The organism is Geothrix sp. (assembly GCF_049292215.1).
Classification (GTDB): domain Bacteria; phylum Acidobacteriota; class Holophagae; order Holophagales; family Holophagaceae; genus Geothrix.
This window is the reverse complement of record NZ_JBATQW010000078.1, coordinates 1-41,376: the sequence shown is the minus strand read 5'-3', so window position 1 is coordinate 41,376 and position 41,376 is coordinate 1. Positions and strand designations below refer to the sequence as shown.

The 41,376-nt window shown below is 67.6% G+C and carries 27 protein-coding genes and 1 pseudogene; 15 read left to right on the top strand and 13 right to left on the bottom strand.

All coding sequences use genetic code 11. The features are described 5' to 3' along the window. The 4 genes from WAS25_RS14065 to WAS25_RS14050 all read left to right on the top strand — a co-directional run. Positions 1–2,599 (top strand): OmcA/MtrC family decaheme c-type cytochrome (locus WAS25_RS14065; protein ID WP_422313182.1); only part of this gene is annotated, 2,599 nt, incomplete at its 5' end. Between the two features lie 137 nt (positions 2,600–2,736). After that, positions 2,737–3,183 (top strand): helix-hairpin-helix domain-containing protein, encoded by a 447-nt coding sequence (locus tag WAS25_RS14060; RefSeq protein WP_422313180.1) that lies wholly within the window; start codon positions 2,737–2,739, stop codon positions 3,181–3,183. 39 nt (positions 3,184–3,222) lie between these two features. Then, complete coding sequence (gene ccsA, locus WAS25_RS14055; RefSeq protein ID WP_422313178.1) at positions 3,223–5,493, top strand: cytochrome c biogenesis protein CcsA; 2,271 nt, start codon at positions 3,223–3,225, stop codon at positions 5,491–5,493. A 179-nt stretch (positions 5,494–5,672) separates the two neighbouring features. Then, positions 5,673–6,167 (top strand): RrF2 family transcriptional regulator, encoded by a 495-nt coding sequence (locus WAS25_RS14050; protein WP_422313176.1) that lies wholly within the window; start codon positions 5,673–5,675, stop codon positions 6,165–6,167. 69 nt (positions 6,168–6,236) lie between these two features. Here the strand turns inward: WAS25_RS14050 and WAS25_RS14045 are convergent, their stop codons facing one another. From WAS25_RS14045 to WAS25_RS14025, 5 genes are all read right to left on the bottom strand, one after another. Beyond that, complete coding sequence (locus WAS25_RS14045) at positions 6,237–6,770, bottom strand: RrF2 family transcriptional regulator (RefSeq protein WP_422313174.1); 534 nt, start codon at positions 6,768–6,770, stop codon at positions 6,237–6,239. Positions 6,771–6,910: 140 nt separating this feature from the next. Next, positions 6,911–7,903: a dihydroorotate dehydrogenase-like protein gene (locus WAS25_RS14040; RefSeq protein ID WP_422313172.1), complete on the bottom strand. Its 993-nt coding sequence runs from the start codon at positions 7,901–7,903 to the stop codon at positions 6,911–6,913. Between the two features lie 10 nt (positions 7,904–7,913). Further along, positions 7,914–11,474 (bottom strand): pyruvate:ferredoxin (flavodoxin) oxidoreductase, encoded by a 3,561-nt coding sequence (gene nifJ, locus WAS25_RS14035; protein WP_422313170.1) that lies wholly within the window; start codon positions 11,472–11,474, stop codon positions 7,914–7,916. A 117-nt stretch (positions 11,475–11,591) separates the two neighbouring features. Then, complete coding sequence (gene gltA / locus WAS25_RS14030; RefSeq protein WP_422313168.1) at positions 11,592–14,366, bottom strand: NADPH-dependent glutamate synthase; 2,775 nt, start codon at positions 14,364–14,366, stop codon at positions 11,592–11,594. A gap of 142 nt (positions 14,367–14,508) precedes the next feature. Further along, the gene (locus tag WAS25_RS14025; RefSeq protein ID WP_422313166.1) at positions 14,509–17,118 is read right to left on the bottom strand and encodes a CHASE domain-containing protein; all 2,610 of its coding nucleotides are present in this window, start codon (positions 17,116–17,118) and stop codon (positions 14,509–14,511) included. A 111-nt stretch (positions 17,119–17,229) separates the two neighbouring features. Between WAS25_RS14025 and WAS25_RS14020 the strand changes: the two genes are divergently transcribed. The 3 genes from WAS25_RS14020 (at position 17,230) to WAS25_RS14010 (ending at position 20,260) form a co-directional block, all read left to right on the top strand. Further along, positions 17,230–17,676: a hypothetical protein gene (locus WAS25_RS14020; protein ID WP_422313164.1), complete on the top strand. Its 447-nt coding sequence runs from the start codon at positions 17,230–17,232 to the stop codon at positions 17,674–17,676. A 158-nt stretch (positions 17,677–17,834) separates the two neighbouring features. Then, complete coding sequence (gene pheA / locus WAS25_RS14015) at positions 17,835–18,941, top strand: prephenate dehydratase (RefSeq protein ID WP_422313162.1); 1,107 nt, start codon at positions 17,835–17,837, stop codon at positions 18,939–18,941. Continuing rightward, a complete protein-coding gene (locus tag WAS25_RS14010; protein ID WP_422313160.1) occupies positions 18,938–20,260 on the top strand; it encodes a 3-deoxy-7-phosphoheptulonate synthase class II in 1,323 nt (440 codons plus the stop codon). The genes pheA and WAS25_RS14010 overlap by 4 nt, the downstream gene beginning before the upstream one ends. A 23-nt stretch (positions 20,261–20,283) precedes the next feature. On the opposite strand, the gene moaA is transcribed toward WAS25_RS14010, so the two are convergent. From moaA to WAS25_RS13995, 3 genes are all read right to left on the bottom strand, one after another. Then, positions 20,284–21,288 (bottom strand): GTP 3',8-cyclase MoaA, encoded by a 1,005-nt coding sequence (moaA, locus tag WAS25_RS14005; protein WP_422313158.1) that lies wholly within the window; start codon positions 21,286–21,288, stop codon positions 20,284–20,286. Between the two features lie 58 nt (positions 21,289–21,346). After that, complete coding sequence (locus WAS25_RS14000) at positions 21,347–22,384, bottom strand: cyanophycinase (RefSeq protein ID WP_422313156.1); 1,038 nt, start codon at positions 22,382–22,384, stop codon at positions 21,347–21,349. A gap of 90 nt (positions 22,385–22,474) precedes the next feature. Further along, positions 22,475–23,326 (bottom strand): MurR/RpiR family transcriptional regulator, encoded by an 852-nt coding sequence (locus WAS25_RS13995; RefSeq protein WP_422313154.1) that lies wholly within the window; start codon positions 23,324–23,326, stop codon positions 22,475–22,477. Between the two features lie 174 nt (positions 23,327–23,500). Here WAS25_RS13995 and WAS25_RS13990 point away from each other — a divergent pair, with 174 nt between their 5' ends. The 5 genes from WAS25_RS13990 to WAS25_RS13970 all read left to right on the top strand — a co-directional run bounded on the left by WAS25_RS13990 (position 23,501) and on the right by WAS25_RS13970 (position 32,214). Then, the gene (locus tag WAS25_RS13990; protein WP_422313152.1) at positions 23,501–26,275 is read left to right on the top strand and encodes a carboxypeptidase regulatory-like domain-containing protein; all 2,775 of its coding nucleotides are present in this window, start codon (positions 23,501–23,503) and stop codon (positions 26,273–26,275) included. A gap of 111 nt (positions 26,276–26,386) precedes the next feature. Beyond that, the gene (gene iadA, locus WAS25_RS13985; protein WP_422313150.1) at positions 26,387–27,556 is read left to right on the top strand and encodes a beta-aspartyl-peptidase; all 1,170 of its coding nucleotides are present in this window, start codon (positions 26,387–26,389) and stop codon (positions 27,554–27,556) included. Positions 27,557–27,559: 3 nt separating this feature from the next. Beyond that, the gene (locus tag WAS25_RS13980) at positions 27,560–29,518 is read left to right on the top strand and encodes an OPT family oligopeptide transporter (protein WP_422313148.1); all 1,959 of its coding nucleotides are present in this window, start codon (positions 27,560–27,562) and stop codon (positions 29,516–29,518) included. A 117-nt stretch (positions 29,519–29,635) separates the two neighbouring features. Then, entirely contained in the window at positions 29,636–30,862 is a 1,227-nt protein-coding gene (locus tag WAS25_RS13975) for a hypothetical protein (RefSeq protein WP_422313146.1), read from the top strand. A gap of 53 nt (positions 30,863–30,915) precedes the next feature. Next, entirely contained in the window at positions 30,916–32,214 is a 1,299-nt protein-coding gene (locus WAS25_RS13970) for a tetratricopeptide repeat-containing S1 family peptidase (RefSeq protein WP_422313144.1), read from the top strand. 82 nt (positions 32,215–32,296) lie between these two features. On the opposite strand, the gene recA is transcribed toward WAS25_RS13970, so the two are convergent. Then, positions 32,297–33,355 (bottom strand): recombinase RecA, encoded by a 1,059-nt coding sequence (gene recA / locus WAS25_RS13965; RefSeq protein ID WP_422313142.1) that lies wholly within the window; start codon positions 33,353–33,355, stop codon positions 32,297–32,299. 102 nt (positions 33,356–33,457) lie between these two features. Here recA and WAS25_RS13960 point away from each other — a divergent pair, with 102 nt between their 5' ends. Together WAS25_RS13960 and WAS25_RS13955 are read left to right on the top strand one after the other, a co-directional pair. Further along, complete coding sequence (locus WAS25_RS13960; protein ID WP_422313140.1) at positions 33,458–35,863, top strand: ATP-binding protein; 2,406 nt, start codon at positions 33,458–33,460, stop codon at positions 35,861–35,863. After that, positions 35,860–37,044, top strand: coding sequence for a hypothetical protein (locus WAS25_RS13955; protein ID WP_422313138.1), 1,185 nt, complete (start codon positions 35,860–35,862; stop codon positions 37,042–37,044). The genes WAS25_RS13960 and WAS25_RS13955 overlap by 4 nt, the downstream gene beginning before the upstream one ends. Here WAS25_RS13955 and WAS25_RS13950 read toward each other — a convergent pair whose 3' ends face one another. Continuing rightward, positions 37,045–38,172, bottom strand: a complete 1,128-nt coding sequence (locus tag WAS25_RS13950) for a glycosyltransferase (RefSeq protein WP_422313136.1) — start codon at positions 38,170–38,172, stop codon at positions 37,045–37,047. 37 nt (positions 38,173–38,209) lie between these two features. On the opposite strand from WAS25_RS13950, the gene WAS25_RS13945 reads away from it, so the two are divergent. Further along, on the top strand, positions 38,210–39,451 hold the full coding sequence (locus tag WAS25_RS13945) for a cation:proton antiporter (RefSeq protein WP_422313134.1): 1,242 nt from the start codon (positions 38,210–38,212) through the stop codon (positions 39,449–39,451). 18 nt (positions 39,452–39,469) lie between these two features. On the opposite strand, the gene WAS25_RS13940 is transcribed toward WAS25_RS13945, so the two are convergent. The 3 genes and pseudogenes from WAS25_RS13940 to WAS25_RS13930 form a co-directional block, all read right to left on the bottom strand. Further along, entirely contained in the window at positions 39,470–39,649 is a 180-nt protein-coding gene (locus WAS25_RS13940) for a hypothetical protein (RefSeq protein ID WP_422313132.1), read from the bottom strand. 63 nt (positions 39,650–39,712) lie between these two features. After that, entirely contained in the window at positions 39,713–40,780 is a 1,068-nt protein-coding gene (locus WAS25_RS13935; protein ID WP_422313130.1) for an OmpA family protein, read from the bottom strand. Positions 40,781–41,061: 281 nt separating this feature from the next. Beyond that, positions 41,062–41,376, bottom strand: a pseudogene (locus WAS25_RS13930) (ABC transporter ATP-binding protein); the annotation flags it as partial.

Genomic DNA, 41,376 nt, shown 5'->3' with positions numbered 1-41,376 from the left:
CCCTGCCGGCCCTGCCGGCCCTGCCGGCCCGACCGGCCCCACCGGCCCCGCCGGCACCACCACGGTGGATGCCGCCCTGCTCTCGACCGACCAGTGGGCCGCGCTGAAGCCGACCGTGGCGGTCACCAACGTCGTGGTGACCGCGGGCAAGCCCGTGGTCTCCTTCACGATCAAGGATCCCGCCGGCAGTGGCATCAAGGGCCTGGGCAACTTCAAGGCCAAGAGCTCCACCGCCACCCTGTTCAGCTATCCCAACCTGGCCTTCGCCCTCGCGAAGCTGGTGCCTGAGGATGCCGTCACCAAGGCCCCCAGCAAGTGGGTCAGCTACATCGTGAGCAGCGTCCCCACCACCACCGCCGCCGCAGGCGCCACCCGCCCCAGCACCGACAACACCGGCACCCTGGTGGACAACGGTGACGGCAGCTACGTCTACACGTTCTACCGCGACATCGCCGGCATGCAGGCCTTCCTGGATGGCCTCACGTACACGGGCGCCAACAACAAGGCTGACCTGGGCGACGTGACCTACCAGCCGAACCTCGTCCACCGCCTGGACATCCAGTTCTCCGGCGCCGCCCGTGGCACCGGCAGCAACACCGCCAATGGCGTCACCGTGGCCGCCTCCGTCAACATGGAGAACCCCGTCAACCTGATCTACGACTTCATCCCCGCCACCGGCCTGCCCGTGGCCGCCGGGACCGATACCCGCGAAGTCGTCAAGATCGTCAACTGCAACGAGTGCCACTCCAAGCTCGCCTTCCATGGCGGCGGCCGCGTGGAATCCCGCTACTGCGTGGTCTGCCACACCGACCAGCGCAAGTACGGCTACGCCGTTGCTTCTGCCGGCGTCACCACCACCTACACCGGGGACACCCGCAAGCTGAACATCGACTCCGTGGGCACCCAGACCATCGCCTCCGGCGACATGCCCTCCATGGTCCACCGCATCCACATGGGCACCAACCTGACCAAGACCGGCTACAGCTATGCTGGCGTGGCCTTCGAGAAGCTCGGCTACTCGATGATCGAAGGCGGCGTGCGCATGTGCATCAAGTGCCACGACGGCGTTCCCCAGGCCGACAACTTCAACACCAAGCCCTCCCGCCTCGCCTGCGGCGCCTGCCATGACGGCGTCGACTTCGCCACCGGCCACGGCCCCGGAGTGCCCGCCCAGCTGAACGACGCGGCCTGCGCGATCTGCCACCTGCCCGCCGATGTCAAGACCTACCACCAGACCCTGAACAAGACCACCCACAACCCGGCGGTTCCCAAGGGCCTCACGAACTTCACCTACCAGATCAGCAGCGCCACCCAGACCACCTCGGGCGGCAACGTGACCATCGTGTTCCGCATCATGAAGGAAACCGATGGCTCCACCCCGGCGCCCGTGGTCTTCGAAGCGGCCACCACCCCCATGGCAAATCCCCTGCTGGGCTTCACTGGTTCCCCCAGCTTCCAGCTCGCCTGGGCCATGCAGCAGGACGGCATTGCCGCCCCCGCGGACTTCAACAACCTGCTGGCCGCCGACGGCGCGCCTTCGTCTTCCAACTACCAGCCCCGCAGCGTCTCCATCGCCGCGCTGCTCGACACCGCCAAGACCCTCACGGACGGCACCCTGTCCGCCCCTGACGCCAATGGCTACTACACCGCCACCATCGTGGGCGGCGGCCGCATCTTCCCCACCGGCGCGAAGCTGCGCACCGTGGGCCTCCAGGGCTACTTCACCCAGAACGCCGGCACCTGGGATTCCAACCGGGATGGCGTGGTCAACGCCAGTGACATCGATGCCGGACCGCGGCATGCCATTTCCGTCACCAAGACCATCACGGGTGAAACCGCCCGCCGCGCCGTCGTCGACAACACCAAGTGCATGAGCTGCCACGAGTGGTTCGAAGGTCATGGCGGCAACCGCGTCTATGACATCAACATCTGCGTCCAGTGCCACGTGCCTGGCCTCGTGACTAGCGGCAAGGGCATCAGCGACACCGAGCTCTCCAACTACTACAACGCTGGCCTCTTCACGGCCAACGACAAGGAGAGCCTCACCAAGTGGACCGGGATCGACTTCAGCACCAACCCGGTTGCTGCCGGTGGCGTCAACGTGGCTCTGGCCTTCCCCCAGACCAGCAACAACATGAAGGACATGATCCACGGCATCCACGCCGGCAAGGACAGGACCACCCCCATCGCCATCACGCGCAATCGCACCCCGTCGGCCATCAATGTCATCGACGGCGCGCGCATCGGCTACCCGGGCATCCTGAACAACTGCCAGGCCTGCCACACCTACAACGGCTACAACGTGCCGACCTCAGGCGCCATCCTGGCCACCCGGGAAGCGGCTATCAACGTCGCCGGCAATACGACCACCGCTCTGGCCAAGGCCGCCCTGGCGACCTCGAACCCTGGCGATCTCATGATCACCCCGTTCACCGCCACCTGCGTCAGCTGCCATGACAGCGTCCCCGCCAAGGCCCACATGACCTTGAACGGCGGCCAGATCAAGGTGGCCCGCAGCGCGATGGTGGTCGCCAACGAGTCCTGCGCCGTCTGCCACGGCAACGGTTCGGACTTCGACCCCGTCAAGGTGCACCAGTAATAGCCTAGGGAGGAGCGGGGCGACCCGCTCCTCCCACCGCTCTGCCAACCCGGATGCCTCACCGTGTCCGGGTTGTTTTTTTGTATCCTGCTCATTGGGGGAATCCACTGCTCCCTCGGTTTCCCTGGAGGCTCCTCATGACCAACCGATTCCAAGGTCCCCTGCTCGCGGCTCTGCTGATCGCGATCGGCGGCTGGCCCACTCTGTCCGCCCAGGACGCGCCCCCAGCCAAGCAGCCCAAGGCCCCCCAGGCGGCCCCAGCCACCCCTGCCGCCAAGGTCACCTCGGCACCCAAGGCCAAGGGCAAGTCGGCGGCGAACCCGCCCCAGACCAAAGGCAAGCTCAAGCCCGTGGACATCAACAGCGCCACCAAGGAGGAACTCTCCTTCATGCTCGGGATCGACGTGGGGCTGGCGGCAAAGATCGTGGCCGGACGGCCCTACCTGACCAAGGCACGCCTGGTGACCAACAACATCGTGTCGCAAGCCACCTACGAGACCATCAAGGGGCGCATCGTGGCCAACCAGGGGAAACCTACCCCAGCCAAGGCCGCACCGGTGGCTCCGGTCAAACCCGTCAAATAGCTCTTCCCCTGCAGCCTGTAGCCCGTCCTGGTTGGTCCCATGAAAAAGCTCTTCGTGTTCCTCGCCTCACTGAGGTTGGCCGTCATCCTGCTCGTCCTGATGCTGGTGGGACTGGCCCTCGGCACCATCGTCGAGACCCGGTCCAACGCGGACACCGCCGGGCGACTGGTGTACTACGCTTGGTGGTTCCTGGGCCTGCAGGCCCTGTTCGCCCTCAACCTTGCGATGTCGCTGGCGGACCTGTTCCCCTGGGCGAAGAAGCGCACCGGCTTTGTGGTGGTCCATGCCTCCCTGCTGCTCATCCTGGCCGGGTCCACGCTCACCTACCTGTTCAAGGTGGAAGGCAGCCTCGCCATGTGGGAGGGAGACAGCGCCTCGATCATCGAGGCCCACGATCCAGAGGGCAAGGTGATCAGCCGGCATCAGCTTCCCTTCTCGGTGAAGCTCGAGGATTTCGTGCTGGACACCTATCCAGGCACCAACCGGCCCTCGGGCTTTTCCAGCCAGGTGTTGGTCACGGACCAGGACACCGGGCGCGCCTTCCCGGCGCGGATCTGGATGAACCACGAGCTGAAGCACCGGGGCTATGCCCTGTTCCAGTCCAGCTACGAGCAGCGTCTGGGGCGCGAGGCCACGGTTCTGTCCGTGTCGAAGGATCCCGGTCAGCCGATCGTGTTCATCGGCTTCATCACGCTGGTGGCCGGCCTGCTCATCGTGCTCGGCACCCGGCTCGCCCAGAGCCTCGAAGCCAAGGCTGACCTGCCCGGCCAGGCCGGACGGGCGCTCCTGCTGGCCCTGGCCCTCCTGGGGGGAAGTAACGCGATGGCCGCCACGGACCTGGAGTCGTTGCGGCGCCTCCCGGTGCAACACGATGGCCGCACGATGCCCCTCGATACCCTGGCCCGCGATCGGGTCTGGACCGTCACCGGCTCTCATGCCTGGCAGGGCCGGGAGGCCGTGGCGATCCTGGAGGGATGGCTGGCCGATCCGAAGGCGGGCGCCCGCGAGGGCAACATCCTCATCGGGTCGAAGGAACTGGCGGACAAACTGGGCCTGCCTTCCGGAACGACCCACGCGTCCTTCGTCTTTCTCCTCCAGAACCAGGCGCTGGGTGAGCTGATCCTCGCCTCCGACCGGGCCCAGGCTGGGGGCAAGCGGCCCCCAGGGCTGCTCCAGGATGTCGGCAAGCTGAAAGAACGCATCCTGGTCCTGAAGGACGTACTCATCTGGCAGGCCGTGCGGCCGCTCCCCCAGCCCCTCGATCCGAAGGCCCGCTGGGAAGCCCTGGCGGAGCCCTCGCTGCCTGCGCTCGGCCAGCTCATGGCGGGACCCCGCCTGCAGGGATGGCCCGCTGCGGAGAAGATCGAGCGGGAGGTCTTCTACAACCGCCTCAACCCCTTCCGGCTCTCCTGGCTCATCCTGCTGGCCTCGCTGCTCGCCGCGATCGCGGCCTGGATCCGGCAGAGCAGGGCGCTTGACCGGATTGCCTTCGCCTGCCTGGCGGGCGGCTTCGGCATGACGACCTGGGGCCTCCTGCTGCGCTGGCAGGTCGGTGACCGTATTCCCGCCGCCAACATGTACGAATCCATGCTCTTCCTGGCGTGGGGGGTGGGTCTGTTCGCGGTGATCGCCAACGGGGTGGCCCGGAACCGCCTCGTGGTCCTGAACGCGGCGGTGATGGCTGCGCTGACGCTGGCCCTGGCAGACCTGCTGCCGATCGACCGCCTGATCCATCCCATCGCGCCGGTGCTGGCGGGCACTCCCTGGCTCGCCATCCACGTGCCGATCATCATGGTGGGCTATGCCGTCCTCGCGCTGGGCCTCGTCGTGGCCCATATGCAGGTCGGCGTCTCGGCTTTCGCCCCGGATCGGGTCGACCTGGCCGACCGGATGTATGAGCTCCTTTACTGGTACATGTTCGTGGGCTCGATTTTCCTCGTGGCCGGCATCATCACGGGGGCCATGTGGGCTGCGTCCTCCTGGGGGCGCTACTGGGGCTGGGATCCGAAGGAAGTCTGGTCACTGGTGGCCTTCCTGGCCTACATGGCCATTCTGCACGCCAAGCTTGACCGGATGATCGGCCGGTTCGGGGTGGCGGTCGTCAGCATCCTGGCCTTCCAGACCATTTTGATGACCTACCTGGGAGTGAACTTCGTCCTGGTCACCGGCATGCATTCCTACGGCATGGGGGATTCGCCCGTGGTGATGTGGATGGTGGCCGTCGCGATGGCCGAGGTCGCCTTCCTGGGCTATGCGGCCTGGGTCGTCCGGAGGCGGGCCGCGGTCAAGGTGCCGGTGACGTCCACGTAGGGCACCCTTCAGGCGGGCAGTCCGTAGATTCAGAGCCCCGGCGCGGGGCTCTGAATTTTCATGGATGATGCGCGAATCAGGTGAAGGTGACGCAGATCACAATGGGGTTGACTCGTTAGATTACCGGAGCATCTTCATTAACAAGGCCTGTTCTGGCAAGCTCTTTCATGGAGGTTCCGATGCTCCCACTGTCCCAGACCACGGGCTATGCGGTGCGGGCACTGCGCTGCCTCCAGGAACCCGGCGGGCATCCGGTGCTGGTCGAGGAAGTGGCGGAGTACACCGGCATCCCACGGTCCTATCTCTCGAAGCTGATCCACAAGCTGGCCAAGAAGGGGCTGGTCATTGCTCGCCGGGGTCACCACGGCGGCGTGGTGCTGGCCCGGCCCTCCACCGAGATCACGCTGGAAGACCTGTCCGATGCAATCGACGGTTCGGCCTGGCGGAACCGCTGCCTCATGGGCCTGCTGGGCTGCTCGGATCACGCCCCCTGCGTCCTCCACGAGTTCTGGCACACCACGCTGGACCAGATCATGGCGAGGTTGCGCTCGGTGACGCTGGCGGACCTTGCGCAGAACCACGACCCCGGCGTGGAGCACTTCAGGGCCACCCACGGCCTCGTGAACGAGCCGCACAAGGCGGCCTGCGAGTGCGAGCACGCCGTCGCCCACTGACCCTACGGGCATGTCAACGCAAGAGGCCGCCTGGTGGCGGCCTCTTGCGTGCACGGGAAGGGGCCTGGATCAGGCCTTCTTAGCGGGGGCCTTCTTGGGGGCGGCCGGCTTCTTCGCGGCGGGCTTGGCGGCCTTCTTGGCCCGGGGCTTCGCCTTCCGCTCAGGCAAGGCATCGGCCAGGCGCCAGCCGCGGCTCTGCTGCTCGAAGGTGCGGATCTCCTCGAGGGTGATGTCCTTGAGGCAGCGGTGGATGTGGTCCCGCTCGGCCTTCCAGAAGGTGTGGGAAGGGCAGGCGCGCTCGTCGGTGCAGTCCTTGAAGCCGAGGAGGCACTGGTTGCGCCACTCGGAGCCGTCCACGGCCTCGGCGATGAGGTCCAGCGTAATCTCCTTGGCGGCCAGAGAGAGCACCACGCCGCCCTTGTTGCCGCGCTTGGCCATGACCAGCCCGACCTTCGCGAGCTTGTGGATCATCTTGGAGAGGTAGGGGCGGGGGAAGCCCGTGCGCGCCGCGACGTCGACGACGAGGGTGGGCTTGCCACCTGGATCTTCAAGGCAGCTCATGGCCAGGACCGCGTAACCGGAGGACTGGGACAGAGGAAGCATGGTCACCTGCGCAGAAAGGAGTGGATGGATGCTACAGATAATAGACGATCTTCAGGTCAATCACATCCAAAGACTGTGATTCCGCGCACAATACGCAAAACCCCCGGAGGCCCGGGGGTTTTGTCAGGAAAAGCGTTCGCTCAGGGCTTCCATCCGTTCAGGATCCGCATGTAGTTCGCGCGGGTGAAGGCCTGGGGATTCGGGGACTTGACCAGGCTCATGCTGCCCCGGGCCTGGGCCAGGGACTCGTACTCGTGCTCCTCGAGCCACTCGGCGAGGGTGGCCCGGCTCTGGGCCAGGCGATCGGGCCCATGGATCAGCAGGGCCGAGACCATCTGCACCGCATCGGCGCCGGCCATGACCGCCTTGAGGGCGCCAATGCCGTCATGCACACCGCCGGTGACTGCGAGGCTGCCCTTCACGTGGCCGTGGAGTACCGCCAGCCAGCGAAGCCGGAGCAGCAGGTCGGCGGGGCCGGACAGCTGGAGGCTGGGCTCGGCCACCAGCTCCTCAACGTTGATGTCGGGCTGGAAGAAGCGGTTGAAGAGCACCAGGCCATCAGCGCCCGCGCCTTCCAGCTCCACAGCGAAGTGCGCCAGGGCGGAGAAGAAGGGCGAGAGCTTGACGGAGACTGGGATCTTCACTTCGGCCTTCACGGCCCGCACGATGTCCAGCGTGCGCTTCTCCACATCAGAGGCGGATTCCTGAGAGTCCGTGGGGATGTAGTAGACGTTGAGCTCCAGCGCGTCGGCCCCGGCGTCCTGCATCAGCTTGCCGTAGTGCAACCAGCCCGCGGGGGTGGTGCCGTTCAGCGAGGCGATGACGGGCACGGACACGGCGTCCTTGATGCGGCGAATCTGTTCCAGGTACTTCTCGGGGCCCAGGCGGAAGTCGTCGGGCTGGGGGAAGTAGGACAGCGCCTCGGCGCTGGCGTTCGCGCTGAGCTGCATGTCCATGATGGTGCCCTGCTCTTCGCGGGTGATCTGCTCCTCGAAGAGGGAGTGCATCACGATGGCCGAGGCGCCGGCGTCTTCCAGGCGCTTGACCATGCCCATGTCGTCAACCATGGGGGAGGCGCCCGCCATGAGGGGATGGGCCAGCTTGAGGCCGAGGTAGGTGGTCGAGAGGTTCATGTCGTCACCCTCAGCTGTGCTTGGCCGTGACGGACAGCTTGGCGAGCTGTTCGTAGACGGAGTAGCGGTTGGTGGTATCGAGCTGGGCCTGATCCATGAGCTTCTTGAAGTGCTCAGGGTTCTGCTGCTCGATCATGCGGTAGCGGGTCTCGTTGCGGACGTACTGGAGCATGGGCACCTTGGGGGCACCGGAGTCCATCTGGAGCGGCGCCTCACCCTTGTCCAGGCGGCGGGGGTCGAAGCGGAACAGCGGCCAGTGGCCGGAGTCCACGGCGAGCTTCTGCTGGTCGCAGCCGTGGGCCAGGTCGTAGCCGTGGGCGATGCAGTGGCTGTAGGCCAGGATGAGGCTGGGGCCGTTGTAGGACTCGGCTTCCTGGAAGGCCTTCACGGTCTGGGCATCGCGGAAGCCGAAGGCGATCTTGGCCACGTAGATGCCGCCGTAGGACATGGCGATCATGCCGAGGTCCTTCTTGGGCATGCTCTTGCCGGCCATGGCGAACTTGGCGCCGGCGCCCATGGGCGTGGCCTTGGAGGCCTGGCCGCCCGTGTTGGAGTAGACCTCGGTGTCGAGCACCAGCACGTTCACGTTGCGGCCGGAGGCGAGGACATGGTCAAGGCCGCCGTAGCCGATGTCGTAGGCCCAGCCATCACCGCCCACGATCCAGACGCTCTTGTCGACCAGGTAGTCGGCCAGATCGTGGAGCATCCTGGCTTCGGGCTCGGCAATCCCGGCCAACTTCTGCTTGAGGATCTCGACGCGCTCGCGCTGCGCCTTGATGCCGGCTTCGGTGGTCTGGTCGGCGGTGGCGATGCCGGCGATGAGTTCATCGCCGAGCTTCGAGCCCAGGCGATGCATCAGCTCGAGGCCGAATTCCTGGTGCTTGTCCACGGAGAGGCGCAGGCCCAGGCCGAATTCCGCGTTGTCCTCGAAGAGGCTGTTGGCCCAGGCGGGACCACGGCCGTCCTTGTTGGTGGTGTAGGGCGTCGTCGGCAGGTTGCCGCCGTAGATGCTGGAGCAGCCCGTGGCGTTGGCGATGAGGGCGCGGTCGCCGAAGAGCTGGGTGAGCAGCTTGACGTAGGGCGTCTCGCCGCAGCCGGAGCAGGCGCCGCTGTATTCGAAGAGGGGTTCCAGGAACTGGGTGCCCTTCACGTCCATCTTCACCGTGGTGCGATCGACTTCAGGCAGGTTGAGGAAGAAGTCGAAGTTGGCCACTTCGGCCTCGCGCAGCGGAGCCTGGGCGACCATGTCGATGGCCTTGTGCTTGGGGTTGCTCTTGTCCTTGGCGGGGCAGACCTCCACGCACAGAGTGCAGCCGGTGCAGTCCTCGGGCGCCACCTGGATGGTGTACTTCTGGCCCTTGTACTCGGGACCCTTGTAGTCGATGGATTTGTAGGTGGCGGGGGCGCCGGCCAGCTCCGCAGGATCATAAACCTTGGCGCGGATGGCGGCGTGGGGGCAGGCCAGGACGCACTTGTTGCACTGGATGCAGATGCCGGCATCCCACTCGGGGATCTCGAGGGCGATGTTGCGCTTCTCCCACTTGGTAGTGCCCACGGGCCAGGTGCCGTCGATGGGGAAGGCGCTGACCGGGAGCAGGTCGCCCTTGCCCTCCATCATCACGGCGGTGACGCGCTGGACGAAGTCCGGGGCGCCGGCGGCCACCATGGGGGGGCGCACGCGGGTGGAGGTGGCGGTCGCGGGGACCTTCACTTCGTAGAGGTTGGCCAGGGTCTCGTCCACGGCCTTGAAGTTCTGCTGGACGACGGCGTCGCCCTTCTTGCCGTAGGTCTTCTTGATGGCTTTCTTGATCTGGGCGATGGCCTCGTCCTTGGGCAGCACGCCGGAGATGGCGAAGAAGCAGGTCTGCATGATCGTGTTGATGCGGACGCCCATGCCAGTGTTCTTGGCGACTTCATAGGCATCGATGACGTAGAACCGGAGGTGCTTCTCGACGATGGCCTCCTGGACTTCCTTGGGCAGCGTCTCCCACACGCTCTCGGCGTTGTGGGGCGTGTTGATGAGGAAGGTGGCGCCCGGCACGGCGGCTTCGAGCATCTCGTACTTGTCGAGGAAGCTGGTCTGGTGGCAGGCGATGAAGTTCGCCTTGGTCACCAGGTAGGGGCTCTTGATGGGGCGGGGGCCGAAACGCAGGTGGCTGATGGTGATGGCGCCGGACTTCTTGGAGTCGTATACGAAGTAGCCCTGGCCGTAGTTGGGCGTCTCCTCGGCGATGATCTTGATGGAGTTCTTGTTGGCACCCACCGTGCCGTCGGCGCCCAGCCCGTAGAAGAGGGCGCGGGTCACGTCGGCGGCCTCGATGTCAAAGTCGGCGTCATAGGTCAGCGAGCTGTGGCTGATGTCGTCCACGATGCCGACGGTGAAGTGGTTCTTGGGCTTGTCCTTGGTCAGGTTCGCGAAGACGCCCTGGACCATGGCCGGGGTGAATTCCTTGGAGGAGAGGCCATAGCGGCCGCCCACCACGAGGGGATCGAGCGTGGTGTGGCCTTCTTCGCGGCCTTCGCGCAGGGCCGCGATCACGTCCATGTGCATGGGATCGGCAGGGCAGCCGGGCTCCTTGCAGCGGTCGAGGACGGCGATCTTCTTCACCGAGGCGGGCAGGGCGCGGACGAACTCGGAGATGGCGAAGGGCCTGAAGAGGCGTACCTTCAGGACGCCGACCTTCTCGCCCTGCTTCATGGCCCACTCCACGTACTCGTGAGTGGTGTCGCAGCCCGAGCCCATGATGATGACCACGCGCTCGGCCTCGGGGTGGCCGAAGTATTCATAGAGCCGGTATTGGCGGCCCGTCAGGGCGGCGAAGCGGTCCATCTCCTGCTGGGCGATGGCGGGGAAGGCCTCGTAGAAGGGGGTGCAGGCTTCCCGGGCCTGGAAGAACGAGTCAGGGTTCTGGGCGGTGCCGCGGATGACGGGAGCATCGGGCGTCAGGGCCATCTTGCGGAACTTGGCCACCAACTCGTCCGGCACCATGTGGCGCAGGTCCTCGTCGTTGAGGATCTCGATCTTGGCGACTTCGTGGCTGGTGCGGAAGCCATCGAAGAAGTGCAGGATGGGCACCCGGCTGCGGAGGGTGGCGGCGTGGCAGATGGCGGCGAAGTCATGGGCCTGCTGGACGCTCTCGGAGGAGAGCATCGCGAAGCCGGTCATGCGGCAGGACATCACGTCGGAGTGGTCGCCGAAGATGCTCAGGGCGTGGGTCGCCAGGGTGCGGGCGGACACGTGCATGCAGAAGGGCGTCAGCTCGCCGGCGATCTTGTACATGTTCGGGATCATCAGGAGCAGGCCCTGGGACGCCGTGAAGGTCGTCGTGAGGCTACCGGCCTGGAGCGCGCCGTGGACCGCGCCGGCGGCGCCGCCCTCGGACTGCATTTCCACCACGGAGGGGATGGTCTTCCAGACGTTGGTCTTGCCCTGGGAGCTCCACTCATCGGCCCACTCGCCCATGTTGGAGGAGGGCGTGATGGGGTAGATGGCGATGACCTCGCTGAGGCGGTGGGCGACCGAGGCGGTGGCCTCGTTCCCATCCAGGGTCTTCACGATGCGGGTGCTCATGGTGCGCTCCTTCCGGGGGCCCTTAGCGGGGTTCCGGCGATGGGGATCAGGACAGGATTCGTGCCTGCCATATCATACCTGATGAAACGGTCGATTTGATCACAATTGGTCCAGTGGTCAGACCGCCGCCTGGGGCTCCCCCATGAGGCGGTGGTGGATGGCCGCCGCGGCCCGGCGGCCCTGTCCCATGGCCAGGATCACGGTGGCGCCGCCGGTGATGACGTCGCCGCCCGCGAAGACGCCGGGAATGGAGGTCTCGCCGGTCTCGTTGTCGACCACCACAACCCCACCCTTGAGGGTCTTCAGGCCCTTGTCGGTCATGGCCAGGAGGGGGTTCACGTCGAAGCCCAGGGCGACCACCAGGGTCTCGCAGGGGATCATGATGCGCTCGTCGGTCATCTTGGGGCTGCGGCGGCCATCGGGGCCGGGCTCGCCCAGCTCCATGACGGCGCACTCGGCGTGGGTCATCCAGCCCTTGTCATTGCCGTGGAGCTGAACGGGGGTGGTGAGGAACTTGAACTCGACGCCCTCCTCGTGGGCGTGCTCCAGCTCCTCCTTCCGGGCGGTGGATTCCTTGATGGTGCGGCGGTAGACGATGGTGACGTGCTCGGCGCCCATGCGGCGGGCGGCGCGGGCGGCGTCCATGGCGGTGTTGCCGGCGCCGACGATGATGACGTTCTTCCCGACGGTCACGGGCGTGCCGTACTGGGGGAAGAGGTCGGCGCGCATGAGGTTGATGCGGGTGAGGAACTCATTGGCGGTGTAGACGCCCTTGTACTCCTCGCCCGGGATGCCCATCATCTTGGGCAGGCCAGCGCCGGTGCCCATGAACAGGGCGTCGTTCTCCTTGCGGAGATCCTCCAGCGTCATGCTGCGGCCCACCAGGGTGTTCATGACGAACTTCACACCGAGGCGACGCAGGTTCTCCACTTCCTGATCGACGATGGCGTTGGGCAGGCGGAACTCGGGGATGCCATAGAGCATCACCCCACCCGGCTTGTGGAAGGCATCGTAGACCGTGACCTGGTGGCCCTTCTTGACGAGCTCGCCCGCCACGGTGAGGCCGGCGGGGCCCGCGCCGATGACGGCCACCTTCTTGCCGGTTGGCGCCTCCACGGGGGGCAGTTCGGTGGAGCCCAGCATCGAATCGGCCGCGAAGCGCTCCAGGCGGCCGATGGAGACGGGATCACCCTTGATCCCGACCACGCACTTGATCTCGCACTGCTTCTCCTGGGGGCAGACCCGTCCGCAGACGGAGCCCAGGCTGGAACTCTCCTTGATGACGCGGGCCGCAGCCTGGGGATCGCCATTGACGATCTGCTGCAGGAAGGCGGGGATGTTGATGCTGACCGGGCATCCGTCGATGCAGGCGGGGTGCTTGCACATGATGCAGCGGGCCGCTTCCAGCTTGGCCTGCTCGGGCGACAGGCCCAGGCTCACTTCGTCAAAGTTGCAGACGCGCAGCTCAGGGGGCTGGCAGGCCATCTCCTGGCGGGGGATCTTCATCTTCTGGCTGGGCTTGATGGTGCCCAGGTCCAGGGTCTGCCAGTCGGCCAGGTCGGTGACCGCCTCGTTCAGGTACTTGGAGTAGTCCACGGGGCCTGAGGCGGCCACGCGGCCGATCTTGCAGTCGCTCGGGTCGCACTGCTCTTCCGACTTGTACCAGTCCTGGCGGTTGCGCAGCATGGCGAAGTCCACCTTGTGGCCGTCGAAGTCGGGGCCGTCGAAGCAGGCGAACTTGGTCTCGCCGCCCACGCTGACGCGGCAGCCGCCGCACATCCCGGTGCCGTCGACCATGATGGCGTTGAGGCTCACCAGGGTGAAGATGCCGTGGGGCTTCGTGAGGTCGGCGACGGCGCGCATCATGGGCAGGGGGCCCACGGCCACGACTTCGGCCACCGGCTCACGGGCGATGACATCCTTGAGCGCATCGGTCACCAGGCCCTTGCGGCCCAGGCTCCCGTCATCGGTGGTGACGATCAGTTCAGCCGAGGCCGCGCCCAGCTCGTCGGCCAAGAGCACCCGCTCCTTGCTGCGTCCGCCCAGGATGGTGATGACGCGGCGGCCCTTGGCGTGGAGCTCCTCGGCGGCCGGAAGGATGGCGGCGGAACCGTAGCCGCCCGCCATCAGCACGATGGTGCCCTCTTCGACCAGCTCCGTCGGGGCGCCCATGGGGCCGGCCACGGCGTAGAGCCGGTCGCCGGCGCTCAGCTTGCCCATGGCCTGGGTGGTGGAGCCCACCTCCTGCATGATGAAGTGGATGTAGCCCTTGCGCGCATCGCCGCCGGCGAGGGTGAGGGGGATGCGCTCGCTCTCGGGGAAGGGGGCCACCATGAAGAACTGGCCGGGCTTGCGGCCCCGGGCCACCTGGGGGGCCTGCACGATGAAGGACCAGGTCTCGGGAGCCACGAGCTTCTTCTCGAGGATGAGGTAGCCGTCCTGGGTCTCGTCGTCGGAGCAGTAGAGGGACTTGCCCTTGAGCAGGGGCAGCATCAGGAACTCTTCCGCCTCGATGTGGTCGCGGATGAGGTCCACCAGGCGCTGACCAAGCAGCGTCAGAGAGCGCGGGGCGCGGACGGCGCCGTCGCTGATCTCGGCCAGCAGCTGGAGGGTCAGGTCCCACATCTGGCGGTGGTCCTCGTGGAGGCGCAGGTGCAGGGCCTCGGCGCCCAGCTCCTCCAGCAGCGGGAAGAGCTCCCGCTCTTCGGCCTCGTTGTGGGGACGCAGCACTTCGTAGATCCACTTGGCGCCCTTGTCCACTTCCTTCCAGTCCCCGGCCCCCAGGGCCTCGGCCATGCGGGTCAACCGGATCTGGGCCTCCTCGTGGGTGGCATGCCAGTTGGGGGCGGGCAGGTTGCCGGCACTGATCAGCAGAGGAGCGGACTCGGACATGGATGCCTCCAGATCCGTTCAGCATGAGATGTCCAGGCCCCGAATTCTGTGTCTAAAAAGCTAATGTGGGACACTTGTGATCCATGGCACAGGAGGCTGTTATCGCAAGGACTTAGCCCTCATTTTTATTATGCCTGTTTGCTCATTTGTTTTTGGATTTGCCCCTCGGTTCGCGAAGGATTTCCCGCACCTTGCCGACCAGCTCACGAACCCTGAATGGTTTCTGCAGGAACCCGTCCGGGGGAAGATCCGCCAGGGACTCCAGGGACTCCTTCTGCGTGTAGCCGCTGGTCAGGAGCACCTTGACGCCGGGCTCCAGGCCCCGGATGCGTCGGAAGGCCTCGGCCCCGCCCATCCGGGGCATGGTCATGTCGAGCAGGACCAGGTCGATGGCCCCACGCTCCTGCTCGAAGCGCTCCACGGCCTCCAGGCCATCCCGAGCCTCCAGCACGCCGAAGCCGGCGGTCTCCAGGGCGCTCCGGGCGAGGTCACGGATGATGCTTTCGTCGTCCACGACCAGAACCGTGCCTGACATCGGCGCAAGCGGCTCGGCCTCGGGGATGAGCTGGGCAACGGTGGATTCGGAGGCCGGGAACAGCAGGATGAAGAGGGTCCCCTTGCCCGGGGTGCTTTCCACCCGGATTCCCGCCCGGTGGCCGCGCACGATGCCCAGCATGGCCGAGAGGCCCAGGCCCCGTCCGGTGAATTTCGTGGTGAAGAAGGGATCGAAGATGCGGCCAATGGTCTCGGCGTCCATGCCGCAGCCATCGTCCTCCACCTCCAGGCGCACATAGGGGCCGGGCTCCAGGACCTGACCAGGGAAGGTGGAGGAAAGCTCGCCGCGGCTGTAGGCCACGCTCCGCGTGCGGACGATGACCCGGCCGGGCTGGTCCCCGATGGCCTCGGAGGCGTTGATCACCAGGTTCATGACCACCTGCTGGAACTGGGCACTGTCGGCGTCCACGGGTGGCAGGCCCGGTTCCAGGTCGGTGGTGACCGAGACCTTCTTGGAGATGGACACGGAGAGCAGGTCGCCCATCTCGAGGATGATGGCGTTCAGGTCCAGGGGCCGGACGGCGAAGTGGGCCTTGCCGGCGTAGGCCAGAAGCTGCCGGGCGAGGTCCGAGCCGCGCTGGGTGGTGGCCTCGATGCGCTGGAGGGCGCTGCGCAGGGCGGGGTCGTCCGGAATGCGGTCCAGCGCCACCTCGGCATTGCCGAGGATGGCCGTGAGCAGGTTGTTGAAGTCGTGGGCGATGCCGCCGGCCAGGACGCCCAGGCTCTCCAGCTTCTGGGCCTGGCGCAGGGCGCTCTCGGCCCGGCGCCGCTCAGTTACATCGTCAGCGAGGAAAATGGCTCCGATGAAGCGCCCCCGCTCGTCCCGGAGGGCGGTGTTGTACCAGTCGCAGAGGATCCGCTGGCCGGTGCGGGTGAGGTTCTCCATGGTGACGCGGGTGCCGGTCTCGCTGGCGAGCAGGGCCTCGCGGCGCGCAGGCACGTCGTCCTGGCCCTCGGGCGTGATGATCAGGACCCGGGGGTCCTGGCCCAGCGCAGTCTCCTTCGGGAACCCGAAGATGCGCTCGGCAGCGGGGTTCCACTCGCTCACCTTGAACATGGCGTCCGTTTCGATGACCGCCAGGGGCGTGTAGATCAGGTGGCTGCGATTCCGGTGCAGCGCCTCGCGGAGGGAGGCGTTCATGGAGTGGGCCAGTTGCAGCGCCCGCCGGCGGGTGCCCGCGAGGGACCACACGACGGCGGCCAGGCAGACGCTCACCAGCAGTCCCCCGAGGAGGAGGATCAGAGGCTGGTTACGACCCTCGACCTTGTAGAAGTCGGACTTGATCGCATACCGGACCTGCCAGCCGCGACCGCCGATATCCAGAGTGCGAAGGACGTCCGCATTCCCGCCCTTGGGCCAGTCGGGGGTGGCCCAGAGCCACTGGGGACCCTGGGCGGCGAAAGCGTCCACCACCTCGAAGGCCACGCCCTGGTCCTCGCCCCGGAGTACGTCCGCGATGAGGGGCTTGAGGAGGATGCCGGCGGAGATCCAACCGCGGAGGAACTGGCGGCGTTCGGCCGGGTCCCCGGGGGTTCCCCCATACACGGGCACGAAGAGCGCCACGGCGTCTTCCCGGCCGGTCGGCCGGGTGAAATGGAGGAGACCCGAGAGGGTGGGTTGCCCGGTATCGCGGGCACGCTCCGCAGCCGCGCGCTGGGTGGGGCTGGTGCCCACGTCCAGGCCGAGCCCCGCCGCGGCGCGCTCGCCGGGTTCGCAGAGCTCGATGATCAGGTGGTTCCCATGCTGGCTGGGCGCGTGCAGCGGCATCGGATCCGAGATGGGCCGGTGGTAGCGCCCCGCGAGCTGGGGCCTGCGCTGCAGGAAGGCGTCCAGCTCAGGGGAGGGGACCGGCGTGATGAAGGCGAGGCTCGTCAGGCCCGGGTGGCGGCCGGGCAGGTCGAGCTTGTCCACGTAGGTCCGCCACTGCTCGACTGCCAGGGGCGAGCTCCCGCCCACGAAGAAGCCCTGGGCACCACGGGCGATGTCCTCGTAGCGGCCCAGGCGGTTCCGCAGGCTCTGCTCGGTGCGGCCCACGAACCGGTTCAGCCGGGCCTGGTCCCGCAGCTGCTGGTTCTGCCGGGCGTTCAGCCAGGCCACCATCGTGACGGCCAGGCTCAGCAGCAGCACGGCCAGTGTCGGCACCCAGGGACGCTGGGCGTTGGCTGCGGGATCGGATGGGTCGGAGAAAACGGGCATCTTGGGGCTCGGGTGTCGGTTCATGTTAGCGGTCTTTGAAAGGTGTGGCGGCAGGTCGGAAGCAGGCGGCCCTTCACGCCTGCGGTAGGGTGGAGGACGCCGGAGACCACCGTGGACCTGCTTGATGAATTCCTGCCCTACGCCCAGAGCTGCCTGAGGCACCCCTCCGAGCGGGCCCGCCTGGCGGTCATCCTCACCCAGTGGGCCGCCAAGTGGCAGGGGAAGCAGCGGCTCTTCGACCACTCCCGCAGCCACCACGGGGCCTTCCTCCACTTCAACCAGCTCATGGGTGGGAAGTGGGTCCAGGCCTTCACCTTCGTGGCCACCAAGCGGGAAGGCGTCTGCCTCCGTGGCCCCGAGCCGGATCGCATCCGCAAGGCCCACAAGTTCCGGCACAACCCCCTGGACGCCGCCCCCCTCGAGGCCCTCTTCGAGGCCTGGTCCCGGCATCCAGAAGCCCGCCCGGCCGGTCACGCCGTGGAGTTCTTCCTGGAGGAGACTCCGGATGAGGTGTGGGCCGCCTGCCTGGCAGAAGCATTGACCCACCTCGGCGCCTGAAGTAAGGTCTCAGGACCGCCATGCTGATCTCCCGCCGCTTTTTCGCCTTTAGCTTTCGCACCTCGGGTGCGAGGCCCAGCGGCGTCTAGACCGAAACCGCTTCCGCCATCGCCCCCGAGACCTCACGGCTCGGGGGTTTTTGCATTCCAGGAGCTCCCATGACCCCGCCCAGCCCCCAGACCCTCGCCGACCTCCGCCAGGCCATCGATGCGGTGGACGACCAGGTGCTTTCCCTCCTCAACCGGCGGGCGGGCCTCGCCGCGGACGTGGGGCGCCTGAAGTCCGAGGCCGCCCCGGAGGCCCTCTTCCACGCGCCCAAGCGCGAGCGGGAGATCCTCGCGCGCCTGGAGGCGGCGAACGTGGGGCCCTTCCCGGATGCGGCCGTCCGCACGATCTTTCAGGAGATCATGAGCGCCTGCCTGAGCCTCGAGAAGCCGCTGCGGGTGGCCTTCCTGGGGCCTGAAGGAACCTTCACGCACCTGGCAGCCCGGCACCAGTTCGGCGGCTCCAGCCAGGCCCTGCCCCAAGGCACCATCCAGGCCGTGTTCCAGGCGGTGGAGCGGGACCGGGCCGACTACGGCGTGGTGCCCGTTGAGAACGCCACCGAGGGAGCCGTGGATTCCACCCTCGATGCCTTCCTCGACAGCCCCCTGCGCATCTGCGCGGAGATCCTGCTGCCCGTGGACCAGGCCCTGCTGGTGCATCCGGGCTTGGACCTCGGCAGCGTCCGTCGGGTCTATTCCCATCCCCAGGCCCTGGGCCAGTGCCGTCGCTGGCTGGAGGCCCACATGCCCCAGGCGGACCGCATCGAGGCGCCCTCCACCTCAGAAGCCGCCCGGCTGGCCCGGGAGGATGGCGAGGGCGCGGCCGTGGCCTCGGAACTGGCCGCGGAGCTCTTCGGCCTGCGCGTGGCGGAGACGCGGATCCAGGACCTCGCCGCCAACGCCACCCGCTTCGTGGTGCTGGGACCCAAGGCCGCCGAGCCCACGGGCCGCGACCGCACCACCCTGCTGGCCATGGCACAGGATGGACCCGGCGCCCTGTTGCGCCTGCTGGAACCGCTGGCCCGCCGCGGCCTGAACCTGAGCCGCATCCAGAGTCGGCCCACCCGGCGGAAGCTCTGGGAATACGCCTTCTTCCTTGATGTGGAGGGCCACGCCGAGGAGCCCCTCATGGCTGAGGCGCTGGTGGAGCTGCAGACCGCCTGTGCCTCGCTGAAGGTGCTGGGCAGCTACCCGCAGTCTCCCGTGGAAGGTGCACGATGAAACCCTGGACCCCCGATTCCTGGCGGGGTCTGCCCGCGGCCCAGCAGCCCGCCTACCGCGATCCCGCCGCCGTGGATACCGTGCTGGCGGAGCTCCGCGAGCTGCCGCCCCTGGTCGTGGCCGAGGAGGTGGACTCCCTCCAGCAGCAGCTGGCCGAGGCGGTGGCGGGCAAGCGCTTCCTTTTACAGGGGGGCGACTGCGCCGAAGCCTTCCGGGACTGCCGCGGCCCCATCATCCAGGACAAGCTGCGCGTGCTGCTGCAGATGTCCGTGCTCATCACCCACGGCGGCCGCACCGGTGTCATCCACCTGGGCCGCATCGCGGGCCAGTACGCCAAACCCCGCAGCGGTCTCACCGAGCAGGTCAACGGCCAGGAGGTCCCGGTCTACCGCGGCGACCTCATCAACGGCCTGGCCCCGGACCAGCGGGAGGCGGATCCCGGCCGGCTGCTGGAGGCCTACCACCGGGCCGCCGCCACCCTGAACCACCTGCGGGCCCTGGTGGATGGGGGCTTCGCGGACCTGCAGCATCCCGAGCACTGGGACCTGACCTGGAGCCGGGAGGACGCGGGCCACTACCTGGAGACCCTGGACCAGGTGCGGAACTCGCTGGATTTCGTCCAGCGCCTGGGGGGGCTGCCGGAGCACCTCCGCACCGGCGAGCTGTTCACCAGCCATGAAGCGCTGCACCTGCCCTTCGAGACGGCCCTCACCCGCTTCGTCCCCGAGAAGGAGCGCCACTACAACCTGGGAGCCCACTTCCTCTGGATCGGGGAGCGCACCCGGCAGCTCGAGGGCGCCCACCTCGAGTACATCCGGGGCCTGGCCAACCCCATCGGCCTGAAGGTGGGCGCCGCCATGACGCCGGACCAGCTGCGACAGGTGCTGGCGAAGCTGGATCCGGAGCGGAAGCCCGGCCGCCTCACCCTCATCACCCGCTTTGGCGCGGGGCGGGCCGAGGCCGTGCTGCCGGCCCTCATCGAGGCGGCCCGCGCCGAGGGCCACCCCGTCCTTTGGAGCTGCGACCCCATGCATGGCAACGGCCGCACGGTGGCGGGAGGCATCAAGACCAGGGCCTTCGGGGACATCCTCCAGGAGCTGCAGGAGGTCGCGGCCCTGCACCGGGTCCACGGCTCCCGCATGGGCGCGGTGCACTTCGAGCTCACCGGCGAACCCGTCACCGAGTGCACCGGCGGCATGGAGCGGCTGGACGAGGCGGACCTCGAGCGGGCCTACCGCAGCGGCTGCGACCCTCGCCTGAACCGCAGCCAGAGCCTGGAGATGGCCTTCCTCATCGCGCAGATGATCCGGGTGCCCTGACGAATTCCAGCGCGGCCCTTGGGTCAGCCGCCGATGCGGGACATCTCGACCCGGGGGAGGCCCGGAGTCGCGCTGCGCCGCAGCTCGGAATAGCGGTCCTCGCGGCGCTTCCAGTGGAAGGCCAGCAGCGAGGCGAGGTCGGCGTCCCCATGGCCGCTCCGGAGGAAGCCCTTCAGGTCCAGGCCCCCCTCGGCAAAGAGGCAGGTGTAGAGGTGCCCATCGGCGGAGAGGCGGGCACGGTCGCAGCTGCGGCAGAAGGGGGCCGTCACCGAGGCGATGAGGCCCACCTCGCCCTTCCCGTCGGCATACTGCCACCCCCGGGCCACGGCGCCCTGGGCGGTGCGGAGGGGTGTCAGGGGCCACCGGGCGTGGAGGGTGCGGTGCACCTCGTCGGCGGGAACCACGGACTCCAGGCGCCAGCCGTTGGTGGTGCCCACGTCCATGAACTCGATGAAGCGCAACGTATGGCCCTGCTCCCGGGCGAAGGCGGCCAGGTCGAGGATCTCGTCGTCATTCACGTCGCGCTGCAGGACGCAGTTGAGCTTGAGGGGGCCGAAGCCGGCGGACCTGGCCGCCTCGAGGCCCGCCAGCACCCGGGAGAGCGGCAGGTCGGTGTCGCTGAGGGCCTGGAACCGGTCTGGCCGCAGGGTGTCCAGGCTCACCGTGAGCCGCTTCAGGCCGGCGGAACGCAGGGCGGGCGCCAGCTCCGGTAGCAGGACGCCGTTGGTCGTGAGGGCGAGGTCGTCGATGCCCGGCACCGCGGCCAGCATTCGCACCAGGGCTGGCAACTCCCGCCGCAGGAGGGGTTCCCCCCCTGTGAGGCGCAGCTTGGTCACGCCCAACTTCGCGAAGATCCGCACCAGCCGGGTGATCTCCTCGAAGCTGAGCAGGGCCTCCCGGGGCAGGAAGGCATAGTCGGGCCCGAACACGTCCTTGGGCATGCAGTAGGTGCAGCGGAAGTTGCACCGGTCGGTGACCGAGAGGCGAAGGGCCCCGAGGGGTCGGGCCAGGGCATCCAGAACCGTCATGGAGATAGGATAGTCCCGGGGGCCCGCGGAGGGTGCGGTTTAGGGCAGGGACCGCGGTTCAAGGTCGTGGGGAGGATGAAGCATTCCCACGGTAGGGATCTGCATCAAGCTCCCCCCTGACGACACTCCGGAGGTAGTAACCAGCTTCCGGTCGGTGGACCAGGTTGAAGGACATCCCAGGCTCCACTCTCCAGATCTTGAAGTCCCGGTAGGTGAGGGGCCTGCCCGGCTGACAAACTTCGGGCGGGTGATCGGCCAACACCACGAAGACGGGGCCCTCTCCCAGGACTCGACCCAGTCCTGTCTTGTCGATAATCAGGGACGTCCGCTCATTGACGGCGACGCCCAGGTGCTGTGTGGCGGGGCTGTCCTGGTTCAACCGGGCCAGGAAGGCCAGGGTCCGCCCCATCCGGTCACGGGGAAGGAAGTGGGTGTCGGTGATGACCTGATGCAAGGGGGGCCAGCTGAAGAATCCAGAGGTGAAGGAAATCTCGGGGTTGTAGGGATCAGCAAGGGCCTGTGCAGAGTTGAAATCGCTCCTGGGCTTGAGCTGACAGGCGTCGAAGACCAGGCCGCCCATGATCGCGCACCCCGCACTGGTGCCACCCACGGCCCCACCTCTGGCGACCACGGACTTGATGGCCTCTTCGACTTTGGTGCCTCTGAAATGCGTCACGTAGTGGCACTGGTTGCCCCCGGCGAAAAACACCACCTCCGCCCGACGGACCGTGGCTTCCACCTCGGCGGCATTGGCGTCCTCTCGACTGGTGATCACCAGGGTCTCCACGGAGTTGACCCCATCCAGGGCGAGGATCCCCTTGTTGTAGCCATCAGCCTGGGACGCGCGGAGCACGACGACATCCACCTTGGCGCCCGGTTTAGGTCCCCGGGCCTGGTCGATCATCCACTGGATGGCCTCCAGGACATCCGGACCGCCTCCGCCGAGGTTGTAGGCGGGCCCATGGAGAACCGGCTTGGCGTCAATGGTGCTGCCGGAGTGATAGCGGGTCACGGTGGCGTGAACAGAGGCGGGCCCCGCCAGCAGAACCAGCATGAGCCTGATGCCCCATTGCCTGGGTTTATGGCCAATGGGCATGAATGCCTCCAAGCTGGTGCCGCATCCTCGGACCCGGCCTGATGTGGCATGAAGGAACTGGGCGGGGAGGTCTTCCGGATCTGAACGGTTTCATTCTTCTGAGTGGTACAGGGGCTGGGAGATGCGTTCCGCCTCCTTGAAGCGGTGGATGTTCTTGGCGGCGGATTTCGATGCCGCAAGCACCGCCAGAGCATTGGCCATCAGCATGAAACTCGCCAGGCTGTGGGAGTACAACAGGTTCTCCCCGGAGAGGGGGAAGACCCAGTTGCCCAGCCTGGACAGAGGTGCATCCAGGCGGTCCGTGAAGCCGAGGATGGGAACATGCCGTTCCCTGGCATAGGCGACGGCATCCAGCGTCTCCCGGGAATAGGGATGGAAGCTGAAGGCGATGAGGAGGTCCTTGGCGGACAGCTGGGAGGTCTGGGTGGCGAAGTCGACACTCTGATCGGCCACGGAGGTGAGACCCACCTGGGTCAGGAGATAGGCGAGAACACCGGCCATGTGGCAGGAGATGCCGCGGCCCAGGATCACCCGATGGCGCGCTTTGGAGAGGGCGCCCACCACATCCTCCAGGGTCTGGCCGTTCACCTGGCGAAAGGTCGATTCCATGTTGGCGACGTCCCGCCGAAGCACCTCCTCCAGGGTCCGCATGGCGCTGGAGGGCGTTTGCAGAAAGCGCGCCTGCTTGCCCCGCTTCTCACGGGCTTCCGACACCAGCGCCTGGCGCATCTCGCCATACCCGGCGTAACCGAGGGTCTGGGCGAACCGCACGGCGGTGGGAACGCTGACCTGCACCTCCTTGGCCAGCCGCTCGGCACTGTTGAAGGCGGCGGCGGGTTCTTCGAGCAGGCGGTTCGCGATGAGTCGCTGTCCGTCGGTCAGGCCGTTCAACTGCTTGGCCAGGCGCTCCATGAAGGGTTCAGATGCGTGGGATTTGGTCATGTGGTCAGCCAAGGAATCGGTTCCGACTATGCCAGCCGGGGGCTTACCCCTTCAGGGTGAACCCAAAAGCACGAATGTGAACAAATTCGTACAAATCTGCTTGACGGCACCCAAATGATGAACATGATTGTTCACATAGTTCATTAGCTGAATCGTTTTGTTCACGGAGGCCACATGGCAACCCCAGCTCGTTTGATCACCTACCTGCTTGTCGCCAGTGCCGGCATGACGCTGGTGGGGCAAAGCTCCACCACTTCGGCCCTGGTGGGCGAGGTGAGGAACGCCGCCGGGAAACCGATCCCGGGCGCCACCCTCCACCTCACCTCGGATGCCCTCATGGGCAGCCGCAGCCTGGTCACCACGGCCAATGGCGGCTTCCGGGCTCCGGTGCTGCCCCCGGGCCGCTACCGGGTGACGGTCGAAGCGACCGGCTACACCACTCAGGTTCGAGAGGTTGTCCTCACCCTGTCGAACACCATCAGCCTGAACATCACCCTGCCCGATGTGGCGGGTGCGACCGTGGTCGTGGGGGATGCCGTCACGTCCTTGTCGGCGGCACCCCTAGGGACGAACCCGACCTTCAACACCGAGATGCTGGAGTCCCTGCCCGTGAAGCGGGACCTTACCAGTGTCATGAGCCTCACTCCCGGCATCAATGCCGGCGTGGCCTGGGGTGGGGATCGGAGCAACTCGAACGCCTACCTCATCGACGGCATCAATGTGGGTGACGCCCTCTACGGGACACAGTATGTCTACGTGAACCCCGACTGGTTCTCCGAGATCCAGGTGGGTGGCCTGGGGGCCTCCGCGGAATACGGCGGCTTCAACGGCGGCTACATCAACTCCCTGGTGAAACGTGGGGGCAACACACTCGACGGCAGCGTGAACGGTTACTACAGCCCCGATGGCTGGCGGTCCCGGCCCAAGCTCAAGGACAGGCGCCTCAAGGACACGTCCATTCCCACGAAGGACTGGGATACGAACATGAACATCGGGGGTGCGATCCTCAAGGACAAGCTCTGGTATTTCGTCTCGGCGGAAAAGCAGTACAACTCGACCGCCCCCGTGGGCGCCGCGGCCCCGGTCGAGACCTTGAATCCCAAGTACCTCGGGAAGCTGACCTGGCAGGTGGCCACGAACACCACCATGGACCTGTTCATGGCCTACGATGGGCTCTCCCGCGAGCACCGCGGCATCAACAACCTCATGGAAGCCGTCGCTGCCATCAAGCAGAGCGGCACGGATCGCACCTACGGGCTCACCCTGACCCAGTTGATGGGGAATTCCGTGCTGACGGTGAAGGCCTCCGGCTACGCGGGGCAGTATTCACTGGGAGAGTACCAGCCCGGCCTGGCCTCGGTGGGACTGGGGTCGGGCACCTTCAACGGCCTGAACCTCTTCCGCAATACGCGCTTCCACGATGCCTACCTGTCGGCTCGGGGCACCCTGTCGGTGGTGTGGGATCTCTACCGATCGGGACTGTTCACGGCCAACGACAGCCACGCCTTCCGGATCGGACTGGAGACGGAACAGGCCCGGGCCGAGCAGGTCAGCTACCGGGTGGGCGGCCTGACCTATGACGGAACCGGCGTTGCCGCCACCCCCACCACCCCAGCCCGGGTCACAACCTACCGGGTCACCCGGGGTGGTGACATCAACATCCGCGAAAACATCGACCGGAATGTGCTCTTCGTGATGGATACCTGGAGCCTGGGCCGCTGGCGGATCCAGCCCGGCCTGCGCTACGAATCCTTCAAGGGGCGGGGCTATGGGACACCCACCATCTGGGACACGGCGGTGTTGGCGCCTCGATTGGGCCTCACCGTGGACTTGCGCGGCGACCAGCGGTACCTGCTCAAGGCGCATCTGGGCCGGTACTTCGACGGTCTCACCGGCGTGTACTTCGACCGCGTGGTGCCCGGTGCCTACAGCCGCACCACCACCCACGCCTGGGGAGCCGCGCCCGGCTATGGCGCCACCACCTTCGACCTCAACAACCCTGAGGCCATTCCCTACAATCCGGTGCCACTCTCCACGGGAACAGACACGAACACCAGTCGCCTCGACCCCAATGTCAAGCACCCCTATACCGACGAGGCCCTGCTCGCCCTGGATACCCGGGTGGGCGACAACTGGTCCCTGGGCGTGTCGGCCGTCTACCGGAAAAGCAACCAGCTCCTGGGGCGCAATGACGAGAACCTGACCACCAACACCCTGCCCGGCAACACCGTCTACGACAACTTCACGGGGCAGACCATCCAGGTCTATGGCATCACCAATGTCACGACTCCTGGCCAGAGCTTCGTCATCCGCAACCAGCCAGGCTTCCACCGGTCCTACACCGCGTTCACCTTCAGCTTCGAGCGCAAGCTCACGGGCCACTGGTCCACCGGGGGCAGCTACACCCGGGCCCTGCGGAAGGGGAACACGAACCGCTCGAACGGGTACGACGATGCCTTCGCCAATCCGAACTACCAGACCAATTTCGACGGGAAGCTGCCCGGTTTCAACGACGACGAATTGAAGCTGAGGACGATGTACGTCTTCCCCTGGAAAACCACACTCTCCGTCAGCTACACCTACCTCAGTGGCGAGCACTTCACGCGCACCCTGTCCGCGCCCGCACCGGCGGCACCGGCGGCCAATGCGAACTACACCATCTGGGCCGAGCCGCTGGGGAGTTCCAAATACCCGGGCCGACACCTCCTGGATCTGCATGCCGCCCACAAGGTTAAGTTGCCCAGGCTCAGCATCGAGGCCTTCGCCGATGTCTACAACCTGCTCAACATGGGCGACGCCATCAGCTATGGATCCAACACGCGCTCCAACGCGACCCGGGCTTTGACGGCCGCTTCCACGGGGGCCGCCCTGGTGAGCACCACCTACCTCCAGGCCACGGCCCAGGAAGAGGCGCGCAATGTCCGCGTCGGGGTTCGGTTCCGGTTCTAGGCCGCACGCCTCGAGCAGGTCTCCACCAGGCAGGCCATTCAAAGGGATGGTCTGCCTGGATTCCCTCTGGACACACCGCCCTCAGGTCGGTGACTGGCGAAAGTCACTTCCATGATCCTCATCCAGAACATCGAGACCTATGCCCCCACACCCATGGGACGGCAGGACTTCCTGCTGATGGGGGAACGCATCGCCCACTTGGGGCCGCTGCCTTCAGTGAACCTGCCGGATCTTGAGGTGATTGATGGGCGTGGCCTCCTGGCCCTGCCCGGGCTCATCGATGGACACGTGCACATCCTCGGCGCCGGGGGCGAGGGAGGCTTCGCCAGCCGGACGCCAGAACTGATGCTGAGCGAAGTGATCCAGGCCGGCGTCACCACGCTGGTGGGTTGCCTGGGCACCGATGGCATCACGCGGTCCTTGGCTGGGCTGCTGGCCAAGGCCCGGGGGCTCGAGGAAGAGGGGATCTCCACGTGGATCTACACGGGCTCCTATGGCCTTCCCATCGTGAGTCTCACCGGGGGGGTGGAATCTGACCTGTTGATCATCGACAAGGTTCTGGGCGTGGGCGAGGTGGCCATCTCAGACCACCGCAGCTCCCAGCCGACCCACGAGGACCTGTGCCGCCTGGCGGGCGAAACCCGCCGGGGCGGCATGCTCTCGGGCAAGGCCGGGCTGGTGCATTTCCATCTGGGCGATGGGCCGCGCGGGCTCGCCCCCCTGCGCCGGATCCTGGACGAGACGGAAATCCCCATGTCCCAGTTCCTGCCCACGCACATCAACCGGAACCCGGAATTGCTGATGGAGGGCGGCTCCTACGCCCGATCGGGGGGACTCGTGGATCTCACCACCTCGGCTCCGCCTCCGGAGTCCGGAACCCGCCAGATTGCTGCGTCCCGCGCCTACAAGCAGCTGCTGGATGGAGGGGTGCCTGCCGAGCGGGTCACCATGACCTCGGATGGGCAGGGGAGTCTGCCGGAGTACGACGCGGGGGGCGTCTACTCCGGCATGGGGGTGGGACGCATGCGTTCCCTGTTCGACGCCTTCCGGGACGCAGTCCAGAACGAAGGTCTCGACCTTGGCACCGCGCTCCTCCCCTGCACCGAGAACCCGGCTCGCATCCTCAAGCTGGGGCGGAAGGGACGCCTGGCCACCGGTCAGGACGCCGATCTAATTCTGGTGGAGCGTGACACGCTGGCGCTGCACACGGTCATCGCCAAGGGGCGCGTCCTCATGTCCAAGGGTGAGCTGAAAGCCCGTGGCACCTTCGAGCGGGGCTGATCCATGCGAGGCAGCGCTGCTTGGCGAGGTTCAACTTCCTGGCGGGGTCGGTTCCTGGGTGAGGATTCCCTGGCGGAGTTCACCACTCGGGCCATCTTCACCGGCATCCTCCTGGGCGTGACCTTTGGTGCGGCCAACGCCTACCTGGGATTGCGGGTGGGCATGACCATCTCTGCCTCCATTCCGGCCACCGTTCTCACCATCGCCCTCTTCCGTCTGCTGCGGATCAAGGGGACGCTTCTGGAAGCCAACATGGCCAAGACCGTGGCTTCCGCCTCGACTTCATTGGCCACCGGCACCATCTTCACCATTCCGGCCCTCTTCCTGTGGGGCATCACGCCGCCTTTCCTCCAGGTGGTGGCCCTCTGCTTCCTGGGCGGGGTCTTCGGGATCATGGCCATGATCCCCCTGCGGCGGCTCCTCATCGTCCAGTCCGCCGGAGAGCTGCCTTATCCCGAAGGGGCTGCCTGCGCGGAAGTGCTCCATGCCGCCTACGCCGGGGCCACCGGTGGCGCCTGGATCTTCTACGGCATCGGCATCGGCTTCGCGTTGAAGCTGGCGATCTCCCTCGTCTACCTGTTGCCCGCGGAGATCGGCTTCCACCTTCCCCTGCTGCCGAAGGCCTACCTGGCCACGGCCGTGGCGCCGGCCCTCATGGGCATCGGCTACATCCTGGGATTCAAGCGCTCGGCGGTCATCGTGTCCGGGGCGGCCCTGGCTTCGCTGGTGCTGATCCCCATGATCGCCCACTTTGGTGCAGGGCTGGACCAGCCCGTGGCCCCGGAAACGACCGCCCTGATTGGGGACATGACCGACGGTCAGATCTGGAAGGCCTATGTGCGCTACATCGGCGCCGGTGCCGTGGCGGCGGCGGGCCTCTACACGGTGGTCCAGACGCTTCCCACCATCGCCCGCACGTTCTTGTCCGTGCTGCAAGGACTCCGGCGCCGGGAGGATGATGTCACCTCAACTCCCATCCGCACGGATCGCGACCTGCCTGGGAGCCTGGTGATGGGGGGCCTGCTGCTGGTCCTGATGGTTGCGGCCTTCGTGCCCGGGGTCTTCGGCCAGGGCATGCCCCTCCTGCCTCGGCTCATCTGCGCCCTGGGCGTGGGTGTGTGCGGCGTGCTGTTCGTGACCGTGGCGGCCCGCATCGTGGGTCTCATCGGCGTCTCATCCCAGCCCACCTCCGGCATCACCCTCATCACCCTCATGCTGGTCTCGTTCCTGTTCGTCCTGGCGGGCTGGAAGGGCACGGCGGCCATGGCGGCGGTGCTCACCGTGGGCACCATCGTGGCCATCGCGGCCTCGAAGGCGGGGGACATCTCTCAGGATCTGAAGACCGGCGCCATGGTGGGGGCCACACCCGCGCTGCAACAGTTGGGGCAGCTCATCGGCGCCGCCTGCGCCTGCTGGGCCGTGGCTGCCACGGTGCTGCTGCTGGGGAAGGTCTATACCTTCGGGTCTCAGGAGCTGCCAGCCCCCCAGGCCATGCTCATGAAGACGGTCATCGAGGGCGTACTCTCCGGCAACCTACCCTGGCCGTTGGTGCTCATGGGCGTGGGGGTCACGCTGCCGGTCATCCTGTGCGGCATCTCGGCACTGTCCTTTGCCATTGGCGTCTACCTGCCCCTCACCTCCATGGCGGCCATCTTCCTGGGCGGGTGTGTCCGCAGGCTGGTGGATCGGCATCGGGCCGCCCGCGCCGAGTCCACCGGGGATGAAGGTGACCCGGGCATTCTCGCGGCTTCGGGATTGGTGGCGGGTGAAGGTCTTGCCGGGGTGGTGGTGGCGGCCCTGGTGGCCGGAAAGGTCGTCCAAAGCGGCGGTCGCCCCGTGTTCGGGGGGTCCCCAGGTCAACTTCTGGGCCTTGCAACCATGCTGCTGGTGGGCCTGTTCCTGTGGCTGGCCTCCGCTAGGCGTCCGTCCCGGTCCCTCAGCCTGCCGGACAGCAGCGGGTAGGAATCCCGCCTTCAGTCCTGGCATCACGGTGGCCGTGCGAGCCCTGGGGAACCCACATCTCTGCGGCATAAATCCCCCCGTGCGGTCACAATGGATTGTTTGGATGGACTTGCAGATATGGGCTTTTTTGACCGATTCCGTTCCCGCGCCGACGAGGCGCCCCTTCCGGGCCTGGAGGCCCTGCTGGAGGCCCGGGGTCTGTCCGCGGAGCTGCCCGGTCTGGCGGCCCTGGCCCCGGCCTTCGAAGCCCACCGCAAGGCGGAGGAACGGGAGGCCTGGGTTGCGGCCGTCGCCGAGCTCCACCATCAGGGCCTGCCCCTGCCGGAGCCCTGGGGCGAGGCCCAGGATCACCTGCTCCCGGAGCTGGTGCCCGCGTGGCAGGCCGAGCGCGAGGGACGCTGGTGCCGCGGCTTCATCGACGGCCTGAGCCAGCGGGTCCGCGTGGGCGACATGGTCATGCCCGCCGCCTGGCTGATCATCTGGGACCAGTCCGCCGACGACGTGCTGGATCTGGCCCTGGATCACCTGCGCCACCGCAGTGCGGGCACCTTCGAGCGCCTGCCCTCCGGGGCCTACCGCAGCCCCTGGCGCGATGGTCTCGACGCCGCGCGGCTGCTGCTGCCCGGGGTGTGGCAGGGTCTCTTCAGGGACCAGCACCCCTTCCTCGCCATTCCCGCGGCCGATACCCTCATCGCCGTGCCGCAGATCCTGCTGCCCAAGCTCATGGATGAGGTGAGCCGCAGCCTCCAGTCCGGCGCGAAGCCCCTGCAGCTGGCGGTCATCGAGCGCATCGGCGACCAGCTGATGACCGCCCGGCTGCAGGATCCCCACCCCATGTCGGCGCCCCAGCGGGAACTGAAGCACATGGACCTGCTGCAGGCACTGCGGCAGCAGGAGCAGGATCTGGATCCGGCGCTGGGCCTTCCCGCCACGGTCTCCATGGTGAAGACCAGCCAGGGCAAGCCGCTCACCATGGCCCTCTGGAACGAGGGCGCACCGATCCTGCTGCCCGAGACGGATCTCATCGCCTTCTCGGCCCGGAACGGTGAGCCGCTGGGCATCTTCGCGCGCCAGACCCTACCCCGCATCCAGGAGCTCAGGGGCGAGGCCGTCACCATCTGGGGTCCGCGCCGCGTGCGCTACGAGGGCTTCCCGACTGCGGAGCAGCTGTCCCGGCTGGAGCAGTTCGCCAACGCCGAGCAGATGAAGTCCCTCCAGACCCCGGCGGGCAACCGGCCGGCAGCGCCCCGGCCCGGGCCTGGTGCGCCTTTCAATGCCCAGGGGGCCGCGCCGCTGCCACGCCACCTCCAGGGTGCGGGACTGGGTGTGCAGGACTCCGAGTGATGCTGCCGGGGTGGCCGCTCCTCCTGATGCTTCAGGAGGCTCCGCCCCTGCCCGTGACTCCCAGGCCGCTCAAGGCTTTGAACTCAGTGGTCCTGGTGCAAGGCAGGCTCGGCGGATCCCGCATCCAGCAGGGCAGTGGGGTGGTGGTCGCGCCCTTTCTCGTGGCGACCAACGCCCACGTGGTGGAAGGCACCCAGGGCCTCACGGTGAAGCAGGGCCAGTCCACCTGGACCGTGAGCCAAGTCCGGACGGATCGGAGCCGCGACCTCTGCCTGCTCACGGTGCCCGGCCTCACGCTGCCCCCCGTGGAGCCAGCTCCAGAGCCCGTGGAGTCGGGCCAGGAGGTTCTGGCCGTGGGCTATCCGGGCGGGCAGGGGCCGGTGGTGTCCCCGGGCCGCCTCCGGGGCATCTGGCACCACGGCCAGGGACGGCTGCTGCAGAGCGACGCCACCACCCTGCCCGGCAGCAGCGGGGGAGGCCTGTTCGATGAGGCTGGTCGCCTGCTGGGTCTCACGACCCTGACCTTTACGCCCAGCCCCCGGCTGAACTTCTCGGTGCCTGTGGATCGCCTCCAGGAGCTGGCCCGCCAGCCGGAGACGCTGCTCGACCAGCCTCCAGAGGTGGATCGACGGAAGCGGAGCGACGACTGGCTGGAGGGGCTCTGCGATGATCCGCGCAACTGGCCGGCCTGGGAGGTCGCGGCCCGGCAGTGGGTCCAGGACCTGCCCAGGGACGAGAATGCCTGGCTGGCCTTGGGGCTGGCCCTGGATCGGGCCGCCAGGGCTTCGGCAGGTTCAGGTGCCTCGTCGAACCTGCTGCCGGAGGGGGTGGCGGCCTACCGCAGGTCCCTGTCCCTGCGGCAGAATCCCAAAGCCTGGAACAACCTCGGGGTGGCCCTCGACCTCCTCAACCGCTTCGGGGACGCCGAGCTGGCCTTCCGCGAGGCCCTCCAGATGGAGCCGGGCTACGCCCTGGCCTGGCTGAACCTGGGCTGCGCCCGGATGAACGCGCGCCGGTTCCCCGAGGCCGTCGAGGCCTTCCGCAAGGGGCTGGCCCTCCGGCCCGACGAGGCGGATGCCTGGCTCAGGCTTGCCCACTGCCAGCGCAGCGCGGGCAGCGGGGAGGCCGCCCTGGCGAGCCTGCGGATCACCCTCCGCTACCGACCCCTGGCCGCTGAGCCCTGGCTGGACTTCGGCCTGCAGCTGGTGGAGCTGGCGCGCCTGGATGAAGCCCGCGAGGTGGCGGAGAGGCTCCACCGCATGAACCCCGAGCTGGCGGCCCGCCTGCAGGGGGCCATCAAGCGGGCGCCGTCGCGGCGACCGGCGTCGGGAGTCGAGGCGCGCCACATGTGAAAACGGCGGCGGCCCTTTCGGGACCGCCGCCGTCTGCCGACCCCTTCCAAGGGCGTGCAGGGCGATGGGGATGCCCCGGGGACTAGGCCTCGACGAGGGCCTTCATGCCGAGACGCTCACGGATGAGGCCTTCGACCTCGTCCGCCAGTTCCGGGTTGTCGTTGAAGAGCTTCTTCACATTCTCGGCCCCCTGGCCCAGGCGGCTGTCCTTGTAGCTGTACCAGGAGCCGCTCTTCTGGATGATCTCCAGCTGGGTGCCCAGCTCCACCAGCTCGCTGGTGCGGCTGATGCCCTCGCCATACATGATGTCGAAGGTGGCGACCTTGAGGGGCGGGGCGACCTTGTTCTTCACCACCTTGACCTTGGTCTTCTTGCCGATGACGGAGGAGTCCTCGTCCTTGGCCGCCACGAGCGGATCGTTGGTGTTGCCCTTGATGCTCTGGATGCTGCGCACGTCGAGGCGCACGGAGGCATAGAACTTGAGGGCGTTGCCGCCGGTGGTGGTCTCGGGGCTGCCGAACATCACGCCGATCTTCATTCGGATCTGGTTGATGAACACCACGCAGGTGTGCGTCTTGCTGATGGTGCCGGTCATCTTGCGCAGCGCCTGGCTCATGAGCCGGGCCTGCAGGCCCACGTGGCTGTCGCCCATCTCGCCGTCGATCTCGGCCTTGGGTACCAGGGCGGCCACGGAGTCCACCACGATAATGTCCAGGGCGCCGCTGCGCACCAGCTGGTCGCAGATCTCCAGGGCCTGTTCGCCGCTGTCAGGCTGGCTGATGAAGAGGTTGGCCACATCCACGCCCAGCTTCTGGGCGTATTCGGGGTCGAGGGCGTGCTCGGCGTCGATGTAGGCGGCCAGGCCGCCCTTCTTCTGGGCCTGGGCCACCATGTGCAAGGCGAGGGTGGTCTTGCCGCTGGCTTCCGGCCCGTAGACTTCCACGACGCGCCCCTTGGGCACGCCACCCACGCCCAGGGCGGAATCCAGGGCGATGGAGCCGGTGCTGATGACCTCGATGCCCTCGGAAGGGCTCATCCGGTCACCCAGCTTCATGATCGAGCCTTTGCCGAAGGCTCGTTCGATGTCGGCCACGGTGCGGGTCAGGGCTTTGAGGCGATCGTCTTGGTCGGACGCGGCCATGGGTTCCTCCGGAAGGGGTGCTATCCAGTCTGGGGCAAAAAGCGAAAAAAACAAGAAATCTTTTTTCAGGTCCCGGACCAGGCCGGCCGAAGAGGAGGAGGCATGTCCACCGAAGCCCACGTTCCCCAACTCCCCTTGTCCAACGCCGCCCTGGAGGCCCGGTTGGCCTCCGTCCAGGCCGAGGCGGACCGGTTCCGGAGTCTGGTTGATGACCAGCGAGAGGTGATCTTCCAGATCGACCGCCAGGGCCGATGGGTCTTCCTGAACCCTGCCTGGACCCAGCTCACGGGGCTGAGCGTGGAGGAATGCCTGGGCCAGTCCTTCCTGGGTTTCCTGCATCCGGCGGACAACCCGCGCTACCTGAACATGCTCACCTATGCGGTGGACACGGGGCAGGCCGTCTTCGAAGGCGAGTTCCGGATCCCCACCAGCGCGGGCGACGTGAAGTGGGTGACCGCCCACCAGCGCATCGCCTTCGACGAGGGGGGCGTGGTGCTTGGGGTCTCCGGCACCCTCAGTGACATCACCGAACGCAAGCACACGGAGATCGTCCTCCGGGTGGCCACCAGCCGCCTGCGGGCCCTCATCGAGAACATGCAGGCGGGTATCCTGGTGGAGACCGAGGGGCGGAAGATCGCCCTGCTCAACGAGACCTTCTGCCGGATGTTCCAGGTGCCGGTCCCGGCGCACGTCCTGGTGGAAAGCGACTCGCGAGACCTGCTGAAGGAGTGTCTGCCCCTGCTGATGGACCGGGCGGGCTTCCTGGCCCGCCTCGAGGCCTTGAGTGTGGCCCGGGAGCCCTCCCAGGGCGACGAGTTCGAGCTGCGCGACGGGCGCATCATGGCCATGGATTTCGTGCCCATCGCGGTGGGCGAGGAATACCTGGGCCACCTCTGGCAGTTCCATGACATCACCGACCGCCGCCGGGCCGAGCTCAAGCTGGAAGAGGCCGCGCGTGAGCTGGCGGTGGCGCGGGACCGGGCCCTGGAGCTCTCGGGTTTGAAGAGCGAGTTCCTGGCGAACATGAGCCACGAGATCCGCACGCCCATGAACGGCATCATCGGCATGACCGGGCTGCTGCTGGACACGCCCCTGGGCGGCGAGCAGCGGCAGTACGCCGAGACCGTCCGCTCCTGTGGGGAGGCCCTGCTCACTCTGATCAACGACATTCTCGACTTCTCCAAGATCGAGGCCGGCAAGCTGGAGTTCGAGAACCTGGAGTTCGACCTCCTGACCGTGATCGAGGATGTCCAAGCGGTGCTCGGCGTGAAGGCCCAGGCCAAGGGGGTGGAGCTGGGCATCTTCGTCGACCCGGCCACCCCGCTCCAGGTGGTGGGCGATCCGACCCGGCTGCGCCAGATCCTCACCAACCTCATGGACAACGCCCTCAAGTTCACCCAGGAGGGCTCGGTCGAAGTCCGGGTGCGGCCCGAGGCCCAGGAGGATGCGCCCGACCAGATCCGCGTGGAGGTCCGGGACACGGGCCTCGGCATGAAGCCCGAGGTTGTGGACCGGCTCTTCACCTCGTTCTTCCAGGGCGACAGTTCCACCACGCGGAAGTACGGCGGCACGGGCCTGGGCCTCACCATCTGCAAGCGGCTGGCCGAGCTCATGGGCGGCAGCATCGGTGTGACCAGCAAACCCGGAGAGGGCAGCACCTTCTGGTTCACCCTCCGGCTCGAACCTGGAGCCTTCCAGGCACCCAGTCACTTCGGGTCTGCCACGGTGCTGGTGGCCGGCCTGCCCACGGCGGTGAGCCGCCTGGTCGGGGAGCAGCTCACGGCCTGGGGTGTGCCCTTCCGCCAGCCGCCCCCGGAGGCCGAGCTGGCCGGATGGTTCCGGGAGGTCCGCAGCCCAGAGGCCGTGTTGCTGGTGGGGCCAGAGGCGTTGGAGGCGGCACTGGCCGAACCGGGGGAGGGTGCCCTCGTCTTCGCGAGTCCGCTCTACCGCCCCGAGCTCCGGGAGGCTGCGGCCCGGCGCGGCGTCCAGAGCTACCTTACCCTCCCCATCCGCCCCAGCCAGCTGCGGGGCCTCCTCGAACCGAAGGGCCGGAACCTCGGCCAGGTGGCACCCGTCGCGCCGGTCCTGGCCCCGGAAGGCCCGGTGAAGGTGCGCGTCCTGCTGGCCGAGGACAACCTCGTGAACCAGAAGGTGGCGCTGATCATGCTCCAGAAGTTCGGCCTCGAAGCTGATGTCGTGGCCACGGGTGTCGAGGCCCTGGATGCCCTGGTGGGCGTCGCCTACGACCTGATCCTCATGGACTGCCAGATGCCCGAGATGGATGGCTTCGAGGCGACCCAGCGCATCCGCGAGCGGGAGCGGGGCAGCCGCCGGATCCCAGTGGTGGCCATGACCGCCAACGCCATGGTCGGCGACCGGGAGAAGTGCCTGGAGGCCGGCATGGACGACTACATCGCCAAGCCAGTGCGCGCTGAGGCGCTGCACCGGGCGCTGTCCCTGTGGCTTCCGGCGGGTGCGATGGCGCCCCTGGCCGGGGGCCCGGGATGAGCCGCTCCGCCGCCCTGCTCGAAGACGCCACGGGCATCCGCATGGCCCTCCAGCGGCTCTGCGTGGCCGGCGCCCGCCTCGACGTGGCCTACAAGGCGCAGCGGTCGGCCTACCCGATCCTCACTGAGGACGGAGAGCGCTTTGCGTTCCGGATGCCCTTCGACGACCTAGCGAGCTGGGGCCTGAAACCTGGAGAGAACCTGGCGGTGAAGCTCAAGGATCGCGGCCTGGAATACGACTGCGTGGTGGCCTGCACCGGGCAGGAGGTGCTGGAGGGCGTGGAGGCCTGTCTGGCTACCATCCCTCGGGTGCTCCGCCGCTCGGACCTGCACCGCCTGGCAGACTTCATCCCGGACCGCCCCCCCAGCCAGGCCCACGCGGCCACCTTCACCAACACCCGTAACGCCATCATCGACGGCACGGTGCAGAGCTTCGGCGAGGAGGGCCTGGAGCTGGTCCTGCGGAACACCAAGCAGGACATCCGGGAGCTGCTGCGCATGGGCGAGGAGTCCCTGCTCGATGTCCCCCTCGAAGGCAACCTCCGCCTGCGGGCAGCCACCACCGTGGCGTACTTCGGCGACAACCTCGTGGGCCTGCGCTTCACCAAGCAGGCCGATCCCAAGATGCTCGACCAGTACCGCACCTGGATCCAGGACCAGCAGCTCCTCCAGGCCCAGCAGGACAAGGAGGAGTTCACGCCCCGGGGCTTCCAGGAGGCCACGGCGCGGATCAACCGGGCGGCCGCGCTGCCCACGCTCAAGCTCATCGTGGACCGGGAGCCCCTGATCCTGCTGCTGGCGGAGAAGGAGGACTTCGCACGCCGGCTCGGCGAGGCCCTCAGCCGGAAGTTCGGACTGGCCTCGCTGGACCACATCAAGGGTCCCGTGAAGACCCAGCTGAAGGAGATCGGCGCGGGCGAAGGGGGCTGGGGACGCGTCCGCATGGTGCTCATCCACAACCAGCTGCGCCTGGCCAGCCCCCTGGAGCTCTGCCGCCAGATCGTGGAGCAGGAGGGCTGCCCCGTGCCGGTCATCCTCCTGGGCACCGAGGAGGAGGAGGCGAAGAAGCGCCACCACGCGGTCGCCGCGGGCGGGGTGGACTACGTGGTCGTGGAGCCCTTCAAGATCCTCGGCATCCTGCGCCGCCTCGACGACACGCTGAGCCTCTTCGAAGGGGCCTGATCAGCCCAGGGGCACGTCCCGGCCCCGCCAGTGGTTCACGCCCCGGACGCGGTCCCACAGGGCCCAGGCGGTGCCTGCCGCGAAGACCAGCGCGTTCAGGGGCCACAGGGCCCAGAGCAGGTCCATGGGGCGTCCGGTCATGCGCTGCTGCACGTCACCGCAGAGGGCGGGCACCAGCAGCCAGAGCAGGAGCGCGAGGATGGGGTGGCCGGCGCAGGGCAGCCAGAGTGGCGCGAGGCCAATCACGAGGGCCACCGGCAGCAGGGGCGGCAGCAGCCACCAGAAGGGCAGGGCCGCCGAGTTCTTCCGCATGGCCCGCACCAGCTCCCAGAGGCCGTGGTACATGCGCAGGTGCAGGTCCGGGCCGCCCTTGGCTACGCGGTTGATGAAGCCCGCGGCTTTCACCCGGCGGGCCAGCATCATGTCGTCGATGGCCTCCATGGGCGCCTCCGCGTGGCCGCCCACCGCGTCGTAGGCCTCGCGCCGCACCAGCGTGAAGCCGCCCACGCCACAGAAGGCAGGGTGCTGGGGATTGGGCACCTGGTGCGGCGGGACCACCAGGAGGAAGGCCGAGGCCGCGATGGGCAGGACCACGCGCTCGGCGGGACTGACGGCATCGATGGCGGGCACCAGGGCGAGGATGTCCGTGGGCTGGGCCTGGGCGTAGGCCATGGCCCGGCGCAGCAGGCTGGGCGCTGCCTGCACGTCGCCATCGGCGAAGAGCAGCCAGTCCGCCGCCAGGGCCTCGGCCTGGCGCGAGGCCAGGTCCAGCGCATGGTTCTTCCCCAGCCAGCCCGAGGGCAGGGCGTCGTTGCGCAGCACCTGCAGGCGATCTGGCCGTGCCGTTTGACGTTGCTGGAGGATCTCCGTGCTGCCGTCGGTGGAGCCGTCGTCCAACACGAGGATCTGCAGGGCCGGGTAGTCCTGGGCCAGCCAGGAGTCCAGGGCCGCGGGCAGCTCCGCCGCCTCATCCCGGACCGGGATGCAGAGGCAGACGGTGGGGGGCTCCCGTGGGAGCGCCGGGTCCGGTTCCAGCTCGGGCAGCCGGGCCCAGTGGCGGCGCAGGAGGACCAGCGCGGCGAGGATGATGCTCGCCGAGCCCCAGGATGCCGCTTCCAGCCAGACCATGCTTCAGCCTAGCCTGAGGAGTCACCCCCGAGTCACCATGCCCTTCGCCTTCCTGATGCACGATCCCCTGGCCGGCACGCTGATGCTGCTGGCCCTGCTGTGGCTGTCGGCCAAGGTGGGGGGCGAGCTGGCGGTGCGCCTGAAGCTTCCGGCGGTCACGGGGGAGCTGGCGGTGGGGCTGGTGCTCACGGCGCTGCATCGGTCCTGGTCCCTGTTTCCGGACGTGGCGGCCTCCCCCGCCACGGAGTTGCTGGGCGGCCTCGGAGTGGTGGTACTGATGTTCGCCGTGGGGCTGGAGTCCACGGTGCCTCAGATGCTGAAGGTGGGCATGGCCTCCCTGCGGGTAGCCCTCATCGGCGTGGTGGTGCCCATGGCCGCGGGCCTCACCGGAGCCTGGCTGCTGCTGCCCAAGGGCTCGCCCTTCGTGCTGGACCTCTTCATCGGCGCCTGCCTCTGCGCCACCAGCATCGGCATCTCCGCCCAGGTGCTGCGTGAGAAGGGCGCCTCGGATTCCCTGGAGGGCCGCATCATCTTGGGCGCCGCCGTGGTGGACGACGTACTGGGTCTGCTTGTGCTGGTGGCGGTGTCCGGCATGGTGGGTGTGGCGGCCGGGGGTGGGGCCGTGGGGCCGGACCTGCTGAAGACCCTGGCCCTGGCCCTGGGCTTTCTGGCGGTGGCCCTGACGCTGGGCCGCCTGCTCACGCCGCGGCTCTTCCATCTGGCCAGCCGGTTCCGCGGCGAGCAGGTGCTGCTGCCGCTGGGGCTGGGCTTCGCCTTCCTGCTGGCCTGGCTGGGGGACCTCGCGGGGCTGGCCTCCATCGTGGGCGCCTACGCCGCCGGGCTCATCCTGGAGCCGGCGCACATCGTGGACCTGGAGCACCGTGAGCGGCACACGCTGGAGGAGCTGGTGCATCCCCTGGTGACGGTGCTCTCCCCCCTCTTCTTCGTGCTCATGGGCGCCAAGGTGGATCCCGGCGCCCTCTTCAAGCCCGCGACCCTGGGCTTCGCGCTGGTGCTGGCCCTGCTGGGCGTGCTCGGGAAATACGTCGCTGGCTACGGCGGTGGCCGGGGCATCCGCGCCGCCGTGGTGGGCTGGGGCATGGTCCCCCGGGGCGAGGTGGGCCTCATCTTCGTGGCCGCCGGTGCCCAGCTGCAGTTGAACGGGGTTCCCCTGCTGAGCGCCGACGTGCAGGCCGGCATCATTGGCGCCCTGCTGCTCACCACCGTGGCCGGGCCCGTAGGTCTGGGGTGGGTGCTGGGCAGACACCAAGCAGGCTGAACCCCCGAACTAGCTCATCTAGCCAGGCTGATGCCCGCGCCGGTCGTCGTGGTCCCGGTCGCGCCGGTCGTCGCGCCGATCGTCCCGCCGATCGTCCCGCCTCGGACCGCGCCCCCGGCCATGGTCCGGGTAGAGGCAGGCCAGGGTCAGCCCGAGCAGGGTCATGGCGGTTGCCAGAGAAACGAGGCGAAGTCGCATGGGGAGCTCCTGGGGGTGGTTCGACGCGGCAGGGAAGTGCCTGGCGGGAGGGATGTGGCGGTCCTACTCCACGACCGTGGTTTCCTTGGGCCGGATCTCCACGTCCTCGGAGCGGGTCTTGATGTCGATCTCCACGCGGCGGTTGATGGCCTGGTCCGTCTTGGTCCGTTCCTTGACCCGCGGCTGGGTGAAGCTCAGGCCCTCGGATTGGATGTCGGCCGCAGGGATGCCGGCCTCGACCAGCACCTTGGCCACGGCGGCCGCGCGATCCTTGCTCAGCTGTAGGTTGAAGGCAGCGCGTCCCACTTTAGAGGTGTGGCCGCTGACCACGACCTGGAAGGGCGCTTTCAGTTCCTTCAATTCGGCCGCGACGGTGTTGACCGCTGCCCGGCCTTCGGTGCTGAGGATGGCCTTGCCATTGGCGAAGTGCAGGGTGGCTTCTTCCAGAATGATCTTCCTGGGCACCACCGGTGCAGGCACGTAGATCACTTCCGGGGGCGGCGGCGGGGTCGTCACGACGATGACCTGGGGCGGAGGCTGGGGAGCCTCGACCCTCACTTCCACCACGGGAGGCGGTGGGACGTAAGCTGCGGGAGCCGGCTTGCGGTTGCCCCAGCGCATCCCGATGCCGGCCAGTGCTTGACCCTCCTTGCGCGAGACCTGGGATTCGATCTGGACGAGGCGGCCTTCGAGCGAGGCGAACCCCCGATCGCCCATGAGGAGCTGGAGGCCCAGACCGACCGTCCCGCTCAGGCGGGTGGTGGTGGAGCCGGTGCCGGAGATGGGTTCCCCGATGGCGGTACCGCCCACGCCCAGACGCAGAAAGGGACGCACGGTCGATGGCGTGCGGAAGGGATTGATCAGTAGCGAGGCGGTGGCGTGGGCCTCCCTGGAAGAGGGGTAGCCGTAGTTCACATGGGTGAAGAGGCCCGAGGCCTCGAAGCCCACGTGGCCATTGACCCAGGAGCCCACCCCGAAGCCGAAGGCAGGCTGCTGGTGGTCAGGGTTCTTGGTGCGGTGATCGGTGATGCCGCCCTGGACCTGGATCCATTGGAAGTCGGACCGGTCGTCTGCGGCGAGCAGGCTCCCCGAGACCAGGACTAGGGGAAGGCAGGCCAGGGGAAATCGCATGGGCACTCCGTAACAGGGCTGCCCTGGACAGCCAGGGCGGGATCGCAATACCGCCCAAGGCGGTTGTGCGGAGAGAGAAGCAGCTGGACTCCACGCTTCGTGATCCACCGTGGTGGAACAAAACATGGGAGGCCTATGCGTCACTGCACGATTTGGGCCACTGGTTAATTAATTGATAAATTGGAAAGTTAGAAATGATGGTCCCGAGTGGTCGCCCCCGGGCCTGATCAATCTGAAGGCACCGGGGCTTCAAATGGAGGGAAGGCTCCACGCGGTGGCGCTCAGTCCCGAGGCAACTCTGGCACCAGGCTCTCCACAAAGGTGGCCTCCACGCGGAAGACGCCCCGGATGAGGTCCGCCGTGAGCACGTCGTGGGGCGCGCCATTGCCCACCAGGCGACCCTGGTCCAGCACCAGCACGCGGTCGAAGCGGTAGGCCGCGCGCAGGTCGTGGAGGCTCACCAGCACGGTGCCTCCGCCGTCCACCAGCCGGCGAGCCAGGCGCATGACCTCCAGGGCATGGCGCACATCGAGCTGGGCCACGGGCTCGTCCCAGAGCTGGAGGGGCGCGCCGGTGGCCAGGGCGCGGGCCAGGCC

Excerpts from the sequence above, each read along its gene's own strand:
- WAS25_RS14060 (WP_422313180.1), top strand. The coding sequence starts at position 2,737 with ATGACCAACCGATTCCAAGGTCCCCTGCTCGCGGCTCTGCTGATCGCG.
- ccsA (WP_422313178.1), top strand. The coding sequence starts at position 3,223 with ATGAAAAAGCTCTTCGTGTTCCTCGCCTCACTGAGGTTGGCCGTCATC.
- WAS25_RS14050 (WP_422313176.1), top strand. The coding sequence starts at position 5,673 with ATGCTCCCACTGTCCCAGACCACGGGCTATGCGGTGCGGGCACTGCGC.
- WAS25_RS14045 (WP_422313174.1), bottom strand. The coding sequence starts at position 6,770 with ATGCTTCCTCTGTCCCAGTCCTCCGGTTACGCGGTCCTGGCCATGAGC.
- WAS25_RS14040 (WP_422313172.1), bottom strand. The coding sequence starts at position 7,903 with ATGAACCTCTCGACCACCTACCTCGGCCTCAAGCTGGCCCATCCCCTC.
- nifJ (WP_422313170.1), bottom strand. The coding sequence starts at position 11,474 with ATGAGCACCCGCATCGTGAAGACCCTGGATGGGAACGAGGCCACCGCC.
- gltA (WP_422313168.1), bottom strand. The coding sequence starts at position 14,366 with ATGTCCGAGTCCGCTCCTCTGCTGATCAGTGCCGGCAACCTGCCCGCC.
- WAS25_RS14025 (WP_422313166.1), bottom strand. The coding sequence starts at position 17,118 with ATGCCCGTTTTCTCCGACCCATCCGATCCCGCAGCCAACGCCCAGCGT.
- pheA (WP_422313162.1), top strand. The coding sequence starts at position 17,835 with ATGACCCCGCCCAGCCCCCAGACCCTCGCCGACCTCCGCCAGGCCATC.
- WAS25_RS14010 (WP_422313160.1), top strand. The coding sequence starts at position 18,938 with ATGAAACCCTGGACCCCCGATTCCTGGCGGGGTCTGCCCGCGGCCCAG.
- moaA (WP_422313158.1), bottom strand. The coding sequence starts at position 21,288 with ATGACGGTTCTGGATGCCCTGGCCCGACCCCTCGGGGCCCTTCGCCTC.
- WAS25_RS14000 (WP_422313156.1), bottom strand. The coding sequence starts at position 22,384 with ATGCCCATTGGCCATAAACCCAGGCAATGGGGCATCAGGCTCATGCTG.
- WAS25_RS13995 (WP_422313154.1), bottom strand. The coding sequence starts at position 23,326 with ATGACCAAATCCCACGCATCTGAACCCTTCATGGAGCGCCTGGCCAAG.
- WAS25_RS13990 (WP_422313152.1), top strand. The coding sequence starts at position 23,501 with ATGGCAACCCCAGCTCGTTTGATCACCTACCTGCTTGTCGCCAGTGCC.
- iadA (WP_422313150.1), top strand. The coding sequence starts at position 26,387 with ATGATCCTCATCCAGAACATCGAGACCTATGCCCCCACACCCATGGGA.
- WAS25_RS13980 (WP_422313148.1), top strand. The coding sequence starts at position 27,560 with ATGCGAGGCAGCGCTGCTTGGCGAGGTTCAACTTCCTGGCGGGGTCGG.
- WAS25_RS13975 (WP_422313146.1), top strand. The coding sequence starts at position 29,636 with ATGGGCTTTTTTGACCGATTCCGTTCCCGCGCCGACGAGGCGCCCCTT.
- recA (WP_422313142.1), bottom strand. The coding sequence starts at position 33,355 with ATGGCCGCGTCCGACCAAGACGATCGCCTCAAAGCCCTGACCCGCACC.
- WAS25_RS13960 (WP_422313140.1), top strand. The coding sequence starts at position 33,458 with ATGTCCACCGAAGCCCACGTTCCCCAACTCCCCTTGTCCAACGCCGCC.
- WAS25_RS13955 (WP_422313138.1), top strand. The coding sequence starts at position 35,860 with ATGAGCCGCTCCGCCGCCCTGCTCGAAGACGCCACGGGCATCCGCATG.
- WAS25_RS13950 (WP_422313136.1), bottom strand. The coding sequence starts at position 38,172 with ATGGTCTGGCTGGAAGCGGCATCCTGGGGCTCGGCGAGCATCATCCTC.
- WAS25_RS13945 (WP_422313134.1), top strand. The coding sequence starts at position 38,210 with ATGCCCTTCGCCTTCCTGATGCACGATCCCCTGGCCGGCACGCTGATG.
- WAS25_RS13940 (WP_422313132.1), bottom strand. The coding sequence starts at position 39,649 with ATGCGACTTCGCCTCGTTTCTCTGGCAACCGCCATGACCCTGCTCGGG.
- WAS25_RS13935 (WP_422313130.1), bottom strand. The coding sequence starts at position 40,780 with ATGCGATTTCCCCTGGCCTGCCTTCCCCTAGTCCTGGTCTCGGGGAGC.